Origin of the sequence: Leifsonia sp. NPDC058292, from assembly GCF_042880955.1 — a bacterium.
Lineage (GTDB): Bacteria > Actinomycetota > Actinomycetes > Actinomycetales > Microbacteriaceae > Leifsonia.
The window spans coordinates 1-55,535 of record NZ_JBHVYL010000015.1 but is presented as its reverse complement, the minus strand read 5'-3'; the positions used below and the strand labels follow the sequence as shown (position 1 = coordinate 55,535).

The 55,535-nt window shown below is 68.2% G+C and carries 53 protein-coding genes and 1 tRNA gene (1 of these 54 running past the window's edge); 31 read left to right on the top strand and 23 right to left on the bottom strand.

The features are described 5' to 3' along the window. The 7 genes from pstA to ACFVWR_RS10340 form a co-directional block, all read right to left on the bottom strand. Positions 1–231, bottom strand: the beginning of a protein-coding gene (gene pstA / locus ACFVWR_RS10370; RefSeq protein WP_387210932.1) for a phosphate ABC transporter permease PstA. 855 nt of this gene lie to the left of the window's left edge; 231 of the gene's 1,086 nt are visible here — the first part of the coding sequence; its start codon is at positions 229–231; the stop codon falls past the left edge of the window. Next, positions 231–1,178, bottom strand: coding sequence for a phosphate ABC transporter permease subunit PstC (gene pstC / locus ACFVWR_RS10365; RefSeq protein ID WP_387210929.1), 948 nt, complete (start codon positions 1,176–1,178; stop codon positions 231–233). The genes pstA and pstC overlap by 1 nt, the downstream gene beginning before the upstream one ends. Positions 1,179–1,292: 114 nt before the next feature. Then, the gene (pstS, locus tag ACFVWR_RS10360; RefSeq protein WP_387210926.1) at positions 1,293–2,387 is read right to left on the bottom strand and encodes a phosphate ABC transporter substrate-binding protein PstS; all 1,095 of its coding nucleotides are present in this window, start codon (positions 2,385–2,387) and stop codon (positions 1,293–1,295) included. Between the two features lie 145 nt (positions 2,388–2,532). Further along, positions 2,533–3,468, bottom strand: coding sequence for an NUDIX domain-containing protein (locus ACFVWR_RS10355; protein WP_387210924.1), 936 nt, complete (start codon positions 3,466–3,468; stop codon positions 2,533–2,535). After that, the gene (locus tag ACFVWR_RS10350; RefSeq protein WP_387210922.1) at positions 3,465–5,663 is read right to left on the bottom strand and encodes an RNA degradosome polyphosphate kinase; all 2,199 of its coding nucleotides are present in this window, start codon (positions 5,661–5,663) and stop codon (positions 3,465–3,467) included. The genes ACFVWR_RS10355 and ACFVWR_RS10350 overlap by 4 nt, the downstream gene beginning before the upstream one ends. Positions 5,664–5,735: 72 nt before the next feature. Next, positions 5,736–6,662, bottom strand: a complete 927-nt coding sequence (gene mshD / locus ACFVWR_RS10345; RefSeq protein WP_387210919.1) for a mycothiol synthase — start codon at positions 6,660–6,662, stop codon at positions 5,736–5,738. Then, positions 6,631–7,323 carry a DNA-binding response regulator gene (locus tag ACFVWR_RS10340; RefSeq protein ID WP_387210916.1) on the bottom strand — a complete coding sequence of 231 codons (693 nt, stop codon included), beginning with the start codon at positions 7,321–7,323 and terminating at the stop codon, positions 6,631–6,633. Before ACFVWR_RS10340 ends, mshD begins: the two co-directional genes overlap by 32 nt. Positions 7,324–7,408: 85 nt before the next feature. Between ACFVWR_RS10340 and ACFVWR_RS10335 the strand changes: the two genes are divergently transcribed. The 3 genes from ACFVWR_RS10335 to ACFVWR_RS10325 all read left to right on the top strand — a co-directional run bounded on the left by ACFVWR_RS10335 (position 7,409) and on the right by ACFVWR_RS10325 (position 9,591). Further along, a complete protein-coding gene (locus ACFVWR_RS10335; RefSeq protein ID WP_387210913.1) occupies positions 7,409–7,717 on the top strand; it encodes a hypothetical protein in 309 nt (102 codons plus the stop codon). Between the two features lie 150 nt (positions 7,718–7,867). Further along, a complete protein-coding gene (locus ACFVWR_RS10330; RefSeq protein WP_387210910.1) occupies positions 7,868–8,464 on the top strand; it encodes an FABP family protein in 597 nt (198 codons plus the stop codon). After that, the gene (locus tag ACFVWR_RS10325; protein WP_387210907.1) at positions 8,464–9,591 is read left to right on the top strand and encodes a YgfZ/GcvT domain-containing protein; all 1,128 of its coding nucleotides are present in this window, start codon (positions 8,464–8,466) and stop codon (positions 9,589–9,591) included. The genes ACFVWR_RS10330 and ACFVWR_RS10325 overlap by 1 nt, the downstream gene beginning before the upstream one ends. An 83-nt stretch (positions 9,592–9,674) precedes the next feature. On the opposite strand, the gene ACFVWR_RS10320 is transcribed toward ACFVWR_RS10325, so the two are convergent. Then, positions 9,675–10,508, bottom strand: a complete 834-nt coding sequence (locus ACFVWR_RS10320) for a class I SAM-dependent methyltransferase (RefSeq protein WP_387210904.1) — start codon at positions 10,506–10,508, stop codon at positions 9,675–9,677. 32 nt (positions 10,509–10,540) lie between these two features. Here ACFVWR_RS10320 and ACFVWR_RS10315 point away from each other — a divergent pair, with 32 nt between their 5' ends. Then, on the top strand, positions 10,541–11,290 hold the full coding sequence (locus ACFVWR_RS10315) for a phosphoglyceromutase (protein WP_387210901.1): 750 nt from the start codon (positions 10,541–10,543) through the stop codon (positions 11,288–11,290). A gap of 123 nt (positions 11,291–11,413) precedes the next feature. Here the strand turns inward: ACFVWR_RS10315 and phoU are convergent, their stop codons facing one another. Then, a complete protein-coding gene (gene phoU / locus ACFVWR_RS10310; RefSeq protein ID WP_387210898.1) occupies positions 11,414–12,070 on the bottom strand; it encodes a phosphate signaling complex protein PhoU in 657 nt (218 codons plus the stop codon). Between the two features lie 192 nt (positions 12,071–12,262). Here phoU and ACFVWR_RS10305 point away from each other — a divergent pair, with 192 nt between their 5' ends. After that, positions 12,263–13,417, top strand: coding sequence for a sensor histidine kinase (locus ACFVWR_RS10305; protein ID WP_387210895.1), 1,155 nt, complete (start codon positions 12,263–12,265; stop codon positions 13,415–13,417). After that, on the top strand, positions 13,414–14,097 hold the full coding sequence (locus ACFVWR_RS10300) for a response regulator (RefSeq protein ID WP_387210892.1): 684 nt from the start codon (positions 13,414–13,416) through the stop codon (positions 14,095–14,097). Before ACFVWR_RS10305 ends, ACFVWR_RS10300 begins: the two co-directional genes overlap by 4 nt. A 14-nt stretch (positions 14,098–14,111) precedes the next feature. On the opposite strand, the gene ACFVWR_RS10295 is transcribed toward ACFVWR_RS10300, so the two are convergent. Next, positions 14,112–14,615, bottom strand: a complete 504-nt coding sequence (locus ACFVWR_RS10295; protein ID WP_387210889.1) for a hypothetical protein — start codon at positions 14,613–14,615, stop codon at positions 14,112–14,114. 161 nt (positions 14,616–14,776) lie between these two features. Here ACFVWR_RS10295 and ACFVWR_RS10290 point away from each other — a divergent pair, with 161 nt between their 5' ends. The 4 genes from ACFVWR_RS10290 to rlmB are packed head-to-tail and all read left to right on the top strand — an operon-like array spanning position 14,777 to position 18,981. Next, a complete protein-coding gene (locus tag ACFVWR_RS10290) occupies positions 14,777–15,259 on the top strand; it encodes a CarD family transcriptional regulator (protein ID WP_021763858.1) in 483 nt (160 codons plus the stop codon). Between the two features lie 17 nt (positions 15,260–15,276). Further along, positions 15,277–16,476, top strand: a complete 1,200-nt coding sequence (ispD, locus tag ACFVWR_RS10285; RefSeq protein ID WP_387210886.1) for a 2-C-methyl-D-erythritol 4-phosphate cytidylyltransferase — start codon at positions 15,277–15,279, stop codon at positions 16,474–16,476. Positions 16,477–16,480: 4 nt separating this feature from the next. Then, on the top strand, positions 16,481–17,905 hold the full coding sequence (gene cysS, locus ACFVWR_RS10280) for a cysteine--tRNA ligase (RefSeq protein ID WP_387210883.1): 1,425 nt from the start codon (positions 16,481–16,483) through the stop codon (positions 17,903–17,905). Beyond that, positions 17,902–18,981, top strand: coding sequence for a 23S rRNA (guanosine(2251)-2'-O)-methyltransferase RlmB (rlmB, locus tag ACFVWR_RS10275; RefSeq protein ID WP_387210880.1), 1,080 nt, complete (start codon positions 17,902–17,904; stop codon positions 18,979–18,981). Before cysS ends, rlmB begins: the two co-directional genes overlap by 4 nt. Before the next feature lie 31 nt (positions 18,982–19,012). On the opposite strand, the gene ACFVWR_RS10270 is transcribed toward rlmB, so the two are convergent. Beyond that, positions 19,013–20,317, bottom strand: coding sequence for a DUF4032 domain-containing protein (locus ACFVWR_RS10270; RefSeq protein WP_387210877.1), 1,305 nt, complete (start codon positions 20,315–20,317; stop codon positions 19,013–19,015). 102 nt (positions 20,318–20,419) lie between these two features. After that, complete coding sequence (locus ACFVWR_RS10265; protein ID WP_387210874.1) at positions 20,420–21,514, bottom strand: ABC transporter ATP-binding protein; 1,095 nt, start codon at positions 21,512–21,514, stop codon at positions 20,420–20,422. Between the two features lie 279 nt (positions 21,515–21,793). Here ACFVWR_RS10265 and ACFVWR_RS10260 point away from each other — a divergent pair, with 279 nt between their 5' ends. From ACFVWR_RS10260 to ACFVWR_RS10215, 10 genes are all read left to right on the top strand, one after another. Continuing rightward, on the top strand, positions 21,794–22,702 hold the full coding sequence (locus ACFVWR_RS10260) for a DsbA family protein (protein WP_387210871.1): 909 nt from the start codon (positions 21,794–21,796) through the stop codon (positions 22,700–22,702). Between the two features lie 54 nt (positions 22,703–22,756). Next, a tRNA-Thr gene (locus tag ACFVWR_RS10255) sits at positions 22,757–22,829 on the top strand. Positions 22,830–23,161: 332 nt separating this feature from the next. Then, positions 23,162–23,638 carry a hypothetical protein gene (locus ACFVWR_RS10250; RefSeq protein ID WP_387210868.1) on the top strand — a complete coding sequence of 159 codons (477 nt, stop codon included), beginning with the start codon at positions 23,162–23,164 and terminating at the stop codon, positions 23,636–23,638. Between the two features lie 108 nt (positions 23,639–23,746). After that, on the top strand, positions 23,747–24,217 hold the full coding sequence (locus tag ACFVWR_RS10245; RefSeq protein WP_387210865.1) for a hypothetical protein: 471 nt from the start codon (positions 23,747–23,749) through the stop codon (positions 24,215–24,217). 56 nt (positions 24,218–24,273) lie between these two features. After that, positions 24,274–24,888 carry a TetR/AcrR family transcriptional regulator gene (locus tag ACFVWR_RS10240; protein ID WP_387210862.1) on the top strand — a complete coding sequence of 205 codons (615 nt, stop codon included), beginning with the start codon at positions 24,274–24,276 and terminating at the stop codon, positions 24,886–24,888. Positions 24,889–24,900: 12 nt separating this feature from the next. Continuing rightward, on the top strand, positions 24,901–26,493 hold the full coding sequence (locus ACFVWR_RS10235; RefSeq protein WP_387210859.1) for an MDR family MFS transporter: 1,593 nt from the start codon (positions 24,901–24,903) through the stop codon (positions 26,491–26,493). A gap of 120 nt (positions 26,494–26,613) precedes the next feature. After that, entirely contained in the window at positions 26,614–27,360 is a 747-nt protein-coding gene (locus ACFVWR_RS10230; RefSeq protein WP_387210856.1) for an alpha/beta fold hydrolase, read from the top strand. Beyond that, positions 27,357–28,067: an esterase/lipase family protein gene (locus ACFVWR_RS10225; RefSeq protein WP_387210853.1), complete on the top strand. Its 711-nt coding sequence runs from the start codon at positions 27,357–27,359 to the stop codon at positions 28,065–28,067. Before ACFVWR_RS10230 ends, ACFVWR_RS10225 begins: the two co-directional genes overlap by 4 nt. Positions 28,068–28,076: 9 nt before the next feature. After that, positions 28,077–29,453 carry an MFS transporter gene (locus ACFVWR_RS10220; RefSeq protein WP_387210850.1) on the top strand — a complete coding sequence of 459 codons (1,377 nt, stop codon included), beginning with the start codon at positions 28,077–28,079 and terminating at the stop codon, positions 29,451–29,453. A 67-nt stretch (positions 29,454–29,520) separates the two neighbouring features. Then, positions 29,521–30,819: an O-acetylhomoserine aminocarboxypropyltransferase/cysteine synthase family protein gene (locus tag ACFVWR_RS10215; protein ID WP_387210848.1), complete on the top strand. Its 1,299-nt coding sequence runs from the start codon at positions 29,521–29,523 to the stop codon at positions 30,817–30,819. A 59-nt stretch (positions 30,820–30,878) separates the two neighbouring features. Here ACFVWR_RS10215 and ACFVWR_RS10210 read toward each other — a convergent pair whose 3' ends face one another. From ACFVWR_RS10210 to ACFVWR_RS10190, 5 genes are all read right to left on the bottom strand, one after another. Next, positions 30,879–32,339, bottom strand: a complete 1,461-nt coding sequence (locus tag ACFVWR_RS10210) for an MDR family MFS transporter (protein ID WP_387210845.1) — start codon at positions 32,337–32,339, stop codon at positions 30,879–30,881. Between the two features lie 2,368 nt (positions 32,340–34,707). Next, positions 34,708–35,895, bottom strand: a complete 1,188-nt coding sequence (locus ACFVWR_RS10205) for a MalY/PatB family protein (RefSeq protein ID WP_387210842.1) — start codon at positions 35,893–35,895, stop codon at positions 34,708–34,710. Positions 35,896–35,974: 79 nt separating this feature from the next. Then, complete coding sequence (locus ACFVWR_RS10200) at positions 35,975–36,787, bottom strand: DUF1684 domain-containing protein (protein ID WP_387210839.1); 813 nt, start codon at positions 36,785–36,787, stop codon at positions 35,975–35,977. A gap of 107 nt (positions 36,788–36,894) precedes the next feature. Continuing rightward, a complete protein-coding gene (locus ACFVWR_RS10195) occupies positions 36,895–37,176 on the bottom strand; it encodes a hypothetical protein (RefSeq protein WP_387210836.1) in 282 nt (93 codons plus the stop codon). Positions 37,177–37,314: 138 nt separating this feature from the next. Then, the gene (locus tag ACFVWR_RS10190; protein ID WP_387210833.1) at positions 37,315–37,887 is read right to left on the bottom strand and encodes a TetR/AcrR family transcriptional regulator; all 573 of its coding nucleotides are present in this window, start codon (positions 37,885–37,887) and stop codon (positions 37,315–37,317) included. 60 nt (positions 37,888–37,947) lie between these two features. Here ACFVWR_RS10190 and ACFVWR_RS10185 point away from each other — a divergent pair, with 60 nt between their 5' ends. From ACFVWR_RS10185 to ACFVWR_RS10175, 3 genes are read left to right on the top strand one after another with little or no spacing between them, the layout of a single operon-like run. After that, the gene (locus ACFVWR_RS10185) at positions 37,948–38,964 is read left to right on the top strand and encodes an SDR family NAD(P)-dependent oxidoreductase (RefSeq protein ID WP_387210830.1); all 1,017 of its coding nucleotides are present in this window, start codon (positions 37,948–37,950) and stop codon (positions 38,962–38,964) included. A gap of 45 nt (positions 38,965–39,009) precedes the next feature. Continuing rightward, on the top strand, positions 39,010–39,459 hold the full coding sequence (locus ACFVWR_RS10180; protein WP_387210827.1) for a MarR family winged helix-turn-helix transcriptional regulator: 450 nt from the start codon (positions 39,010–39,012) through the stop codon (positions 39,457–39,459). Further along, positions 39,456–40,037 (top strand): TetR/AcrR family transcriptional regulator, encoded by a 582-nt coding sequence (locus ACFVWR_RS10175; RefSeq protein ID WP_387210824.1) that lies wholly within the window; start codon positions 39,456–39,458, stop codon positions 40,035–40,037. The genes ACFVWR_RS10180 and ACFVWR_RS10175 overlap by 4 nt, the downstream gene beginning before the upstream one ends. 70 nt (positions 40,038–40,107) lie before the next feature. Here ACFVWR_RS10175 and ACFVWR_RS10170 read toward each other — a convergent pair whose 3' ends face one another. Further along, positions 40,108–40,347, bottom strand: coding sequence for a hypothetical protein (locus tag ACFVWR_RS10170; RefSeq protein ID WP_387210821.1), 240 nt, complete (start codon positions 40,345–40,347; stop codon positions 40,108–40,110). A gap of 97 nt (positions 40,348–40,444) precedes the next feature. Here ACFVWR_RS10170 and ACFVWR_RS10165 point away from each other — a divergent pair, with 97 nt between their 5' ends. Both ACFVWR_RS10165 and ACFVWR_RS10160 read left to right on the top strand, forming a co-directional pair. Then, the gene (locus tag ACFVWR_RS10165; protein ID WP_387210818.1) at positions 40,445–42,238 is read left to right on the top strand and encodes a glycoside hydrolase family 15 protein; all 1,794 of its coding nucleotides are present in this window, start codon (positions 40,445–40,447) and stop codon (positions 42,236–42,238) included. A 58-nt stretch (positions 42,239–42,296) separates the two neighbouring features. Continuing rightward, positions 42,297–42,794 carry a DUF6328 family protein gene (locus ACFVWR_RS10160; RefSeq protein ID WP_387210815.1) on the top strand — a complete coding sequence of 166 codons (498 nt, stop codon included), beginning with the start codon at positions 42,297–42,299 and terminating at the stop codon, positions 42,792–42,794. Here ACFVWR_RS10160 and ACFVWR_RS10155 read toward each other — a convergent pair. Continuing rightward, the gene (locus ACFVWR_RS10155; RefSeq protein WP_387210812.1) at positions 42,785–43,747 is read right to left on the bottom strand and encodes a glycosyltransferase; all 963 of its coding nucleotides are present in this window, start codon (positions 43,745–43,747) and stop codon (positions 42,785–42,787) included. The genes ACFVWR_RS10160 and ACFVWR_RS10155 overlap by 10 nt on opposite strands. A gap of 131 nt (positions 43,748–43,878) precedes the next feature. Between ACFVWR_RS10155 and ACFVWR_RS10150 the strand changes: the two genes are divergently transcribed. After that, complete coding sequence (locus ACFVWR_RS10150; RefSeq protein WP_387210809.1) at positions 43,879–44,034, top strand: hypothetical protein; 156 nt, start codon at positions 43,879–43,881, stop codon at positions 44,032–44,034. A gap of 26 nt (positions 44,035–44,060) precedes the next feature. Here the strand turns inward: ACFVWR_RS10150 and ACFVWR_RS10145 are convergent, their stop codons facing one another. After that, complete coding sequence (locus ACFVWR_RS10145) at positions 44,061–45,980, bottom strand: Na+/H+ antiporter NhaA (RefSeq protein ID WP_387210806.1); 1,920 nt, start codon at positions 45,978–45,980, stop codon at positions 44,061–44,063. A 138-nt stretch (positions 45,981–46,118) separates the two neighbouring features. On the opposite strand from ACFVWR_RS10145, the gene ACFVWR_RS10140 reads away from it, so the two are divergent. Continuing rightward, on the top strand, positions 46,119–47,729 hold the full coding sequence (locus ACFVWR_RS10140; RefSeq protein WP_387210803.1) for a stealth family protein: 1,611 nt from the start codon (positions 46,119–46,121) through the stop codon (positions 47,727–47,729). Here ACFVWR_RS10140 and ACFVWR_RS10135 read toward each other — a convergent pair. Both ACFVWR_RS10135 and ACFVWR_RS10130 read right to left on the bottom strand, forming a co-directional pair. Then, on the bottom strand, positions 47,726–48,721 hold the full coding sequence (locus ACFVWR_RS10135) for a phosphodiesterase (RefSeq protein ID WP_387210800.1): 996 nt from the start codon (positions 48,719–48,721) through the stop codon (positions 47,726–47,728). The two genes, ACFVWR_RS10140 and ACFVWR_RS10135, sit on opposite strands and share 4 nt — an antisense overlap. A gap of 113 nt (positions 48,722–48,834) precedes the next feature. Next, positions 48,835–49,455: a TetR/AcrR family transcriptional regulator gene (locus tag ACFVWR_RS10130; protein WP_387210797.1), complete on the bottom strand. Its 621-nt coding sequence runs from the start codon at positions 49,453–49,455 to the stop codon at positions 48,835–48,837. 62 nt (positions 49,456–49,517) lie between these two features. On the opposite strand from ACFVWR_RS10130, the gene ACFVWR_RS10125 reads away from it, so the two are divergent. Then, the gene (locus tag ACFVWR_RS10125; protein ID WP_387210794.1) at positions 49,518–50,981 is read left to right on the top strand and encodes an MFS transporter; all 1,464 of its coding nucleotides are present in this window, start codon (positions 49,518–49,520) and stop codon (positions 50,979–50,981) included. An 18-nt stretch (positions 50,982–50,999) separates the two neighbouring features. Here the strand turns inward: ACFVWR_RS10125 and ACFVWR_RS10120 are convergent, their stop codons facing one another. Next, on the bottom strand, positions 51,000–52,052 hold the full coding sequence (locus ACFVWR_RS10120) for a LacI family DNA-binding transcriptional regulator (protein WP_387210791.1): 1,053 nt from the start codon (positions 52,050–52,052) through the stop codon (positions 51,000–51,002). A 176-nt stretch (positions 52,053–52,228) separates the two neighbouring features. Here ACFVWR_RS10120 and ACFVWR_RS10115 point away from each other — a divergent pair, with 176 nt between their 5' ends. The 3 genes from ACFVWR_RS10115 to ACFVWR_RS10105 all read left to right on the top strand — a co-directional run bounded on the left by ACFVWR_RS10115 (position 52,229) and on the right by ACFVWR_RS10105 (position 55,496). Next, a complete protein-coding gene (locus tag ACFVWR_RS10115; RefSeq protein WP_387210788.1) occupies positions 52,229–53,146 on the top strand; it encodes a carbohydrate ABC transporter permease in 918 nt (305 codons plus the stop codon). A gap of 128 nt (positions 53,147–53,274) precedes the next feature. Next, positions 53,275–54,084: a carbohydrate ABC transporter permease gene (locus tag ACFVWR_RS10110; RefSeq protein WP_387211049.1), complete on the top strand. Its 810-nt coding sequence runs from the start codon at positions 53,275–53,277 to the stop codon at positions 54,082–54,084. Between the two features lie 62 nt (positions 54,085–54,146). Beyond that, the gene (locus ACFVWR_RS10105; protein WP_387210785.1) at positions 54,147–55,496 is read left to right on the top strand and encodes an ABC transporter substrate-binding protein; all 1,350 of its coding nucleotides are present in this window, start codon (positions 54,147–54,149) and stop codon (positions 55,494–55,496) included. Positions 55,497–55,535: the final 39 nt, after the last annotated feature.

The window sequence follows — 55,535 nt, the reverse complement described above, 5'->3', positions numbered from 1 at the left end:
GCCCTCGATGAGCAGGGAGGTGCAGAAGATCACGATGTCGAAGAGCACGGTTCCGAAGAAGATCGCGCCGACGATGTTGAAGTCTTTCGTGGCGCCGCTCGCGGCGAGGATGGCGAAGATCGCCCCGAAGACAACCCACGACCCGCCGAGCATCACCCACGCCGACCCGCGGGGGAGTTTGCCCGCGGTCAGCGAGTTGCCCATCGGCCGGTTCAGCGTCGCGGTGGTCATCAGTTGGCTCCCGAGAAGTCTTTGCGGCGGTTGACGATGTAGCGGGCGAGCATGTTGATCAGCAGCGTCACGACGAACAGCACCAGACCGGATGCGATGAGCGCGTTCGTCGAGATGCCTGTCGCCTCCGGGAACTGCAGCGCGATGTTGGCCGCGATCGTGTTGGGGCTCTGTGCCTGCAGCACGGCGAATTTCACGATGAGTGCGGGGGAGAGCACCATGGCGATCGCCAGGGTCTCGCCGAGGGCCCGGCCGAGACCGAGCATGATCGCCGAGATGATGCCGGAGCGCGCGAAGGGGAGAACGGCCATCCGCACCATCTCCCAGCGGGTCGCGCCTAGGGCGAGCGCCGCCTCTTCGTGGAGGCGCGGCGTCTGCAGGAAGACCTCGCGGCAGATCGCGGTCATGATCGGGATGACCATGACGGCGAGCACGATCGCGGCGGTGAGGATGGTGCGGCCGGTCCCGGAGACGGGCGGCGCGAAGAAGGGGATCCAGCCGAGGTTCTCGCCGAGCCAGGCGTAGAACGGCTGAACGAAGGTGGCGAGCGTCGCGATGCCCCACAGGCCGAAGACGACCGAGGGAACGGCGGCGAGCAGGTCGATGATGTAGCCGAGGGTCCGGGCCACCCGTCGCGGCGCGTAGTGGCTGATGAAGAGCGCGATACCGATGGAGAGCGGCGTCGCGATCAGCAGCGCGATGAGCGCGGCCCAGATGGTGCCGAACACCAGGGGCCAGACGTACACCCAGAAGTTGGCGGCGCCGTTCGGCAGCGTGCCCGGCTTGGCCATGATGGCCGGCAGGCTCTGCACGATGAGGAAGAGGGCGACCGCGGCGAGCACGGCGAGGATGAGCGATCCTGCGACGACGGTGCTCGTCGCGAAGACTCTGTCACCGAGGCGCACCTTCGCCTTCGGTTTGAGTACACCTGCGATTCCGGCGGTCATTCCTGGCTTTCTCTTTTCACGGCGCTGCCTCGCATCGGGTATGGGAGGTGGTGTGGTGCTGATGCACCGTTCGGCTCGGGATGCGCGTGCATCCCGAGCCGAACGGTCTTGGTGCTACTTGATGGTTGCTACTGCCTTGCTGACCTTCGAGGCGAGGTCGCTCGACAGCGGGGCCGATCCGGCCTGCTCGTTGGCGGCCTTCTGAGCGGCGTCGCTGACGATGTAGTCGACGTAGCCCTTGACGAGATCGGCCTTGGCGGAGTCCTTGTACTCCTGGCAGGCGATCACGTAGCTGACCAGGACCAGCGGCCAGGCACCCTTGCTGGTGTCTTTGCGGTTGATCTGGATGGCCAGGTCGTTGGCCTCACGGCCGTCGGCGATCGGGGAGGCGGCGACGACGGCGGCAGCACCGTCGGCGCTGATCTTCTCGAAGTCGTCGCCGACCTTGAGCTGCGCGATGCTGAGGCCAGCGGCGCCCGACTCGTCGATGTAGGTGATCGAGTTCTTCGCGTTCTTGGTGGCGTCCGCAACACCCGAGGTGCCCTTGGCTGCGTCACCGACCTGGAACGGGAAGGTCTGCGCGGCAGGCTTCGTCCACACGTCGGGCGCGTTCGCCGCGAGGTAGTCGGTGAAGTTCTGCGTGGTGCCCGAGTCGTCGGAGCGGTGCACGACGGTGATCGGAGCGGACGGCAGCGAAGCGCCGGAGTTCAGCGCCTTGATCTTGGCGTCGTCCCAGGTGGTGATCGCGCCCGAGAAGATGCCGGCGATGGTCGCCGCGTCGAGCTTCAGGTCTTTGACGCCGTCGACGTTGTACGCGATGGCGATGGGGGAGATGTAGACCGGGAGGTCGATGCCCTTGGTGCCAGCGGCGCAGGCGGCGAAGTCTCCGGCGAGCTCGGTGTCTTTGAGAGCGGCGTCGGAGCCGGCGAAGTCGGCGGCACCGGAGATGAAGCTGGTGCGGCCGGCGCCCGAGCCCTGCGGGTCGTAGTTGATCGTGACCTTGGGGTTGTTCTCCTGGAATCCGGCGATCCAGGTGGTCTGTGCGGTGCCCTGGGCCGAGGAGCCGATTCCGTTCAACGTGCCGGAGAGGTTCGACGGGGCGGCCGTGGTGGTCGACGGGGTGCTGCCCTCGTTCGACGCACACGCCGTGAGAGAGATGGCGGCAGCGGCCAGGATGGCCAGAGGAGCGCCAAGACGCTTGAGTTTCACAGTTGTCCCTTCCGGGGATCAGTAACAACAGGACGGGGTCGGTGCGACCCGCGTGTGACGCTATTCCCGGTGTCTGACCAGAGTCCCCCGCACTGGTAAACGGAAGGTTAACGAGGCGTGTGCTCTTGGGGTGGAAGGCTGCGAGTCAGGCGACCGGCTCGTAGGTCTCGATGGCGATGATCCCGGATGCTGGGTTCGTGGCCGAGAGGTGCACGACGGAGAACCCGCCCGTGTCGAGGTCGGCCGCGTCGGTGAGGTAGGCGCCGGGCATGGTGCCGGTGGCCAGTGCGATCTCCCGCATGATCTCGGGGAGCACCGGCCCGTGGCTGCAGAGCACCGCGCTCTTTCGCGATCGAACCCGCTTGCCGATGACCTCGCGCACGCTGCCCTCGCCCTCTTCGTAGGCTTCTTGGCTGATACCGTGCGCGCGCTTCGGCTTGATTCCGGTCGCAGCCGCCAGCGGGGCCACCGTCGCGACGCATCGCACGGCGTCGCTCGTGACGATGCGACGGGGGTTCCAGGATTCGAGGGTCGGCACATCCGTCGCGGCCTGCTTCACTCCGCGAGCGGTGAGGGGGCGGGATGCGTCGCTGCCTTTCCAGCTGCCGCGCGGCTCCGCCTTGCCGTGGCGGAGGGCGATGAGGGCGAAGGTCGCGGTCACGCCTTCGTCGAGGAGCTTGGCGAACGCTTCGAGGATCTCGACGTCGCGCTCGTAGGTGAGATAGCTGCGCGCCTTCTTGATGGTGACCCACTCGATCGCGGCGATCTCGTTGTTGGGCACGAACGTCGATTGGGCTATCGCCTTGTCGGTGGCTTCTGCCGCCCAGTAGTGCACGATCTTGTCGCGGCCACTGGAGAGCGGGTAGGTCGATACGCCGAGCGGTACGCCGAGGGCGACCCGCAGGCCCGTCTCCTCTTCGATCTCGCGCACCGCGGTCTGCGGCAGGGTCTCTCCCGGGTCGACCTTGCCCTTCGGGATCGTGACATCGCCGTACTTGGCGCGATGCACGACGAGTACGACGATCTTCTCGTCCACGACGCGCCAGCAGACGGCGCCCGCGGCGTAGATGGCCGAGCTCACCGCCTCGAACCCGTGCGGGTCGAGCGCGGGCGGTGGCTGATCAGCTGCATGAGCTTGTTCTGCAGGTCTTCGAGCGGCTGCCCGTTCTCGTCGAGGTGGTGGCGCGTCCATTCGCCCGTCTCATCGAGGATCCACGCCGAGGTGCGCTCGTCGAAAGCCCGGTTGAAGAGCGCGTCGAGCTCGGCGAGGTGTTCGGACTCGGTGAGCCGCACCAGGGCCTCGACGCGTCGGTCGAGGTTGCGGTGCATCATGTCGGCGCTGCCGATGAACACCTGCGGATCCCCGTCGTTGACGAAGGAGAACACCCGTGAGTGCTCCAGGTACCGCCCGAGGATCGAGCGCACCCGGATGTTCGACGAGAGGCCCTCCTGGCCCGGACGCAGCCCGCAGATGCCGCGCACCCACAGATCGACCGGAACCCCTGCCTCGCTGGCGCGATACAGCGCGTCGATGATCGCCTCGTCGACGATCGAGTTCAGTTTGATGCGGATGCCGGCCGGCTTGCCCGCGGCGGCGTTCGCCGTTTCGGTCTGGATGCGCTTCAGCAGACCCTTGCGCAGGTGGAGGGGCGCGACCAGGAGGCGCTTGAACTTCTTCTCGATGGCGTACCCGGAGAGCTCGTTGAACAGCCGGGTGAGGTCTTTGCCGACCTGGTCGTCGGCGGTGAGCAGCCCCAGGTCTTCGTAGATGCGCGAGGTCTTGGGGTTGTAGTTGCCCGTGCCGATGTGGCTGTAGTGCTTCAGCACGCCCTTCTCCTGCCGCACCACGAGCGCGAGCTTGCAGTGGGTCTTGAGCCCGACGAGGCCGTACACGACGTGAACGCCGGCCTTCTCGAGCTTGCGCGCCCAGGAGATGTTGTTCTGCTCGTCGAAGCGAGCCTTGATCTCCACGAGGGCGAGTACCTGCTTGCCCGACTCGGCGGCGTCGATCAGCGCCTCGACGATGGGGCTGTCACCGGAGGTGCGGTAGAGCGTCTGCTTGATTGCCAACACGTGCGGGTCCGCCGCTGCCTGCTCGAGGAAGGCCTGCACGCTCGTCGCGAAGGACTCGTAGGGGTGATGCAGCAGGATGTCTTGGCGCGCGATCGCCGAGAAGATGTCCGGTTTGGCGTTCGGCTCGCTCGGCATGAGTTGCGCCGCCGTGGTCGGAACCTGCTTCGGGTAGTGCAGATCGGGGCGGTCGATCTTGGCGAGGTCGAACAGACCGCCGAGGTCGAGCGGCGACGGGAGGCGGTAGACCTCCTGCTCGGTGACATCCAGTTCGCGCACGAGCAGACCCAGGGTCACGTCGTCCATGTCGTCGGTGACCTCGAGCCGGATCGGCGGGCCGAAGCGCCGGCGCAGCAGCTCGCGCTCGAGCGCCTGGATGAGGTTCTCGGTCTCGTCTTCGTCGACCTCGACGTCTTCGTTGCGGGTGACCCGGAAGACGTGGTGGTCGAGGATCTCCATGCCGGGGAAGAGGTCGCCCAGATGGTTGGCGATCAGGTCTTCGAGCGCGATGAACCGCATCTGGTCGACCGTCTCGCGCTGATCGATGCGCACGAACCGCGGCAGCATCTGCGGCACCTTGAGGCGCGCGAACTGCTCCTTGCCCGAGCGCGAGTTGCGCACCCGCACGGACAGGTTGAGGGACAGCCCCGAGATGTAGGGGAACGGGTGCGCCGGGTCGACGGCGAGCGGCATGAGCACGGGGAAGATCTGCTGCGAGAAGATCTCGCGCATCTGCGCCCTGTCCGCTTCGTCGAGCTCCTCCCACCGGGCGACGGTGATCCCGGCTTCTTCGAGTGCGGGGAGCACCTCGTCGCGGTAGACGGCCGCGTGGCGCGCCTGGAGTTCGTGGGCCTTCTCGGAGATGTCGGCCAGCACATCCTGCGGGGCACGGCCGACGTTGGTGGGAACGGCGAGACCGGTGAGGATGCGCCGCTTGAGACCGGCGACACGCACCATGAAGAACTCGTCGAGGTTCGTGGCGAAGATCGCCAGGAAGTTGGCTCGCTCCAGCGTGGGCAGCGTGGGGTCTTCGGCGAGTTCGAGCACGCGCTGGTTGAACGCCAGCCAACTGAGCTCGCGGTCGAGGTACCGGTCGTCGGGCAGCGTCGGGTCTGGCTCGTAGACGAACGGCGCGAAGTCGTCGTCGAAGTCGCTGCCGAAACTGCCGCTCAGCCCGTTGTCCAGAAGGATGTTGTCGCCGTCCATCCCAACATCATGTCACCAGGGACCGCGACCGTGCACCGCGCCCGGTTAACTGTGGATAAGCGCGGCGCATCCTCAGCTGTGGGGGAGGGTCAGGTCGCCGGTGTCCATCGACCGACGGTACTGAACATCGATGGTGTGCTCGGCGAAGCCCGCCGCTCGATACAGGTGCACCGCAGCGGCGTTGTCGGCCTCGACGTAGAGGCCGACGTCGACACAGCCGCGCTCGCAGAGGCGGGCGAGGCCGGCGCGCAGCAGCAGTCGTCCGAGGCCCCGGCCGGCCAGTCCGGCGTCGACCCCGAGCACGTAGATCTCGCCGTGGTTCGAACCGGGTTCGACCTTCACCCAGTCGTATCCGACGAGGCGATCGGATGCGTCCCTCAGCATCAGCACATCGTCCGCGTCGAACCACGGCTCGGCCTGTCGAGCGCGCAGATCGTCCACCGAGAGGCGCCCCTGCTCGGGGTGCGTGTCGAAGATGCGCGCGTTGAGGTCGACCCATTCCTGCTCGTCTCCGGGGCGCATCCCGGTGATCGTGAAGCCCGGAGGCAGACGCGGAACCGGCACGGGGTGCTCCAGACTCGCCACGAGGTGCAGCAGCGCCCGAACGGGGGCGAAGCCGTGACGCTCCGCCAGCTTCTTGGCCGCCGGATGGTCCCCGTGCGACCAGGCGGTGAGTGTGCCGCGCGCCGTGGCGAGGAGTCCGCGCACGGCCAGCTCGCCGAACCCCTTGCCGCGAAACAGCGGGTCGATCACGAAGTCGAGCTCGCCGCGGCCGAGGATGGCCGCACCGACAGGGCGCTCGAGCGGCGTGCCCGACGCACCCTGCCAGAGCTGGACGACGATCGGAGAGCGGCGCCCCGACTCGACGTCGAGCCGGGCCTGCTCGTTGAACGGGTCGTAGCCGTCGACGTCGATCGCGGCCGCGGCCACGTCGAAGAAGGCTTCGCGCTCTGCTGGGTCGTCGAAATCAGGGACGGAGAGGCGAAGGGAGTCGCTCATTGTCCTCTTCGTACACGTTGAACCGGTAGCCCACGTTGCGCACCGTGCCGATCAGCGACTCGAGGTCGCCGAGTTTCGCCCGCAGACGTCGCACGTGTACGTCGACGGTGCGGGTTCCACCGAAGTAGTCGTAACCCCAGACCTCGCTGAGCAACTGCTCGCGGGTGAACACGCGCGACGGATGCGTCGCGAAGAACCGCAGCAGCTCGAATTCCTTGAACGTCAGGTCGAGCTGGCGGCCGTGCGCCTTGGCAGAGTAGCTGGCCTCGTCGATCGTGACGCCGGAAGCCTGAATCTTCGTCTGCGAGTGCTCCTGCGCCTGCCGCCCGATCGCGAGCCGCACGCGGGCGTCGACCTCGGCGGGCCCCGCTGTCTCGAGCACCACGTCGTTCACGCCCCAGTCGGCGCTGACCGCGGTGAGACCGCCCTCGGTCAGCACGAGGAGAAGGGGAACGGTCACCCCTGTCGTGGTCAGGATCTTGCACAGCGACTTGGCGCTCGCCAGATCGCGGCGCGCGTCGACGAAGATCAGGTCGCAGCTGGGCGCGTTGATGAGCGACGCCGGCTCAGCGGGAATCTGACGGGTTCGATGGCTGAGCAGCGCGAGGGATGGCAACACCTCCGCGTCTGGCGCAGAGGTGAGAATCAACAACTGCGCCACTCAAGCCTCCTGAACGTGCTGTGCGGTAATGCTACCCGAAATGCTTGCGTCACCATTCCGCGCCCGCACGGGGCAGAATGGGGGAGTGAGCGACACCACCCCCGCATCCCCGGTCGGCACCGGTCTGAGTCGCGGCTGGCGCTACCTGAGCGTCGGCGCGATCTGGGCGCTGGCTCTCGTGCTAGCCGTCGTCATCGCGACCGTCTCGGCGCCCGAGCAGTATGCGTCTTGGCTGTCCCTCGCCCTGGCCGCCTGCGTCGTCGGCGGACTGTGCGCGCAATTGGCGACCCAGCAGAAGGAAGGGTTCGTGAACCGGCTGGCGGCGAGCGTGTCAGGAGCGTTCGTCGTTCTCGGCGTCGCAGGCGCGGTTCTCGGCATCGTCGCAGCAGCATAGTGACGGCGAAGTAGTTAGACTCGTCTCATGCTGGTCGCCCTCGAACTCTTCTTCGTCGGACTCCTCGGTCTGGCCTCGCTGGCCATCGCCGGTGTCTCCGTGCTCGTCGTCTACAACCTCTTCCGAGGCCAGCGCTAGGAGCTGCGGTCGATGATCGAGATCCCCACCGACCTCCCCGCCGAGCTGGTTCCCCTCTCCTGGTTGATCGGAGTGTGGGAGGGCTCGGGTGTGCTCGACTACGCCGTCGGCGACGACCACACGAATCTCGAGTTCGGGCAGCGCATCAGCTTCAGCCACGACGGCCTGCCCTACCTCAGCTACTCCTCCTTCTCGTGGAAGCTCGATGACGAGCACACCCCGCTGTCGGTGGAGACCGGATACTGGCGGCTGAGCCGCAAGCTCATCGAGGGCGACGCCGGCCCAGCGATGCTGCCGGGCGTCGGCACCCAGCCGTTCACCACCGCACAGTCGGTGGAAGCCCTGCGCAACTCGCACGGCGGGTTCGACCTCGACGTGTCGATCATCCACCCCGACGGAGTGAGCGAGATCTACGTCGGTCAGGTGGCCGGCCCCCGCATCGACCTGGCGACGGATGCGGTCGTGCGCACCGCGGGAGCCAAGGAGTACACCGCCGCGACCCGCCTCTACGGGCTCGTCGAGAACCACCTGCTCTGGGCGTGGGACATCGCGGCACTCGGCCAGGAACTGCGCACGCACTCCTCCGGCCGCCTCGCGAAAGTCGACTGATGACCAGCACCGCATCCCCCTTCTTGACGCTGCCCGGAGCGGTCGACGTGGCGAGCCTCGGCGACGGCCGCGACGCGGGCATCCCCGCTCACTACGGCAACCCGCTCGGCGAGCAGCGTGCGCTCGCCGAAGGGCGCGCCATCGTCGACCTCTCAGACCGGGCGGTGCTGAGCATCACCGGGCCCGACAGGCTCAGCTGGTTGAACTCCATCACGAGCCAGGCTCTCACCGGGCTGCGGCCGGGGGAGTCGTCGGAGACCCTTCTCCTCGACGTCAACGGCCGCCTCGAATACGCGGTGCGGCTCATCGAAGACGGTGAGACGGTCTGGCTGCTCGTCGAGAAGGACGAGGCGACCGGCCTGCTCGCCTGGCTCGACAAGATGCGGTTCATGCTGCGCGTCGAGCTGGCCGACAGGACGAACGATCTGGCCACCATCGGAACCCTCGGCGATCCTGCGCTCCCCATCGCGGCACCGAACGGCGTTCCCCTGATCTGGAACGACCCGTGGCACGCAGTCACGCCCGGCGGCCACCAGTACGCGCACGGCGAGCATCCGGGCGCGAACTGGTCGTGGAGCGAGCGACTGGTGCCGAGGGATGCGTTGCCATCGCTCGTCACGCGGGTCGCGGCGGGAGAGTTCCCGGCAGCGGGCCTCCTGGCTGTCGAGGCTCTGCGCATCGCGGCCTGGCGCCCCCGCTTCGCCACCGAGGTCGACGAGAAGACCATCCCGCACGAGCTGGACTGGCTCCGCACGGCGGTGCACCTCACCAAGGGCTGCTATCGCGGCCAGGAGACGGTCGCCAAGGTGCACAACCTCGGTCATCCGCCGCGCCGGCTGGTGATGCTGCACCTCGATGGGTCGGAGGGCGCGCATCCTTCGCGGGGGAGCGTGGTGTCGCTCGACGGCCGCGAGATCGGTCTCGTCACCTCGAGTGCTCTCCACTACGAGCTCGGGCCGATCGCCCTCGCCGTCGTGAAGCGCTCGGCAGACCCGGCGGCCACCCTGACGGTCGACGCCGACGGCACCGAGGTCACAGCCGCCCAGGAGATCGTCGTGCCTCCCGAGGCCGGCGCCGAGGCGGGCGTTCCCCGCCTGCCCCGCCTGGGCGCGGTCACCCGCCGCTGACGCGCCGGAAATCCCGGGCCTCCCGCCCGAAAAGTCCGTCCTAACGGACGAATCGCCGACCGCCCCGCCGAATTCGCCGAGTTTCACCAGGCGAATCCGCGCGGCGCGACAGCCGCCCAGTCGACCGTGAGCTCGCCCAGCCGCCAGCGCGTGCGGCCGCCGCTCACCGGCCAGCCGGCGTCGCGCATCCCTTGCACCGTCGCTACCCAGCGCTGACCCGGGCCGTAGGCGCCGAGCGGCGAGTGGATGCGCCACAGCCGGTCGAGGTCGACCATCAGGTCGTGCACCCGCTCGCCGTCGACGTTGCGGTGGATGAGCACCTTCGGCAGGCGCTCGGCCACGATCGACGGAAGGTCGAGCTCGGCGAGCCGCAGTGACACGGTCAGGTGTTGTGGGCCGGCGGCGGTCACTCCCACCCAGCTGCAGATGCGGCCGATCTCGTCGCACGTCCCGTCGACGAGCATCCCGTCCGGCTGCAGACGCGCGACCAGTCGGCGCCAGGCGGGATGGACCTCGCTCTCGTCGTATTGCCGCAGAACGTTGAAAGCGCGAATGACGGCAGCACGCCGGCCGGCCGGTATCGGCACCTCGAAGCCGCCGAGTGCGAAGTCGACACGGGCGTCCGCCGCGAACCCGGTGCGCCCGGTACGCACGGCGGCGAGCTGGTCGAGCGCGGTTCGCACCCGGCCGGGGTCGATCTCGAGCCCGAGCACCTCGACATCCGGCCTCGTCTTCGCCAGCCGCTGGTGGAGCTCGAGCGCGGTCACGCCGCTGGCGCCGTAACCGAGGTCGACGACAAGCGGATCCGCGGCCCGGCGCAGGGCGGGAAGTGCGCCGATCCAGCGGTCGACGCGTCGCAGACGGTTCGTGTTGGTCGTGCCACGGGTGACCGTGCCGATCGGTCCGCCGGATGCCATGACACCAGTCTCCCACCGGTAGATTAGAAGGCATGTCCGCGCCTTACACACTGATCCTCCTCCGCCACGGCAACAGTGAGTGGAACCAGAAGAACCTGTTCACCGGCTGGGTGGATGTCCGCCTCAGCGAGCAGGGCGTCGCCGAAGCGAAGAGGGCGGGCGAACTGCTCGCCGAATCGGGTCTGCACCCCGACATCCTGTACACGTCCGTGCTCACGCGTGCCATTCAGACGGCGAACCTCGCGCTCGAGGTCGACGACCGTCTCTGGATCGACGTGAAGCGCTCGTGGCGTCTGAACGAGCGTCACTACGGCGCGCTGCAGGGGCTCGACAAGGCGGAGACGCTGGAGAAGTACGGGCCCGAGCAGTTCCAGCTGTGGCGCCGGTCGTTCGACGTTCCGCCGCCGCCGCTCGACGACGACAGCGAGTTCTCGCAGGCCCACGACCCGCGCTACGCCGGCCTCGGTTCCGACCTTCCGCGCACCGAATGCCTCAAGGACGTGATCGAGCGGATGCTGCCCTACTGGGAGTCCGACATCACCGGCGACCTCGCGGCAGGCAAGACGGTGCTCGTCACCGCGCACGGCAACTCGCTGCGCGCGCTCGTGAAGCACCTCGACGGCATCTCCGACGAGGACATCGCCGAGCTGAACATCCCCACCGGCATCCCGCTCGTCTACAAGCTCGACGAGAACTTCAAGCCGATCGAGCCCGCCGCCTACCTCGACCCCGAGGCCGCCGCCGCCGGCGCAGCCGCCGTCGCCGCCCAGGGCAAGAAATAGCAATCGAGTCCGGGAAGAATGTCGTCTCCGAAGCGGAGATGGAGCATTCTTCCCGGACTCGATTGCTCTAGCGGGCGAGCGAGCGCGCGGGCGCGCGAGCGAGCGAGCGGGCGCGCGCGGGGGCTAGGAGGCTAGTTCGGGGGCCCAGTCGCCGGTGCCGAGGTATTGGACCTTTTTGGCGATCGAGACCGCGTGGTCGGCGAAACGCTCGTGGTACCGGGATGCGAGGGTCGCGTCGACCGTGTCGACGGCCTCGCCCTTCCACGTCTCGCCGAGCACCTTGTCGAAGACGCTGACGTGCAGGTCGTCGATCTGGTCGTCCTCGTTGCGGATCTCGTCGGCCAGCGCCAGATCCTGGGTGCGGAGCAGCTCGGCGAGCTTCGTCGCGATGAGCACGTCGAGGCGGCCCATCTCGGCGAACGTTCCGCGCAGGCTCTTCGGAACCACCTTGTCGGGGAAGCGGTAGCGCGCCAGCTGGGCGATGTGCTCGGCCATGTCGCCCATCCGTTCGAGCGACGCGCTGATGCGCAGAGCGCTCACGACGATGCGCAGGTCGCGGGCCACTGGCTGCTGCCGGGCGAGGATCTGGATGGACAGCTCGTCGAGCAGCACCGTGAGCTCGTCGATCTTGTTGTCGTTGGCGATGACCTCTTCGGCGAGGCTCACGTCGGACTTGTTGAACGCCTGCGTCGCATTCTGAATGGAGATGACGACCAGTTCGGCGATCTCGACAAGTCGATCCTGAACTTCTCGCAGCTCCTGCTGGAATACTTCGCGCATGGGGTGTGGTCCTTCCTGGCGTGCGAACGCACGCGGGATGCGCGGCCTTCTGGCCACGATCAGCATGTTCCCTTCGTCAGGTTAACGGTTGGTGCCCTCAGCCTGAACAGTGTCTAAAGTACCCGCGAAACCGCGCGGTTGTCGCCGGAACGCGGTCGTTTCCGACTGTTCACACTGCGTACTCTTGGTCTCATGGACTCCGCCTGGTTGGTGCTGCTGTCTCTGGCACTCGGCCTCTTGGTCGGGGCCGGCTTCGTCTGGCTCCTGCACATCGCCGCCCGCCGTGGCGATCACGCCGTTCAGGTCGTCAGCCCGACGGTTCCGGATGGGGTGGATCAGGTTCTCGACGCGCTGGAGTCGGCCGGTGTTGTGCTCGACCCGTCGAACAACGTGATCAAGGCGTCGCCCGGTGCCCACGCGATCGGGCTGGTCTGGAACGGCGCCCTGGTGCATCCGCATCTCATCGAGCTGGTCGATCAGGTGCGCCGCACCGGAGAACCGGTCACCGAGGACTGCGAGCTGGCCCGCGGGCCGTTCGGGGATGCGAACATCAACCTGAGCGTGCGCATCGCGCGGCTGGGCTCACGCTACATCCTGCTACTAGCGGAGGACCGCACCGAGTCGTTCCGGCTCGACACCGTTCGGCGCGACTTCGTGGCGAACATCAGTCACGAGTTGAAGACCCCGATCGGCGCGGTCAGCCTGCTGGCGGAGGCGTTGGACGGCGCGTCCGACGACCCCGAGCAGGTGCGCCGGTTCGCTCACCGGCTCACCGAGGAGTCGCAGCGGCTGGCCCGTATCACGCAGGACATCATCGAACTGAGCCGGCTGCAGTCTGCTGACGGCCTCGCCAATCCCGAGCGGCTCTTGGCCAACAGCGTCGTGAGCGCGGCGCTCGACCAGAACCGCGTGGCGGCCGAGGCGCGCGGCATCGAGCTCGCTGTGCGCGGCGACAAGTCGGCCGAAGTGCTCGGCAGCGAGCAGTTGCTCGTGACCGCCGTGCACAACCTCGTGTCGAACGCCATCCAATACTCGCCGGAGGATTCCCGGGTCGGCATCGGCGTGCGCACCGTGAACGGCGTCGTCGAGATCGCCGTCACCGATCAGGGCGAAGGCATCCCCGAAGACGACCTCGATCGCGTCTTCGAGCGCTTCTTCCGCGTCGATCAGGCTCGCTCCCGTCACACAGGGGGCACGGGTCTCGGCCTGGCGATCGTCAAGCACGCGGTTCAGAACCACGGCGGCGAGGTGCGTGTCTGGTCGCAGCCCGGCCGCGGCTCGACGTTCACGATCCGACTTCCCGAAGCATCCACCGTGACCGGTCCCCCGATAGGAGAAACCCCGTGACATCGATCCTGCTCGTCGAGGATGAGGCAGCCCTCAGCGAGCCGCTGGCCTACCTGCTGAAACGCGAAGGCTACGACGTGACCGTTGCCGAAGACGGCCCCACCGCGCTGGCGGAGTTCGACAAGGGCGGCTCCGACCTGATCCTCCTCGATCTGATGCTTCCCGGGATCCCGGGGACGGAGGTGTGCCGGGAGATCCGCACACGTTCCTCTGTGCCGATCATCATGCTCACGGCCAAGGACTCCGAGGTGGACATCGTGGTCGGGCTCGAGCTGGGCGCCGACGACTACGTCACCAAGCCGTACTCGTCTCGTGAGCTCCTCGCCCGGGTGCGCGCCGTGCTTCGCCGCCGGGTGGAGGCCGAGGAGTCCGAAGACGACGGCATCCTCGAAGCCGGCCGGGTGAAGATGGATGTGGACCGCCACACCGTCTCGGTCGACGGCGCGGAGATCTCCATGCCGCTGAAGGAATTCGAACTGCTGGAGCTGCTTCTCCGCAATGCGGGCCGCGTGCTCACCCGCGGTCAGCTGATCGACCGGGTGTGGGGCAGCGACTACTTCGGTGACACGAAGACCCTGGATGTGCACATCAAGCGCATCAGGTCACGCATCGAGCAGAGCCCGTCGGAACCGTCGATGCTCGTGACCGTGCGGGGGCTCGGCTACCGCTTCAACGCCTAGCCGAGCGCGATCGCTCAGCCGTTGGCGGGCAGGATCTCCGGCGGTACGAGCGAGTTGTACTCGGGCAGCTGGCCGTCGAGCACGGGCACCTGCAGCTTCACGCCGGTCTCGCTTCCGTACTGGAAGTAGACGTTGAACAGGCTGCCCGGCAGGGCGTCGAAGTTGGAGATGAAGACGTTGCCGGTCTCGGCTCTCGGGTCGCGGCCGAGAACCTTGACCTGGCCCGGCTGCACCGTGACGCGTGTCGTCGCGCTGGCCTCGTTGCCGGCCTGAATGGCGACGGAGTGGCTCTTCGAGTCGTTGTTGACGAGCGTCACGACGAGGTTGCCCACGGAGCCGTTCTTCGCATCCGTGATGATGATCGCGTTGCGCACGTCGATCTGGCCGACGTTGCCGCTCACGCCGTCGCTCGCGTCGTAGTGCTTCGTGGTGGCCTGCGGTGCGATGAAACCGCAGCCCGCGGTTCCGAACGCGACAGCCAGGGCGAGGGCGATGGACGACGCGACACGAGCTTTCACTGATGATCCTCCAGATCGTTCCGCTGGCCAATGATCAGCCGTGAGAGAAGCGGAATGCGCTTCGAGTTTAGCGCATGCGCGCGAGGGCGCCCGCGTGCGAGGGCGAACCTTAGCACGTGCCTCGTGTGGTATCCTAGTAGTTGCTGAAGGGACATCAATCTATGCTTTTCGAGGTTGGCGAAACCGTCGTTTACCCGCACCACGGGGCGGCAACGATCACCGAAGTCAAGAAACGAATCATCAAGGGTGAAGAGAAGCTATACCTCAAGCTCAATGTGACGCAGGGCGACCTCACGATCGAGGTCCCCGCAGAGAATGTCGACCTCGTCGGCGTTCGCGACGTCATCGGTAAAGAGGGGCTCGACCGCGTCTTCGAGGTGCTTCGCGCACCGTTCACCGAGGAGCCCACCAACTGGTCCCGCCGTTACAAGGCGAACCTCGAGAAACTCGCCTCCGGCGATGTGATCAAGGTCTCCGAGGTCGTTCGCGACCTGTGGCGCCGCGACCAAGACCGCGGACTGTCCGCCGGCGAGAAGCGAATGCTCGCCAAGGCGCGTCAGATCCTCATCTCCGAGCTTGCTCTGGCTGAGAAGACCGACGACGAGAAGGCTTCCAGCCTGCTCGACGAGGTTCTCGCTTCCTAAGCAGTAGCAGCGGTCTCGTGCGCTCGTCGAACACCGTGCCACGAGTCTGCGTCATCGTCGTCGCCGCGGGCAGCGGAACACGTTTGGGTGCTGAAGTGCCCAAGGCTTTCGTCGCCCTCGGCGGCTTCACCCTGCTCGAACGCTCCCTGCATGCCGTCTCGCGTATGCAAGAGCGGCCGCAGGTGATCGTCGTCGCTCCGGCGCCGCTGGTCGATGAGGCCTCCGCCTTGTCGACGACGGCACTGGGCACGACGACACTGGGAGAGACGCCCATCGTCGTCGCCGGCGGTGAGACCCGGCAGCGGTCCGTGGCCCGCGGGCTCGCCCGGGTCGCCGAGTCGGTCGAGGTCGTGCTCGTGCACGATGCCGCTCGCGCGCTGGCGCCTTCGTCTTTGTTCGATGTCGTGATCGCGGAGGTGGATGCGCGGGGGGAGGGGGTCATCCCCGGCCTCCCCGTGACCGACACCATCAAGCGGGTCGACGCGGCCGGAGACATCCACGAGACCCTCGACCGCTCCGTGCTCTCTGCCGTGCAGACGCCCCAAGGTTTTCCGCGTGCAACGCTGGATGCCGCGTACGCCGCCGCAACGTCGGACGAGACCGACGACGCCGGCCTGGTCGCCGCGCTCGGGCACCGCGTCTTCGTGGTGCCCGGCGATGAGCTCGCGTTCAAGATCACCACGCCCGCCGATCTGACTCGAGCCGAGCACGTGCTCGGCGAGGCGCTCATCCCTGTGCCGCGCATCGGTGTCGGAACGGACACGCACGCCTTCGACACGGACCCCGGCTCCGAGCTCTGGCTGGCCGGGTTGCACTGGCCCGGCGAGGTCGGGCTCGCCGGACACAGCGACGGGGATGCGGTCGCGCACGCGATCACGGACGCCCTGCTGTCTGCGTGCGGCCTCGGCGACATCGGGGGAGTGTTCGGCACCAGTGATCCGCAGTTCGTCGGAGCGCACGGCGACGTCTTCCTCCGCGAGACCCGGCGACGTGTCGAGCTGGCCGGATTCCGCATCGGAAACGTGTCGGTGCAGCTCATCGGCAACCGCCCCAAGTTCTCCCCGCGGCGGCCCGAGGCCGAGGCCGTGCTCTCGAGTCTTCTCGGGGCCCCGGTGTCGGTGAGCGCCACCACCACCGACGGTCTCGGTTTCACGGGGCGAGGTGAGGGCATCGCCGCGATCGCCACGGCATCCGTGGTCGCCCGGCCCGTAGGCTAGTGGCGTGACTGTGCGACTCTACGACACGAAGGCTGCCGCCCTTCGAGACTTCATCCCTCTGCGCGACGGCGAGGTCGGACTGTACGTCTGCGGTCCGACGGTGCAGTCGTCTCCGCACATCGGCCACCTGCGTTCCGCCCTCGTCTACGACCAGTTGCGACGTTGGCTGAACTACCGGGGCTACGCGGTGACGCTGGTGCGCAACGTCACCGACATCGACGACAAGATCCTCGACGCCGCCGCGCTCGAAGGAGGCTCGGAGCAGTGGTGGGCCCGTGCTTACCGCTACGAGCTGGAGTTCACCGCCGGGTATACGGCGCTCGGCATCCAGCCGCCCACGTACGAACCGCGCGCGACGGCGAGCATCCCCCAGATGCAGGAGATCATCGCGCGTCTGATCGACAACGGTCACGCGTATGCGGCCCAAGACGGTTCGGGCGACGTGTACTTCGACGTCAAGAGCTGGCCGAGCTACGGCGAGCTGACGCGTCAGAGCATCGACAACATGGAGGCGGCAGCGGATGCCGACCCGCGCGCCAAGCGCGACGCCCGCGACTTCGCCCTGTGGAAGGGGCACAAGGAGTCGGAGCCCGAGTCGGCGGCTTTCACGTCGCCGTGGGGCGCCGGCCGACCGGGCTGGCACATCGAGTGCTCGGCGATGTCGCGCCGCTATCTCGGCCCGGCCTTCGACATCCACGGCGGCGGACTCGACCTCAGGTTCCCCCACCACGAGAACGAGCTCGCGCAGTCGACGGCGGCCGGGGACGCGTTCGCCAACTACTGGGTGCACAACGGCCTCGTGAACATCAACGGCCAGAAGATGAGCAAGTCGCTCGGCAACTCGGTGTATGCCGCCGACCTGCTGAGCGCCGCGCGGCCCATCGTGGTTCGCTACTACCTCGGGTCGGCCCACTACCGTTCGACGATCGACTTCAACGACGGGTCGCTCGCCGAGGCGGAGGCGGCCCTCGACCGCATCACCGGATTCTTCGAGCGCGTCGACCGGCGACTGACCGGAACCCGCTTCGTCGGCGGGGGCGCTCCGGTCATCCCCGACGCCTTCGCGGAGGCGATGGACGACGATCTCGCCATCCCGCAGGCCCTCGCGGTGCTGCACGACACGGTACGCTCAGGAAACGCGGCGCTGGATGCGGAAGACTTGGAGGCTGCGGCCACGGCCCGCGGGCATGTGCTCGCGATGACCGAGGTTCTCGGCATCAACCCGTCGACGCCCGAATGGAACACCGGCGGAACGTCCGCGGCCGATGCCGCTCTCGCGAAACTCGTCGAGAGGCTCATCGCCGACAGACAAGCTGCGCGAGCGGCGAAAGACTTTGCCGCAGCAGACCGCATCCGCGACGAACTGACCAGCGCGGGCATCACAATCGAAGACTCCCAGACGGGGTCGCATTGGAGTATTGAACAGTGAAGAACACGGGTGGTAAGCCCCGCGCAGGGGCCGTGCGCAAGAGCCGCAAGGGCCCCCAGGTCGGGTCGGGCGGTCAGGGCCGGCAGGCTCTGGAAGGTAAGAAGCCGACCCCGAAGGCTGAGGACCGTCCGTACCATCCCGCGGGAAAGGCGAAGGCCGCGCGCGAGCGATTCGCTGCGGCCGGCGGCAAGGGCAAGCCGGTCCAGCAGCGCCGCGACCAGGACCAGGGCTACGGCCAGGGGTATGGGCAGGGCCAGGGCCGCGGACGCGGTGAATCGCCTCGCGGGGCGTCCGGCGCATCCCGCCGCCAGAAGACCGGCGACGAGAGCGAGGTCGTGACCGGCCGCAACTCGGTGGTCGAGGCACTGCGTGCGGACATCCCGACCACGGCGCTCTACATCGCGGCGCGCGTGGAGGTCGACGACAGGGTGAAAGAGATCCTGTCGATCGCGCGGGGCACGGGCATCCCGATCCTCGAGGTCATGCGGCCGGAGCTCGATCGGCTCGCCGGCCGCGACTCGGTGCACCAGGGCGTCGCGCTCAAGGTTCCGCCCTACGAGTACGCCCACCCTGTCGACCTGCTCGAGCTCACCCTGCGCAAGGGCAAGACGCCCCTGTTCGTGGCGCTCGACGGCATCACCGACCCGCGCAACCTCGGCGCCATCATCCGTTCGACGGCCGCGTTCGGTGGTCACGGCGTGATCGTGCCGCAGCGTCGTTCGGTCGGCATGACCGCGTCCGCATGGAAGACGTCGGCCGGGGCAGCAGCCCGCACGCCCGTCGCCATGGCGTCGAACCTGACTCAGACGCTGAAGGCGTTCAAGGAGGCGGGGGTGTTCGTGCTCGGCCTCGACGGTGGCGGGGATGTGACCCTGCCGGGCCTGTCGTTCGCCGACCGTCCCGTCGTGGTCGTCGTCGGCAGCGAAGGCAAGGGGCTGTCGCGGTTGGTGACCGAGACCTGCGACGCGATCGTCTCTATCCCGATCACGGCGACCACCGAGTCGCTGAACGCCGGCATCGCGACGAGCGTCACGCTCTACGAGATCGCGAAGCTGCGCGCCGAGGCCAAGAAGTAGTTCGGCCAGCGCTCACGAGGCCGGCCGGCGCTCAGACCTTCGAGCGCCAGTCGTCCTCGTCTTCGGTGTCGTCTGAGCCGACGGCCGAAGCGATGACCGGGATGCTGATCGTGTCGGTCGGCGGGTCGATGACGGTCGCCTCGTCGCGGCGGTGGCGCAGGATGACGTTGATGTACGAGGTGAGCGCCTCGGCCAGCGGAACATCTCTGCCCTCGTTCTGCGACATGAACCAGCGGTGCTCGAGCAGCTGGTGGAACACTTCCGCCGGTTCGAGCTTGCCCTTCAGGTCGGCGGGGATGGCACGCACGATCGGCTCGAACACCCGCATGAGCCACTCGTGGGCCATGGCCTCCTCGTCGAGACCCTGTTTGCCGAGGGTCGCCGAGTAGGAGTCGAGGTCGTTGAGCAGGCGGCGCGCTTGGTTCTCGCCCGTGTCGAGGCCGGTGAGGCGAAGCAGACGGCGCTGGTGGTGGCCGGCGTCGACGACCTTCGGCTGGATGCGCACCGTCGTGCCCGCATCCGATGTCTTGATGGCCAGCTCCTCGATGTCGAAGCCGAGCTCGTTGAGGCGGTCGACGCGCTGGCTGATGCGCCAGCGCTCGGAGGAGGAGAACACCTCGCTGCTCGTGAGCTCCTTCCAGAGCGACCGGTAGGCGGCGACGATACCGCTGGACACCTTGATCGGGTCGAGCGCCTCGTCGACGCGGCCGCCGGCCTCGAGGTCCATGAGTTCGCCGGCGATGTTGACCCGGGCGATCTCGAGGTCGTTCTCACGCTGGCCGTTCGACAGGCCGCCTTCGTAGAGCTGGCCCGTCTCGGCATCCACCAGGTAGGCGGCGAACGCTCCCGCATCCCGTCGGAACAGCGTGTTCGAGAGGGAGACATCGCCCCAGAAGAAGCCGACGATGTGCAGGCGCACCAGTAGAACGGCCAGAGCATCGACGAGGCGCGTCGCCGTGTCGGGGCGCAGCGTCTGCGAGAAGAGGGCGCGGTAGGGGAGCGAGAACTTGAGGTGCCGCGTGACGAGGGCCGCCTTCAGCGGCTCGCCCTCGTCGTCGGAGCGGTTGTTGATGATGGCGACCGGGTCGACGCACGGGATGTCCAGGCGCTGCAGCGTGCGCAGCATCTCGTACTCGCGCTTGGCCATGTCGGCGGTGGTCTCCTTGATCGCGATCACGTAGCCGGAGAGGTTGGCGAAACGCACGAGGTGCCGGGAGATGCCTTTCGGCAGGATCGCGATGTGCTCGTTCGACCAGTCGTCGAGCGGCACGTTCCACGGAAGGTCGAGGAGCGCGGGGTCGACGGTCGCCGCCGTGATGTTCAAGGAGCCGGACATGAGCCAAATCTATCGGAGTCGGTGGGAGGTCGAAGGGACCGGAAAAGCACAGTGCCGCAGCCCGGAGACCGGACTGCGGCACTGTGGAGGATCTGCGACTGCTTAGTCGACGACCGCACCGCCGAGGCGCTCGCCGGTCTCCGCGTGGAACGCGTGGACGTGGCCGGGCTTCGGGGTGATGAACACGGTGTCGCCCGCGTTCGGGTGGATGCGACCGTCGACGCGCGCGACGATGTCGGTGCGCTTGCCGTTGATCTCGGAGTGACCGTAGAGGTAGCCGTCGGCGCCGAGCTCCTCGACGAGGTCGACAGTGACCTTGAGGCCGGTGCCCTCGGAGAGGGAGACGACCACGTCTTCGGGGCGCACACCGATGGTGACGGCCGAGCCGGCGTTCGCGATGACCTCGCGCTCGATCGGAACGACCGCGGTGCCGAACTTGACTCCGCCGTCGGTGACGTCGGCCGAGAACAGGTTCATGGCCGGGCTTCCGATGAAGCCGGCGACGAACACGTTGTTCGGCTGCGCGTACAGGTCGCGCGGGGTGCCGACCTGCTGCAGCACGCCGTCTTTGAGCACCGCGATGCGGTCACCCATGGTGAGCGCCTCGGTCTGGTCGTGGGTGACGTAGACCGTGGTGACGCCGAGACGACGCGTCAGCGACGCGATCTGGGTGCGGGTCTGGACGCGGAGCTTGGCGTCGAGGTTCGACAGCGGCTCGTCCATGAGGAACACCTGAGGGCTGCGGACGATCGCGCGGCCCATCGCGACGCGCTGACGCTGACCACCCGAGAGCGCCTTCGGCTTGCGGCCGAGGTAGGGCTCCAGGTCGAGCAGCTTGGCCGCCTCGAGAACGCGCGTTGCACGCTCGTCTTTGTTGACGCCGGCGATCTTGAGCGCGAAGCCCATGTTCTCGGCGACGGTCATGTGCGGGTAGAGCGCGTAGTTCTGGAAGACCATCGCGATGTCGCGGTCTTTCGGGGGAACGTCGGTGACGTTGCGCTCGCCGATGAAGATGTTGCCGTCGTTGACCTCTTCGAGGCCGGCGAGCATGCGGAGGGAGGTCGACTTTCCACAGCCCGACGGGCCGACGAGAACGAGGAACTCACCGTCTGCGATGTCGAGGCTGAGCTCGTCGACAGCGGGACGGTTGGAACCCGGATACAGCCGGGTTGCCTTGTCATAGGTGACTGACGCCATTGTTTTCTTACTCCTTCACCGGCAGGTACGTGCCGGACGATCCGTTGTGATGGATAAAGCGGGTGCTGTCACCCGAAGAGGGCTACAGCGACCACGACCCCATAGTATGACATCGGCGGGGGGCTCGTGACCACTGGCACGGGCGCCTGGCGCCTGCGGCGTTCAGCCGCCGTCTGGCTGATTCCCAGACTGGAGAAATACGCTTTCTCGGTGCTCGCGCACCAACCCCCTGCGCTGCTCCCCCCGCAGCGCAACGAGTGATCCCCGAAAGTGACATCAATGACCGACGGTCTCGAAGACAGCCGCCCATCGAACGAGCGGCGCGAAGCGGCTCGTGAGAAGGCGCTCCAGCTGCGCACTTCGCAGCAGAAGAAGGAACGCCGCAACAAGGTCTTCCTGTCTGGCGGCATCGTCGTGGGTGCGCTGGCCATCGTCGCCATCGTCGCGGTGATCATCGTGAGCGCGATCCGCCCGTCGGTGCCCGGCCCCGCGAACATGGCCAGCGACGGCGTCGTCATCGGAGCAGGACTCAAAGCCCAGCCGACCGAGTCGCTCGCCGCCGACGCCACCCCGGTGCCGTCGAAGACCGATCCGACCGGCAGTGTCGTGAGCATCCGGGTGTACGTCGACTACCTGTGCGCCCTGTGCGGCGACTTCCAGCGCACCAACGCCAAGCAGCTCGAGCCGCTCGTTAAAGACGGCGCGGTGACCATGGAGATCCACCCGATCGCCATTCTCACCAGCCACTCCGGCGGCACCAAGTACTCGCTGCGTGCCGCGAACGCCGCCGCGTGCGTCGCGAACTACTCGCCTGACAGCTTCTGGAAGTTCAACAATGCCCTGTTCGTGAAGCAGCCCGAAGAAGGCGGACCGGGCCTCACGGATGCGCAGCTCAAGAAGCGCGCGACCGCAGCCGGCGCGAAGTCCATGTCGTCGATCTCCAGCTGCATCGACGACGGCCGCTACAAGAACTGGGTGACCAGCGCGAGCGACCGTGCGCTCGCCGGCCCCATCCCGAACTCCAGCGTCAAGAAGCTCGTCATCGCGCCGCTGGTGCTCGTGAACGGCAAGCAGTACACGGGCTCGCTGAAGAGCGCATCCGACTTCAAGGCGTTCGTCTTGCAGGCGCAAGGCGACTCGTACTCGTCGACCGCGACGCCCACGCCGACGCCGACCACCAAGCCCTGAGCGGGCTCGCACGATCCCTTAGGATGGTGGGGCGAGACGGCCCCGCCGCCTCCTGCCGGCCTGGCGCAATTGGTAGCGCACCGCTCTTGTAAAGCGGGGGTTACGGGTTCGAGTCCCGTGGCCGGCTCTGTGCCCATCCCCTCATCTCCCACTCCCACAGGCAGGCGAGATGTCAGTAACTGCAAGAATTCGGGCCGAAAAGTTGCGGTTAGTGGCAGCTCGACGAGTTGGGGCGAGTGAGAGGACGGACCGAGGGTGTTCTTTTCAGGGTTCGTCATCCTGGGGTTCCTTGCCACCCTCGTCACGGCGACTGTGGTCATCCCGGTGCATCTCTTCGGCCTTCGCCGGAATGCGCAACGGTGGCCGCGCGTGATGAGTCGCGCTCACGGTCACCTGATCGAGGAGAGTCCGAAGGGGCAGTCGGCATGGAGTCGTGATCAGTGGGAGAACGCGATCACCATGACTTCCGGTGATCGTTACCTGTACCTGCTCGACAGGCCGGATGCGGCGTCGTATTCCCGGGCACGCAGACAGGGCGCCTGGTGGGCGGTCGCGGGATTCGCCGTGATCTGGGCCTTGATCGCCGCGTTGGTACTCAACCCGGCCTTCGAGCGGCGTCCCGTCGATCGGTCGGAGCTGATCGGCACGTGGGCCGGGCACGGGAGCGCGTCCCAGGGAGATGTCGTGGTCGAGCTACGCCGTGACGGGACGTACACCGCGGCTGGCTTCAGGTTCCCCGCCGACATGGATCACACGGGTTCGTGGGAGCTCTATGACTCCGTGGCTGGTCCCTCCATCGATCTCCACGGCCGCGTCTCTGGCGCCTACATGGGTGTCTTCTGGTATTTCTTCCAACCAAGGATCTCGGTGTGCGACGGAGACCCCGACGACCCCAGATCCTGCACCACGCTCGTGAAGACCGCATCAGCCGGCTAGTCCGACGCCCAGGTGCGGATTGCTGGGCACGAATCTGTCACAACGACGACCGTTCGGCGGTCTTAAGGGTGACGGACATTCAGGAGCCGTGGTGCGAAAGAGGGACTCATGGACCAGCGAAGCGGACCCATCGTCGACGACCGTGCGGCGGCATCCGTGCCAGCGGTCGCTTCGGGCGGAGCCGGGGCCCTGCCCACGATCTGGGAGTGGCTGGCGCGGCCGATGCGATACCGGGCGGTGCGCCGGTTCCGGATCGCCGCCGAAAGCGGGGATGCCGAGCAGCTCGCCGCTCTGCTCGATCCTGCCGTCGCGGTGGTCGTCGACGACAGCGAGGCGACGGATGGCGCGGTGAGGGTGGTGGGCGGCCTCGCTGACTCGGTCGCGCTGCTCCTGCACGCCATGACGGCGAGGCCGGGACTCGCCATCGTCGAGCGGTCGGTCAACAGCCAGGCCGGACTCATGCTCAGCCACGACGACAGAGTCACGGCTTCGATGACGACGGACTTCACCGGGGGCCTCATCAGCCTGATCTGGGTCAGACTGCACCCGGACGAACTGCGCCACTGGAACAGGGTCTGAGCGTGCGATCCAGGCGCGAATTGCACTGAGCGATCCATCGTGCAAAAATGCACTCTGTGGAAGAGAGTGCAACCGGGCTCGAGCATCGCATGGCGGTGACGGCCGAACGGATGAAGAGTGCTGCGCGGCGGCTGACAGCTGAGCGCGGACTCGCCGGCTTCACGGTCGACGAACTGTGCGCCGAGGTCGGGGTCTCGCGCCGCACGTTCTTCAACTACTTCGCGTCCAAAGAGAACGCTGTGCTCGGGCTACCCGCACGTCTCGATCTGTCGGGCCCGGTCGAGCACTTCATCGCCGGGGGAGAGCCCGCCGCTACCGGCCTGTCGCCGACCCTCGTCGACGACTTCGCCCGCCTCAGCGTCGCGCGGTGGGAGCGCCTGGAACTCACGCCGCAGGATGTGCCGCTCGTCATGGCGGCCATCGACCGGGAGCCCCGGCTGCTCGCCCACATGCTGCAGCTCTCCTCCGAGGGCGAGCGCGAAGACATCGAACTCATCGAACGCCGGGAGGGGCTGCAGCACGGTGACCTCCGCGCCGAGACCCTGGTGCACACCGTCGGCGCGATCCTGCGCGGCAGCACGGCCGAGTTCTTCGACCACGACAACACCGACGCCTTCTCCGACATCCTTCTCCGCAGGCTCGCCGCCGCCCGCGACCTGTTCACCCACTAACCCGGAGCATCCATGACCACCATCACAGCCGAAGCGCCGCTGCTTCTCACGAAGCGGCGCATCTGGATCATCTTCAGCGCCCTCATCGCGGGGATGCTGCTCTCGAGCCTCGACCAGACCATCGTGTCGACCGCCATGCCGACCATCGTCGGTGATCTCGGCGGCGTCGAGAACCAGGTGTGGATCACCACCGCGTACCTGCTCGCGACCACCATCGTCATGCCCGTCTACGGCAAGTTCGGCGACGTGCTCGGCAGGCGGCGCCTGTTCCTCATCGCCATCGCGCTGTTCACGCTGGCGTCGGTCGGGTGCGCGTTCGCATCCGACTTCTGGATGTTCGTCGTGTTCCGCGCGCTGCAGGGTCTCGGCGGCGGCGGGCTGATGATCCTCTCGCAGGCGATCATCGCCGACATCGTGCCGGCCAACGAGCGCGGCAAGTACCTGGGGCCGCTGGGTGCGATCTTCGGTCTGTCCGCAGTGGGCGGGCCGCTGCTCGGCGGGTTCTTCGTCGACCACCTGACCTGGCAGTGGGCGTTCTACATCAACATCCCGGTGGGCATCGCCGCGTTCGTGATCGCACTCGTAGCGCTCACCCTGCCCAACAAGAAGGCCACCCAGCCGATCGACCTCCTCGGCGTGCTGTTCCTCTCACTCGCGACGACCTGCCTGATCTTCTTCACCGACTTCGGCGGAAACAAGGCGCACGGATGGGGCGCGCTCGAGACCTGGGCGTGGGGCGTCGGTCTGCTCGTGGCGGCCGCAGCGTTCGTGTTCACCGAGTCGAAGGCGAAAGACCCGATCATCCCGCTGGGCCTGTTCCGCAACCCGATCTTCGTCAACGCCACGGCCATCGGACTCACCCTCGGCCTCGGGATGTTCGCCGCGATCGGCTTCATCCCTACCTTCCTGCAGATGTCGTCAGGAACGTCGGCTGCCGCATCCGGTCTCCTCATGCTGCCGATGATGGTCGGACTCATCGGAACCTCGATCGCCTCGGGTATCGCCATCACCAAGACCGGCAAATACAAGCTGTTCCCGATTCTCGGCACGATCATCACCGGTGCGGCGATGGGTGCGATGACCACCCTGACCGCCGACACCCCGGTCTGGCTGATCTGCGTGTACCTGTTCGTGTTCGGCGCGGGCCTCGGCCTCATCATGCAGGTCGTGGTGCTCGTGGTGCAGAACGCCGTTCCGGCCGCCCAGATCGGAACCGCGACGAGCACGAACAACTACTTCCGCGAGGTCGGAGCGGCGCTGGGTGTCGCGGTGTTCGGCACGATCTTCACGACCCGGCTCACCGACAACCTCACCAACGTGTTCGCAGGGGCGGGCGCGAGCGCGGCCGACGCGGCCAACGCCACGGCGACCATCAACCCGCAGACACTGGGCCAGCTCCCGGATGCGGTGCGCGACGGCATCGTGACCGCCTACGCCGACGCGCTGGCCCCGGTGTTCTGGTACCTCATCCCGTTCATCGCCATCGCGTTCGTGCTGTCGCTGTTCCTCAAGCAGATCCCGTTGAGCGACCAGGCGGGGCTCGTGGCACGCGGTGAGGCGATCGGCGGCGAAGAGGCTGAGCGGTTAGAAGCCGCGAGAAAGTAGGAAGAATCGGGCGGCACGCCGTGGGAACATCCGTCGGGACGGTCTTTTCGGGGGCTGGCGCGCGGATGTCCGACGCGGGAGCGGGTTGACGGCGGGCGCAGGCGGCGGGATGCTCGCACCATGAGAAGCAGAGGCGGCGCGATCGACGCCGCCTCTGCTTCGTGCGTCGTCACGGTCGACACCGGTGGGCAGGGAACACCGTTTCTGCTGGTGCACGGGATCGGGGTGAGCAGTCGCTACTTCGAGCGGCTCGTGCCGGTTCTTGCGAAGCACGGGCGCGTCATCGCCGTGAACCTTCCAGGGTTCGGCGGCACGCCCAAGCCGAACGTCGCCATGGCCGTCGAGGACTTCGCCCGCTCGCTGGAACGGACGATCGAGCAGTTGGGGCTCCCGCCGTGCATCGTGGTCGGCCATTCGATGGGAACGCAGATCTCGACCCGGCTGTCGGTCACACGCCCCGACCTGGTGGCGGCGGTCGCCCTTCTCGGGCCGGTCATGGATCCGCCTGCGCGGAGCGCGGTCCGGGCGACACTGCGGCTCGGCCGCGACACGCTCGGGGAGCGCCCGAGGGCCAACCGGCTGGTGCTGGGCGACTATCTGCGGTGCGGCATCCGGTGGTATCTGGCCGTTCTCCCGTCGATGCTCTCGTACCGCATCGAAGACGACCTGCCTCGCATCCCCGTTCCGACGCTGGTGCTGCGAGGCGAGCACGACCCGATCGCGCCCGAGGAGTGGACGCGCGCTCTGGCCTCGGCCGGCATCCGATCCCGTGCCGAGACGGTCGCGGGAGCGCGGCACCTGGTTCAGCACGCGCGGCCGCGCGAAACCGCTGCCGCATTGAACGCGCTCGCCCGGGTCGCGGGATGAGGCAGCTGCTCCGCATGGCGGGGGTCTGGGCGCTCGACTACCTGTACGTCGTGCGGCACCAGGTTCGCGCCGCGTTCAGCCGGAGCGATCCGGATGTGCTCGTCGCGCACGGGCAGGGACCGCCGGTCGTGCTGCTGCCGGGGATCTACGAGACGTGGCGCTTTCTGCTGCCCCTGGCCCGGCACATCCACGGTCTCGGGCACCCGGTGCACGTGGTCGCGGCCCTGGGACGCAATCGAACCACGATCGCCGACGGGGCGGCGCTCGTCGCCGAGTACCTCGAAGCACGACAGCTGCACGATGTGACGATCGTCGCTCACAGCAAGGGCGGGTTGATCGCGAAACACCTGATGGGGCTGCCCGGCCGCGGCGAACGCGTGCGAACGACCATTGCGGTGAGCACGCCGTTCGCGGGCTCCGCCTACGCCAGGTTCATCCCGATCCGGAGTGTGCGCGCGCTCGCGCCGTCGAACACGGTGATGCAGCAGCTCGCGCGGGAGCGCGCGGCGAACGAACGGATCGTGTCGGTGTACGGCTGGTTCGATCCGCACATCCCGGGCGGGTGCGACCTGGCGGGTGCGCGCAACGTGCGGCTCGCGGTCGGCGGTCATTTCCGCATCCTTGCGAGCAAGGACCTGCTTGAGGTGGTGGATGCGGTGCTCGCCGGCGACGATCCGGCCCGTGACAGTGTCGGCGGCATCCCGTAGCCTCGTCACATGACGGAGCCGTCGACAGCCGCGTCTGCGATCACCGTTCCGCCCGCGGACGGCAATCGCACATTCCTGCAGGTGCTCATCAACACGATGATCGCCAATGTCACGACGAGCTTTCTCTGGTTCGCACTGACGTTCTGGGTGTATCTCGAGACGCGCTCCGTGCTCGCGACCGGTATCGTCGGCGGGTCGTACATGCTGCTCGTGGCGGTGTTCTCGATCTTCTTCGGATCGGTGGTCGACCGGTATCGCAAGCACGCCGTGATGCTGTTCGCGAGTGCGATCACGCTCGTCGCTTTCTGCATCTCCGGCGTGTTCTACCTGCTGTATCCCGAGTCCGCCCTGGTCGACCTCGGTGGGCCGATGTTCTGGGTGTTCGCGGGCGTCATCCTGTTCGGCTCGGTGATCGAGAACATGCGCAACATCGCTCTGTCGACCACGGTGACCCTGCTCATCCCGGTGGAGCGGCACGCCAACGCCAACGGTCTGGTGGGCACGGTGCAGGGCCTCGCGTTCATCGTGACGAGCGTGTTCAGCGGGCTCTCCGTCGGGCTGCTCGGCATGGGATGGACGCTGGTCATAGCGATCGCCCTCACGGGGGCGGCGTTGCTGCACCTGCTGTTCCTGCGCATCCCGGAGGAGGCGCCGCACCTCGAAGGCGGCAAGGCCGCGAGCATCGACCTGCGGGGGAGCATCGCGGCCATCCGCAGTGCTCCCGGGCTGTTCGCGCTGATCATCTTCTCGACGTTCAACAACCTCATCGGCGGCGTCTACATGGCGCTGATGGACCCGTACGGGCTGGAGCTGTTCCCGGTCGAGCTGTGGGGCGTCGTGCTGGGTGTGACCGCGACGGGGTTCATCGTCGGCGGGCTCCTCGTCGCGAAGTTCGGCCTCGGCAGCAATCCCGTGCGCACGATGCTGCTCGTCGTCGTGGCGATGGGGGTGCTCGGGGCGCTGTTCACGATCAGGGAATGGTGGTGGCTCTACGCGGCCGGCATCTGGCTCTACATGACCCTCATCCCGGTGGTCGAAGCCGCCGAGCAGACGGTCATCCAGAAGGTCGTGACGTTCCGGCGGCAGGGGCGGGTGTTCGGATTCGCCCAGGCCTTCGAGTCCGCAGCGGCGCCGATCACGGCTTTCCTGATCGCTCCGATCGCCGAGTTCGTCATCATCCCGTACTTCCGCACCGACGCGGGCCAGGCCAGCTGGGCCTGGCTGCTCGGCGAAGGGGAAGCGCGCGGGATCGCCGTCGTGTTCCTGATCGCCGGCTTGATCATGGTGCTTCTCGGGCTCGGGGCCTTCCTCACCCGGTCGTACAGGCTGCTCTCCAAGGAATACCAGGAGAGCGTTCCGCCGGCGATCCCGGGTGCGCCGGCCTGAGGGGCCATGCGACGAAGTGTTTCCGACCGCTGAGCGCCGGCACCCGCCGAGGTCCTAAAGTCTCCTCATGCCAGAACGAGAAGACGGGGCCCAGGACTTCGAGACGCGGCAGATCCACGCGGGAGCGATCGTTGACGCTCAGACGCGATCCCGGGTCACGCCGATCTACCAGACCGCCGGTTACGTCTTCTCCGACTTCGACGACGGCGAAGACCGATTCGCCGGCCGCAGCGCCTTTCGTGCGTACTCACGCAACGAGAACCCGACCAACGCGGTGGCGGGCCAGCGGCTCGCGAATCTCGAAGGCGGCGTCGACGGCATCGTCGTCAGCAGCGGTCAGGCCGCCATCGCGGCGACGCTGTTCGCGCTCGCCCAGGCGGGAGACCACATCCTCGCGACGCGATCGCTCTACGAGGGGACGCGCGAGATGTTCCGCGGGGCCCTCCGCCGCCAGGGCCTCGACGTCGAATACGTGGCCGACGACGCGGACGAGGCGGAGTGGGCATCCCGGGTCACCCCGCGCACGAAGGCGATCTACACCGAGACCATCCCCAACCCGCTGGGCCAGGTCGTCGACCTGGAACGGCTCGCGGGCATCGCGCACCGGGCGGGCGTGCCGCTCGTCGTCGACAGCACCGTGGCGACCCCCTACCTCTGTCGCCCGATCGAGTGGGGCGCCGACATCGTCATCCACTCGACGTCGAAATGGCTGGCCGGGCACGGGGCGGTGATCGGGGGAGCGGTCATCGACGGCGGACGGTTCGACTGGCGAGCCAACGCCGAGCGGTTCCCCCATCTGGTCGAGCCGCCGCGAGCGGGCGCGGAGTCCTACGTCGACCGCTTCGGCGCCGCAGCCTTTCTGGGATACCTGCGCACCGTCACGGTTCTCGAGTACGGCCCGACCGTTCCGCCGACCAGCACTTTTCTGCTGCTGCACGGCGTCGAGACCCTCTCGGTGCGGATGGACAGGCACGTCGACACGTCGCTCGCCGTCGCGGAATGGCTCACGGAGCAGCCTGCGGTCGCCGCGGTCGCATACCCCGGCCTCTCCGACAGCGTGTTCTACGAGCGCGCGCAGAAGTACCTGCCGCGAGGCGCGGGCGCGGTCGTCAGCATCGATCTCGCCGGCGGGCGGGAGGCCGCGCGCCGGTTCATCGACGCGCTGGAGCTGATCTCGCCGATGACGCACATCGGGGATGTGCGCACACTCGCCATCCACCTCGGCAGCACCATCCACGCGAAACTCACTGAGGAGGAGCGACTGGATGCGGGCATCACGCCCGGTCTCGTGCGGCTCTCCATCGGTCTGGAGAGCCTGCGGGACATCCGCGCCGACCTCGAGCGAGGCCTCCGGGCGGCGGGGTGACCCGCCACCCGGAGGTGCTCTCGCGCTGTGAACGCGCGCTAGGCGTCACGCGTCGCCCGCTACGACACGGTCTCCGGCTCCGTCGACCGGCGCACGAAGAACGCTCCGACGACCAGCAGCACCGAGATGACCGCACCCGTCTGGAACGCGGCGCGCACGCCCGCCTCGACCCCTTGCGCCGCCGAGCCGCCGTCGCCGGCGACGTGCGCTCCCACCGTTGAGAGCACGGTGATGAAGAGGGCTGTTCCGATCGCTCCGGAGAGCTGCTGGTTCGTGCCGATCACGGCCGAACCGTGCGAGTACAACGCCGGGGGCAGCGAACCGAGCCCGGCGGTGAACAACGGCGTGAACGTGAGCGACAATCCGAGCGAGAGCCCGACATGCAAGAGAACCAGCACGGCCACCGGGGTCGTGTGGTCGACCGTGGTCAGCATCCAGAGCATGGCGCTGACCAGCACCGTGCCGGGGATGATGAGCGGCGTCGGCCCGCGCTTGTCGTAGATGCGGCCGACGATCGGCCCCATGAGTCCCATCAGCAAGCTGCCGGGCAGGAGCACCAGCCCGGTCGCGAGCGGCTCCAGCCGGAGGACGGTCTGCATGTACAGCGGCAACAGGATGAGCGTGCCGAACATGGAGGCCATCGCGACAGCCATCATGAGGGTCGTCACCGTGAAGTTGCGGGTGCGGAACACCCGCAGATCGAGCAGGGCACGGTCGGCGCGCTGGAGGACGAGTTGCCGCCAGACGAACCCGACGAGGGCGACCGCGCCGGCCGAGAGCGGCACCCAGACCGGCAGACCCTGGTGTCCCTGTGCCGCCTCGGCGATGCTGCTGAAACCGTAGATCAGCCCCGAGAACGCGATCGCAGACAGCACGACGGAGAGGGCGTCGATCGGCACCTTCTTCGGCTCCGTCACATTGGGGATGCGCGCGGCGCCGAGCAGCAGCGCCCCCAGCGCGATGGGCAGCACCAGCAGGAACATCCAGCGCCAGCCCGCGAAGGTGAGGATCGCGCCTGCGACGGTCGGCCCGATCGCCGGCGCGACGGACATGACGATCGAGATGTTGCCCATCGTCTTACCGCGCGACGACGCGGGGACGAGGGTCATGACGGTCGTCATCAGCAACGGCATCATGATCGCGGTGCCGCTCGCTTGCACGACGCGGCCCGTGACCAGCATGCCGAAGCCCGGCGCGGCGGCCGAGATCGCGGTGCCCAGGCTGAACAGGCCCATCGCCGTGATGAAGACGGTGCGCGTGTTCAGCCGCTGCAGTAGAAAACCGGTGATCGGGATGACGACCGCCATCGTGAGCATGAACGCCGTGGTGAGCCACTGGCCGACGCTCGGCGCGATGCCGAGGTCTTTCATGAGCTCGGGGAGCGCGACGTTCATGATGGTCTCGTTGAGGATCACCACGAAGGCGGAGACCAGCAGAAGTGAGATCACCAGCCGGTTGCGGGCCGAGTGATCGGTGAGTGTTGTGGACGACGTGTTGACCGTGGATCCGGTATCTGACAAGCGCTCTCCTAGCGTCACTGTGTCGGTGAATAGAGCCCCGAACTTGGTTCGTTCGAGACAACGTCGGCAATTCTGCACCGCCAGGGGGGTCTTGCCACAAGGCCCCCCACCTGCTATATCTTTAACATGGCGGGAAAGTCCCACGTGCAGCACCCGCCAGCACCGCAGCTCTGACCCCGTCGTACACGAGGCCAAAAAACTCCCCCGAAGTCAACGTTGTTCTTGCCGCATCCGACCTGCATAGTTGAGGCCGGACCGGGAGGGGATGCCGTTGATCGATGGTGCACGCAGGGCAGAACAGATCGCAGAGGAACAGCGATCTCTGGACGAGATGTACGCGCGTCTCGAGGCCGACCTGAGCGACGCGGTCTCCGCTCACGCTCGGGCGATGGCCGCGCCGGTCGACGGGCCGGGGGATCTCACGGCCAGGGACCTCGAAGTCGCGCGGCTGACCGACACGGTGCGCAGGCTCCGTTCCGCCGACCGGTCACTGTGCTTCGGGCGGATCGACGGCGTGAAGCCGGGGCAATCGCTGCACATCGGCCGCCTGGGGCTGCGCACCGACGCGGGTGAGATCTTGCTTGTGGATTGGCGGGCGGAGGCTGCACGGCCGTTCTACTCGGCGACCATGGCGGCACCGTCGGGGGTGCGCCGCCGTCGCCACCTGAGCGTCGACCGTCGCACGATCGTCGATATCAGCGACGAGCTGCTGGGCGGGGCCACGCCCACCGCCGACGACGTGGTCGGCGACGACCGGCTTCTGTCTGCCCTGACGGGTGCGCGCACGGGTCGCATGCGAGAGGCGGCCGCGACGCTGCAGAGGGAGCAGGACGAGATCGTCAGGTCGGAGCATCGCGGAATCATGGTGGTGGATGGCGGCCCGGGCACGGGCAAGACGATCGTCGCGCTGCACCGGGCGGCGTATGTGCTCTACGCGCTCTCCGCCATCGCCGACCGGGGCGTCTTGGTGTTCGGTCCGAACCGACGGTTTCTCGCCTACATCTCGGAGGTGCTGCCCTCGCTCGGAGAGAACGACGTGCAGCTGGCGACGCTCCCCGAGCTGATCGGCCAGGATGCGACGAAGCCGGATTCGGATCGGGTGGCGCGCCTGAAGGGGCGGGCGCAGTTCGCCGAGGCTCTCGTGCGCTGGGTTCGGGCTCGGGAGCCGCACGGGGTCCCGCTCGACGTGCCGACGGGTCACGGAACGGTGGTTCTCGATTCCGGGCGGGTCGACGCTGCGCGGCGCAGCGCGCTGCAGGGCGACCGCGGACACAACCGCGCCCGAGAGTTCTTCCTCGAACACATCGTCGATGAGGTGGTCACCGAGCTGGAGCGGCAGACCGCGCGAGAGCTCTCGGAGTTCGAAGCCGAACTGAAAGAGGTCGCCGGCATCGACCTGGATCGCATGTTCGGGGGAGGCCCTGGAAGCGGCGCCTCGAACGATGCGGACACGTCGGCGGACGGGCTCGACATCGACTGGGACCGCATCCGTGAAGAGCTCCTCGACGATCCGGGCATCGATCGCACTGTGTCGCGCGTGTGGCCACGGCTTCGCGCCGAGGACGTCGTTCAGGGGCTTCTCGCCGATCGGGTCGCGCTCGCCGGCGCGCTTCCCGGCCTGTCGGAGGACGACCTGGCGCGCATCGTGGAACTCGAGCCGACAGGATGGAGCAGCGCCGATCTGGCCCTGCTGGATGAGGCACGCGCCCTTGTGGATGGAGCGCCCGAGACCGTATACGGGCACATCGTCGTCGACGAGGCCCAGCAGCTGTCAGCGATGCAGTGGCGCATGCTCATGCGCCGCTGTCCCCAACGCTCGATGACCGTCGTGGGAGACCTCGCCCAAGCGGGCCCCACCACGAGCATCCGAAGCTGGGCGGATGCGCTGGAGCCTTTCGTCGGTGATCGGTTCCTCCACCACACGCTCACGATCAACTACCGCACCACAGCGGAGATCCTGCAGTCGACGGCGCCCCTGCTGGCGCGCATCGCTCCCGAGCAGCGGGCCTCTCGCTCCATCCGTCACGGTGAACCCCCTGTGAATGTCCCGGTCGACGGAGACGGCATCGCCGCGGCGGTCGGCGAGCTGATCGCCCAGGCCAGGCAGGCGCATCCCGGTGACCTGATCGGTGTGATCGCTGCGGCGCACAGCATCGCCGAGCTGGAAGCCGAGCTCGACGCGACGGAAGCAGCGATCATCGCCGCGCCTGACGCTCGTGGCCTGGAATTCGACACCGTCATCATCGTCGACCCCGAGGGCATCGAGTCGGCCGGCGAGGCCGGTCTCCAGGACCTCTACGTGGCGCGCACCCGGGCGACCAAACGGCTCTTCACCCTCACCCGGGCGGCGAGCAGGGGCGCGGCAGAATCAGAGCCGAGCGAGCGTGGGCGCGGAGGTGACCGGGGTGATCGAGGTGACGGAGGCGATACGGCGCACGGCCTCGACGATGGTCGCCGGGTCGCAGGCGATGTTCATGCGGGCGAATCCGTGTCCGCCCTGGCCGAACGTGGGGCCTGAGTTGAGGGCGATGCGACCCCGGGCGAGCAGTTCGGCCGCGGGGTCGTCGCCGAGGCCGAGGGCTCGGAGGTCGAGCCAGACGAGGTAGCCGGCGTCGGGCTCGATCACGGTCACCCCGGGGACGTGGGCGCTCAGCTCGCTCTGCAGCAGCCGGAGGTTCGCGGTGATGCGCTCGACGGTCTGCTGCAGCCACGGCTGGGAGGAGTACGCGGCGACGTTGGCGTGGAGTCCGATGATGCTCGTGCGGGCGGCGAGCTCTTCGGGAAAGCGGGTGAGCAGTGCGGCGCTGTCTGCGTCGTTCGCGACGGCGACGGCGCACTTGAGGGCGGCGAGGTTCCATCCTTTGCTCGCGGAGGTCACGGTCACCGACCTGGCCCCCGCGCCGGTACACGCCACGGCGAACGGCGTGAAGGGCGACCCCGGATGCGCGAGCGGCGCGTGCACCTCGTCGCTCACGACCAGCACGTCGTACTGTGCGGCCAGGCGGGCCAGCTCGGCCAGGCTCTCGCGGCTGTGGGAGCGGCCCGTCGGATTGTGCGGGTTGCACAGCAGGACGGCGTCGACGCCCGAGGCGAACGCCCGCTCGATGCCCCGGAGGTCGAGCGACCAGCCGGCGTCGGCGAGCAGCGGAACGTCGACGGCTTCGGCGTGCGCCTCCCCGACCATCTCGTAGAACGGGGCGTAGACCGGAGGGGTCAGCACGACGCGCCCGCCGAGAGCGGGGAGCGCGAGCCGGAGGGTCTCCAGAACGCCGACCGTGACATCCGTCGCCAGGTGCACGCGGGACTCGTCGACCGACCAGCCCCAGGCCTCGGAGGCGAAATCGGCGAAAGCGGTGGCGAGCGGGCCGGGCGCGTCGAGATAGCCGGTGTCGGACCGAAGGAGGTGGTCGATCGCTGTCTGAGCGACGGCGGGCGCGATCTCGAAATCCATCTCGGCCACCGACATCGGGAGCACGTCCGCGGGGAAGCGGTGCCACTTGATGCTGGTCCTGCGGGCGCGCAGGTCGGCGAGGGGTCGCGCGGTGATGCCACTCATGGCACAAGTGTCCGGCCGAGCGCCCGCGACCGCCACCCGCCCTGTCGAAAACTGAAACAAACGCCGGCGCGGCGACGGCTCACGGGGTGCGCTCTCCGGCTTCGATCGCGACGGGCAAGCGGTTCTCGGCCGGTGGCAGCGGACAGGTGGCGAACTCCGTGTATGCGCAGGGCAGGTTGACCGCCCGGTTGAAGTCGATGACGACCCGGCCGTCGGCATCCGGAGCGTCGATCGCGAGCGAGCGGTTGGCGGCGTATGTGGTGACGCCGCTGGTCGCATCGGTGAAGAGGGCGAACAGGCTGCCCGGCGTCTGTCCGTTGAACACGGTGAGCCGCAGAGGTTCGCCGTCGAGCTCGAAGGCGACCGCCCCCGGCGCCTCGTACACGTGCTGAAGCCCTTCGACCGCGGCGTCGACGGTCACTTCGCGCGGTTCGGCGAACGGCACGTACCTCCCGGTCACGGCCCAGCGAGCGTCCGGTGCGTAGGTGAGTGTTCCGCGGTAGGCGGTGCGCAGGGGGTGCTCCGGGTGTCGCGGGCGGATGATGTCGTGGCCTCCCCGCTTCGCGACCTCGACCACGGCGTCGCCGAAGGATGCGGTGCGACCGCCGCGCTCGGCGATCGGCCCGAACCCGACACGGCCGGTGACGGTGGCGCCGTCGACGGTGAGGGTCTCGCCGTCGGCCAAGTCGACCACCGGGCCGGCGTCGCCGGTGGACCAGGCGCCCGGAACGTCGTCGAACCGCTCGGGGATGGCCGTCAGCCAGTGCAGTCCGGTGACGGCGAGGAAGCCGTGCTCGCTCGCGCGGGCCGATTCGTGGCGTTCGTGCCAGGAGGCCCATTCGGTCTCGAAGGCGCCGGGCGAGGTCTGCGGGTCTGCCGCTGCGATTGTCATGCCCGGGACCGTAGCCCCCGCGGTCGCGGTCGGGTATAGGGCGCACGACACGCGACGTAACGCTGACACAGTGCGTAACTCTCGGTTGCCCGATCTGTGCGCGGCGGTCAGGCCACCGGCGCCAGGTCGACCTCGTCGGCGACGACCTCGACGGCCGCGGTCAGGCTCGGAAACCGGCTGCCGAACACGAGGCCGGATGGGCTCGTCGCCGTCCACACACCCTCCGACTTGGTCACCCGGCCGACGAGGTAGCGGCGATGTCCGTCGAGCACCTGCCGCTGCGCGATCGCCAGCGAGAGCGGAAACGCGTAGACATCGCCCTCCGGACCGACGACGAGCTCCCAACGCGCTCGGCCCGGGCTGAACTTGCTTGTGTAGATGCGCGACATAGCCAACTGTTCTACCGACCGGCGCGGCCGGCCTGCCAGCAAGATGACGGCCTGTGTCACGTCACGTCACGCGGCGCCATGAAGCTTGGCGTGTCGCGGATTCTCGTGCAGACGGATCGCGGTCGGCGCTGTGGGCGGTCAGGGGCGCGACGCGCGCTGGTAGGCGAATGCCGCGCGGAAGATGGCGCGACCGCGGGTGGCGGTCGCCTCGCGTTCCGCCGGCGGTGATTTCGACAGGGCGATGGTGAGCATCGTGATCGCGAGCACGACGTCGTCCGTCTCGACCGCCTGGTCGATCCTGGACGCGGCCTTGTCCCGTTCGAGGATGGCATCGACGACTGCGCTCAGGCGCGTGCTGAGGTGCTCGGCACGGTGGTCGTCGCGGTTCGACACGAGCATGTCGATCAGCGCCGGGGAGCCGATGGCTTGAGTCGTGATCAGGTCGAAGAGATCGCTGAGGGTCGAATCGTCGCGGTCCAGGATGGCCTCGAGCTCGGCGATGTTGTCGTCGAAGACGGCGACGGCGAGCGAGATCCTGTCCGGGAAATGGCGGTAGAGGCTGCCCTGACCGACTCCGGCGCGGCGTGCGACCGCGCTGAGCGGCGCTTGGAAGCCCGATTCTGAGAAGACCTCGCGCGCGGCGGCGATCAGCGCGCGCCGGTTCGCCGGGCCCGCGCTGGGCCCGAGGTTCGCTTTCGTCGGGGATGGCACTGGTGTAGCGTACAACCGGACAGTGTTGTCCGGTAGGTCGTACAATCCGAAGGAAGCGCCATGACAGACCCCAAGCCCCTCACCGCCGACAGCACCATCGCAACCTGGCTGCAGCACCCGGAGGGCGGCCCGATCATCCGCGAGCTGCTGAGCGCCAGCGGCGCCGACGAGGCCACGCTCGCGCCGGTTCTCGGCCTTCCGCTGCAGCAGCTGGTCGCCATCAGCCAGGGCGCGATGCCCCAGTCGGTGGTCGACGACCTCGTTCTGCGGGTCAACGGAGGCGTGGCCCCGGCCGTCGACGACGACTCCACCACGTGGAAGGAGCGCATCACCCACGGCCGCTTCGAGGGGCGAACGGTGATCGTCACCGGCGCCGCGTCGGGTATCGGCCGCGCCACCGCATCCCGCATCGCGCGCGAAGGAGGACGGGTGATCGCGGTCGACATCTCGGCCGACAAGCTGAACGACCTCGCCGCCTCCGTGGCCGGCGGCTCCGTGGTGCCCGTCGTCGGCGACATCACCAAGCAGGAGGACATCGACAAAATCGTGGCGGAGGCCGGCGAGCGCATCGACGCCCTGGCGAACGTGGCCGGCGTCAACGACGACTTCTCGCCCGCGCACGAGACGTCGGATGCGGTCTGGGACAGGGTGATCGCGATCAACCTCACGGGCGGCTTCAAGCTGACCCGCGCGGTTCTGCCTGCCATGCTCGCCGCAGGCACAGGCTCGATCGTCAACATCGCCTCGGAGGCTGGGATCCGCGGCAACGCCTCGGGCAACGCATACACGGTGTCGAAGCACGGCGTGATCGGGCTGACCCGCAGCGCGGCGTTCATGTACGGGCCGCAGGGCATCCGGGTGAACGCGGTGGCTCCGGGGGGCGTAGCGACGGGCATCCCGATGCCCGCCCACGTCTCCGAAGACGGCTCGGCGCGGCTCGCCCCTTTCCAGGGCATGATCCCGACGCTGGCGACCGCCGAACAGCTCGCCGCTTCCATCACTTTTCTACTGAGCGACGACGGCGTCAACATCAACGGCGCCGTTCTGGCGTCGGATGGCGGCTGGTCGGTGCAGTAGACCGACGCCGCAGACGACGCGCGCGGCGGGATTACGCTGGTGGTCGTGGAATCCGAAGCACGCCGTGACGCCGTCGGTTCGATCGAAGATGCCATCGGGCGCTTCATCCGGTCGGTGCGAACGTCGGTGACAGAGAGCGCCCAGGCGTTCGCGCCCGACCTGCAGCCCTCCGCGTACGCGATCATGGGCGTGATCTACGCCAAGGCGCCGGTCGCGCCGGCCACGATCATCGCCGCGACGGGCATGGACAAGAGTTCGGTGAGCCGGCAGCTGCGGGCGTTGAAGGAGGCCGGCTACGTCACGGCGCAGCCCGATCCCGACGACCGCCGTGCCGACCTCTACGCGCCGACCGCCGAAGCCGGCGCGCGGTTCGAGGCCATCCGCGCCTCAAACCGTGCCCGCTTCGGGGCGACCTTCGACGAGTGGGACGAAGAGGAGGTCGTGACCTTCGCCGCGCTCCTCGACAAGTTCACCGGCCGGAGGCGGGAGTCATGAGCAGCCCGACCGGCCTTCGCGAGCGCAAGAAGCTCGAAACCAGAGCGGCGATCCACGAGGCGGCGCTGCGACTCGTCGCCGAGAACGGTGTCACGCAGACCTCGGTGGACGCGATCTGCTCGGAAGCCGTGGTCTCCAGCCGCACGTTCTTCAACTATTTCCCGTCGAAGTTCTCGGCCATCCTCGGCACCCACACGGTCGAGATCTCGGCCGACCTACGGGACGCCTTCCTCGCGACCGCCGGCGAGACGAACCTGGTGCGCGACCTGTGCCACCTGGTCACGGATGTGACGGCCTCGATCACGCGCGGCGACGACGAGCGCCGCGCCATCCGCGAACTGCTCGCCCTCCGCCCCGAGCTCGTGCCCGAGTTCACCGTCCTGATCACCGATCTGCGCCGCCAGCTGGTCGAGCTGTGCCGGCAACGCACCAGTCCGGAACGCGCGCGCCTGGCCACCTCGCTCGTGCTGTCGGCGATGACCTGCGCGTTGGACGCGCCCCTCGACCCGCGCATCGACGAGGACGACGACTGGCTCTTCGCCGCAGTGATGGTCATGCACGACCTCGCCGGTCGGTAGCGGCCGCCTCGAGGTGCCAGTATGCGCAACTTTTCGGGCCGAAAAGTTGCAACGACTGGCAACTCGGCGGCTAGCGGGGGTGGGCCTGCAGGTGCTGAAGGGCTTCGTCGAAGGTCGAGAACCGGAGGCGCATGCCGGGGCGGCCGATTTCGGTCACCTCGTAGGTGTTCCGCACCTGCTGGACGAAGCCGAGCAGAGCGAGGGCGTCGTGCTCGGAGGCCTGCGCGTCGCTCACCCGCCATTCGGTCGCCGAGATCTCGACGATCTCGAGCCCGAATCGGGTGTAGCGGTGGGCCGTGGTGTTGCTCATGTTCACCATGGAACCCCGCCGCCGGGTGCGAGGCCAGGGGATTGACATCGGCGGCCCCGGCTTGACGGGGAGGCCGCGCGGGGTACCGTCTGCCTGGATGACTGCTGCGCGCACCCGAGACGGCTCCCCTCCGCTGCGCGACTACGCGGCGATCGGAGACGGGCGCACCGTCGCCCTCATCGGCCGCGACGGGAGCGTCGACTGGCTGCCCGTCCCCGACCTCGACGCCGTTCCCGTGTTCGCCCACCTGATCGACGCCGAGGCCGGCGGCCGAATCGAACTCGCACCGCGGGATCCGTTCGAGACCAAACGACGATACGTGCGCGGCACGAACGTGCTCGAGACGACCTTCACCACGGCATCCGGCTCCGTGAAGGTGACGGATGCGCTGGTCACCGGCATCGCCGGACGGCTGCCGTGGGCCGAGCTGGCCCGGCGGATCGAAGGAGTCGACGGCGCGGTGCGGATGCGCTGGGCCGTGCGACCGGGAACGGCGCTCGGCACCGCATCCCCCTGGATCCAGCACGTGGGCGGGGATGCGGTCATCCGCGACGGATCGGTGACGATCGGCGTCACGGGCCTCGACCACCACCCCAGTCGCACGCGCTCCCGCCAGGCGGACGACGACACGCTGCGAGGCGGCTTCTCGACCGGCCCCGGTTCCCGGCACACGCTCGTCGTGGTGGCGACGGAGGGGGAGCCGTTGCACCTGCCGCGAGCCGAGAAGGTCGAGCAGGGCATCGACCGCACCATCGCGAACTGGCGCTCGTGGTCGCGGGAGTTCTCCTACGACGGTCCGTGGGCGCCCGCCGTGCAGCGCAGCGCGCTGGCCCTCAAGCTGCTGACATACGCTCCGAGCGGCGCCATCGCCGCGGCGGCGACGACCTCGCTGCCGGAGGCCGAGGGTGGCGGCAAGAACTGGGACTACCGGTTCGCCTGGGTGCGGGATGCGGCGTACTCTGTGCGCGCGCTGGTGCGCTTCGGGCTTCGCGAGGAGACGCACGCCGCCTTCTCCTGGCTGCTGCGCACTATCAAGGCGAACGGCCCGGGCCTCCGCGTCTTCTACGGCCTCGACGGTTCGGTGCCGACCGGCACGACCGAGTACGCGGTTCCGGGCTGGAACGGCATCGGCCCCGTCGTCTGCGGCAACCCCGCGCAGGATCAGCTGCAGCTGGGTGTCTTCGGCGATCTGCTCTCGCTCGCCCGAACCTACGTCGACGAGGGAAACGTGCTCGACGTCGAGACGGGGCGCATGCTCTCGCTCGTGGCCGACAGCGCCTGCGACCTGTGGCGCAACCCCGACGCGGGGATGTGGGAGCTCAGTGAGCCGCGCCATCACACCTCGTCGAAGATGGGGTGCTGGCAGGCGCTCGACTCGGCCGTCCATCTCGCCGAGGCCGGCCAGATCGCCGGCAGCGTCGACCGCTGGCGCTCGGAGCGCGAACGGGTTAGGGAGTGGATCGAGGAGCACTGCTGGAACGAGGAGCTCGGCGCCTACGTCATGCGCCCGGGATCGAGCGACCTCGACACCTCCGTGCTCCTGCACGCTCCGAGCGGGTTCGATCGCGGCCGGCGGATGGCCTCCACCATCGACGCGCTCGTGGCGGGGCTCGGGCGTGGCCCGCTGCTCTACCGGTATTCGGGGATGGAAGCGGTCGAGCATCCGTTCGTCGCCTGCTCGTTCTGGCTGGCATCGGCGCTCGCGTGCGTCGGGCGCACGGAGGAGGCGACGCGACTGATGGACGAGCTCGTCGCCCTGGGAAACGACGTGGGTCTCTACGCCGAGATGATCGCGGAAGACGGTGAGACGTTCTGGGGCAACCTGCCCCAGGCGCTCACGCATCTCGCGCTCATCAACTCGGCGATCACCATCGAGCAGCTCACGCGCTGAGAGGATTCACGGCCGCACCCTCTTGGCCGCCGGGCGGTTCCCGGCGTACGGTTCGTTCGTGCCCGAGTATCCCGACGTGAACCCCGGCGATGGCCGTGAAGAGACCGCGAACGAGCGCAGCGATCGCAACTGGAGCGAGCTGCTGCAGGAGTTCCGGGTGTTGCAGACCGGAACCCAGATCTTGGCGGGCTTCTTGCTGACCCTGCCGTTTCAGCAGCGGTTCGAGGAGCTCAGCCCGGTGGATCTCACCGTGTACCTGGTGCTGGTCGTGCTCGCCGCGGTTCTCACGCTGCTGGCCCTGTCGTCGGTGAGCCTGCACCGCCTGCTGTTCCGCCAGGGGGCGAAAGAGCAGCTGGTGCGAACGGCCAACGTCATCCTGATCGTCTGTCTCGCGCTGAGTTCGCTGCTCTTCACCGGCATCGTGACCTTCATCTTCGACTTCCTGCTTCCGGCGCCCGCGGGCATCATCGCCGGTTCGGTGGTCTTCGTGCTGGCGCTCGCGCTGTGGATCGTGCTGCCGCTCGCTGTGCGACCGCGGCGGCGCGCTCAGTCCTGAGCCTGGGCGAGCAGGGCGTCCCACTCGGCGAGAAACCGGCCGAGTCCGAACTTCTCCAGTGCCCACTCGCGCGCCATCGCGCCCTGCTCGCGAGCCCGGCCGGGGTCGTCGACGAGCTGCAGGAGAGCCGTGTGCAGGTCGCGTACGTCGGTCGAGATCGTGCCGGTGCCGGGCACGACGGCACGGCGGGCATCCGTCGAGTCCAGCGCGATGGCCGGCAGCCCGGCCGTCATCGCCTCGAGCAGAGAGAGCCCGAGGGAGGTCCAGCGGTTCGGATGAACATACGCACGGCGCCGCCCGATCTCGGCGAGCAGCCGGGGAACGGCCAGATCACCGGCGGCCACCACCCGGTCGTCCGGCACACCGAGCCGCTCGGCGAGCCCCTCCGCCTTCATGCCGAACACGTCGATGGGCGCGACCCGGGAGAAGCCGCCGAGCAGGTCGCTCCCGGTCGAGCGCCAGCGGCGCACCGGCTCGTTGATCACGGCGGCGCCGCGGGCGAGCTCGCCCGTGAAGAAGGAGCCGTGATCGACGACCCCGTGCTCGATGACGTGCGTCGGTGCGATGCCGGTGTCCCAGAAGAGCGCGTTGAAGTGGGTCACGTGCGCGATCGGGATGTCGGTCTGGTCGGCCAGCGGATGCCGTGAGTTCGGCACGTCCGTCTGCGGCGTGTTGTGCTCAACGAAGACGGCGGGCACGTCGATGCCCGGCCGCCTGCCGAGCAGGCGCTCGGTGAGCGCCAGCTCCTCCAGGCGCTGCAGCACCACCACATCCACCGATCGCTGCGACAGCTCCCTCGCGGGCACGTCGACCGCGTTCGGCCACTCGCGCCCGCCCCTGCCGCCGTTCCCCTCGTCGTCGACGGGCAACAGGTAGGCGTGGGGGCCGCGAGCGAACGAGTCGAGCCAGCCGCCGTGCACCTGCCAGACCAGGATGTCGAGTCTGCTTGTCACAGCGGCGACGATAGGCGGATGCGTGGCGCGCGGCGAGGGGTCGACAAGCCTCGACTGCCGGGTTACTGCAGCTTCGCGGGCCGCTGTGAACCCCATTGCCTGACTTCTCTGCGACGCGTAGCGTCCGTGCCATGATCGACCAGCAACCCGCGACCGACTCGGCCCAGCCGGAGGACGCGACCGCGACGGACGCCGCACCGGTGCCCGAGCACGGAGCTGTGCAGCACCTCGAATCGCGCATCCGCTACGACTCGGTCTGCCCCACGCATCGCCCGGGCGACGCCTGACCTGCGACGCCTGACCGGCGCCCGGCTCAGCCGCGCCGGTTGGGGCCGGCCACCGCCCGGTCGCGAGCTTCGGCCACGGCCGCTTGCAGTGAGGCGATGTCGTAGGCGCCGTAGTGCCGCATCCCGTTGATGAAGAATGTCGGCGTGCCCGACGCACCGCTGAGGTCGGCCGAGGCCAGATCTTCGCTGACCCGTTCGGTGTAGACGTCGGCGGTGACCTCGCTGCGCAGCCTGCGCCCGTCGATGCCCAGCTCGTCCGCATACCCGGCGAGCTCAGTGAGGCTGAGATTGTTCTGCCGGCTGAGCATCAGGTCGTGCAGCTCCCAGAACGCACCCTGTGCGGCAGCGGACTCCGACGCCTCCGCCGCCTGCTGGGCGTGCGGGTGCACCTCGGTGATCGGGAGGTGCCGCCAGACGAAGCGCAGGTCGACGTCTGTGATCAGCTCGCGCACCGCAGGCTCCGCCCGACCGCAGTACGGACACTGGAAGTCGCCGTACTCCACGACGGTCACCGAGGCGTTGCTCGGGCCGCGCACGTGGTCACGGGCAGGGTCGACAGGAACGGCGAGATCGAGCAGTTCATCGGGCTCGCCGAGGATGGCGCGGGCGCGCAGCGCGGGCGGGAGCAGCGCGGTCACCTGGAAGACCAGCCATGTGACGATCGAGGCGGCGATGGCGGCGGCGAGGATGCCCACCTTCGCCTGGTCGAGTTCTTCGCCGGTGAAGGCGAGCCCGGCGATCAGCACAGCCACCGTGAAGCCCACCCCGGCGATCGTTCCGCTGCCGGTGACGGCCGCCCAGCCGACGGGCGGGCGGATGCGGCCCCGGGTGACGACCGTGATCAGCCACGACGTTCCGAGCACGGCGACGGGCTTTCCGATGACGTAGCCGAAGAGGATGCCGAGCGTGATCGGGGCGGCGAACGCGGTTGCGAGAAACGCGCCGTCGATGTGGATGCCCGCGTTGGCGAGAGCGAACAGCGGAACGATCACGAAGCTCGCCCAGGGGTGGTAGATGTCTTGCAGACGCTCGTTGGGCGACGTGGCGCCGATCACGGCGGACCCGACGACGCGCGCCATCCTCGCGGTGGGCTGCTCGCGGAACTGCCGGAACAGCCCGCTTGTCCGCTCCAGCGTGTCGCGCCCGGGCGAGAACGCCGGCGCTGCGAGTCCGATCGCGAGACCCGCGACGACGGGGTCGACGCCGCTGTAGAAGAGAGCGCCCCAGCACACGACGCCGGCGACGACGTAGAAGACCGACGGCAGACGCGTCCAGCGCTGCATGATCGGGATGAGCGCGAAGGCGATCACGGCGATCACGAGCGGGAGGAACTGGATGTTCGTGCTGTAGACCACCGCGATCACGAGCAGGGCGACCAGGTCGTCGACGATGAACACCGTCAGGAGGAAGCCGCGCACCCGCTCCGGCAGGTTCCGCCCGACGAGTGTCAGCAGCCCGAGCGCCAGGGCGGTGTCCGTCGACATCGCGACGCCCCAGCCGCGAGCGCCGGGCCCGCCGGCGTTCACGATGAGGAAGATGGCAACCGGTATCGCCATGCCCACGAGACCCGCGAAGAAGGGGATGACGAACTGCTTGCGATCGCGGAGGTTGCCGAGGTCGAGCTCGCGCCGAGCTTCGAGGCCCACCACGAGGAAGAAGAACGTCATCAGGCCGCTGCTGACCCACTCGCGCAGGGTCATCGACAGGGCCAAGCCGTTCAGGTCGAACGAAAGGGGAGCCTCCCACACGCTGTCGTACGAGGTTCCACCGACGTTCGCCCAGACCAGCGCCGCGACGATCGCGGCCACGAGCACGCCGGAGCTGGCCGATTCGGTGCGCAGGAAGCCGGCAACCTGACCGGCGAAACTGCCCGCCCAGGCGGTCGCGCCCGAGCGGGAGCGATCCGTGCGCGAACCAGGGCCGGATCGGTCGGGAGGGGTGGTCATCGGGTCAGCCTCACCCTGGCACCTTAGCGGCTGTCAACCCCCCTGTCTGCCGCGCCCCGAATTGCATGTATTCGCAGCCGGGTGTCGTACTCTTCTTGAGGCGGCAGATGGGCCGCCCACGACCACGAATGGGGACAATTGACAACTGGGAGCGCCGCAACCCACAACGTCTCGCTCGAGCCCGCCACCGAACCGGATGGCGAATTCGGACCAGCTGACGGAGCGAGCGCGGTACCCAGGTCGTGGCCCAACACCCATCGGCGACCCGACGTGGTCGTGCGCAAGGGTGTCGCCCGTCTCGTCAACACCACCCTCACGCCCAATCAGGCGCTGCTCGAAGACCTGCTTTTCGTCGGCGATGTGCTGAGCGCCGCCGGCATCGAGTTCCTCCTCGTTCGCGGCAATGACGAACGCCCGGTGCTCGCCGTCGACCAGAGCCTCAAGGCCAAGCTCACGGATGCGCTGGCGAACGCCTGCGAAGACGAACCCATGTATTCGAAGACCATCGACAGCAAGGCGCGCCCCGTTCTGGTCAACTCGGGCGAGCTCTCCCCGAAGCGCAAGGCCCGCATCTTCCGTCTCTACCGCCCGCGCATCGAGCCGGTCGGCGGCCTCAGCTATGGCGCATCCACCGGCGTCGAGCTGCAGCTCTGGCGCTTCGGCGACGAGTTCATCGACTGCCCCGTCGAGAACTCGCTGACCCGCCGGCTGCTGCCGCGCAGCGAGGACGTGCGCACCACGGTCGACCTCTACGGCCGCACCTGGAACACTCTGCGCGGGATGTTCGACCCGCACGCCTCCGACGTGCGGTTCGACATCGACATCGTCTTCTCCTGGGTCGACGGCGCCGATGTCGAGTTCCAGCGCGCGCGGGCGAAGCGGATGAAGAGCTACGTCGTCGGAGAGGGCGACGACTCCGAGGCGCGGTTCCGCCAGATCGACGAGCTCAAGTACGCGCTCCGCTCGGTGTACCTGTTCGCACCGTGGGTGCGGAAGATCTACATCGCGACGGACTCGCCGCGGCCCGCTTGGCTCGACGAGCATCCGTCGGTGCAGATCGTGCGCAGCGAGGAGTTCTTCAGCGATCCCGAAGCACTGCCGACCCACAACTCGCAGGCCGTCGAGAGCCGCCTGCACCACATCGAGGGCCTGAGCGAGCACTTCCTCTACTCGAACGACGACATGTTCTTCGGTCGTCCCGTGCAGCCGAAGATGTTCTTCTCACCGGGCGGCGTCACCAAGTTCATCGAGGCGCAGACCCGCATCGGCCTGGGGGAGAGTGACCCGGGCCGCAGCGGCTTCGAGAACGCAGCACGCGTGAACCGGCGTCTGCTCATGGAGCGATTCGACAGGCTCATCACGCGGCACCTCGAACACACGGCCGCTCCGCTGCGGCGCAGCGTGATGTTCGAGCTGGAGAACGAGTTCCCCGACGACTTCGCGCGCACCCAGCGCAGCCAGTTCCGGTCGAGCACCGACATCTCGGTCACCAACTCGCTGTACCACTACTTCGCGCTCATGACGGGCCGCGCGGTGCAGCAGGAGAACGCGAAGGTGCGCTACGTCGACACGACCTCGCGCAAAGAGCTGAACTCGCTGCCCGGGATGCTGCAGAAGCGCGAGTTCGACCTGTTCTGCCTGAACGACGGGAGCTTTCCCGAGGTGTCCGCCGAGGAGCGGGCGCAGATCGTCGTGGAATTCCTGGAGCGGTACTACCCCATCCCTGCGCCGTGGGAGAAGCAGGCCTAGACCCCGCTGAGCACGCCGATCGGCGTCGTGGGCGGCTCGGCGTCGATCGTGTCGACGCGCTCGCGGCTCGCGCTGGAGCGCGACGCGCCGAGCACGGCCGGCGGCACCATGACGTTCGACTGGCGCAGCAGCGCCGCCGACTCCGCGGCAGTGACCTGCTTGCCGACCGTGGGATAGGAGCCGATAGGCACGACCGAGTGCAGCACGGTGGAGCCGTAGACGTGAACGAGGTTGAACGCCTGCGCGCCGTCCTGCCCGCGCGTGCCGCCCACCGCGACGTTCAGATCCTGCGTGTAGCACGTCGCCGACGCGACCGAGACGGGAATGCCCGCGAACGTCGCGTTCGTCGAGTAGTGGAGGTGGCCCGCGATGATGCCGCGGACATCCGACCCTTCGAGCACCTCTGCCAGCGACCACTGGTCGCGCAACTCCACCGAGACCGCGAGGTCGAGAACGCTCGGGACGGGCGGGTGGTGCATGGCGAGGATCGTGCCGTGCGGGGCGGGGGTGGCGAGCTCCTCCGCCAGCCAGTCGAGCTGCGCGCCGGTCACCTCGCCGTGGTGCGCGCCGGGAACGGTGGAGTCGAGCGCGATCACGCGGAGGCCGTCGATGTCGTGCACCTGGTCGACGGTCGACATCGACGGCGGGAGGTCGAGGAGCTCCGTGCGGAAGGCGGCGCGATTGTCGTGGTTGCCCATGACCCAGATGACCTTCGCGCCCATCCGTTCGGCCGCCGGCTCGACGATGCCGCGCAGCTTGGCGTATGCGGCCGGGTCGCCCTTGTCGGCGAGGTCGCCGGTGAGCACGAAGGCTCCGGGGCGGGCGCCCGCACCCTCGAACTCGTCGAAGATCTGCCTCAGGTGGGCATCCGCGTCGACCGCGTCGTAGAGCAGTCTGTCGCCGGTGATGAGGTGGGTGTCGCTCAGGTGGACCAGGAAATGGCTCGGCCGGGGGTACTCCGCGATTCGCGTGGCCTGCGCCTGCGTGCTCATGACACACATCCCATCAGCCGAATCTGAACGCGAGGTGGACATGCGGCGGCGAGTTGGAACAGGCTCGTGCACGCTTTCGCAGGAATCCCGGCGCGGGGTCAGGAGGAGAAGTGTCAGGAATCGGAGAGGGGGAGGACGCCGTGGCGGAGGGCGGCGAAGAGGTTCTCCAGGCGCCGGCGGTGGTCGGCCGGCATCGTGTCGGGGGACTCTCCGGCGATGAGTCGGCCGGCGGTCTCGACCAGCACGGCGCTGTAGCCGCCGATGAAGAAGGCGGCGAGCAGGGTCGGGTCGTGCTCGAACGCGGGATCCCGATCGAGCTCGTCGACCAGGGTGCGCTGCAGCTCGGCGGCGATCTCGCGTGCCCGCGCGACGAGGGCGGGGGAGCCTGCCACCGTGCGGAAGAACGGGACGGACCTGCTGTCGACCCCGGAGAGCGGATGACGCTCGTCGAAGAGGCGGAAGGCGGTCTCGCGCAGGGCGTCGAGCACACCGACCCCCTCGGCTCGGTCGCGGATCGTCGAGCGCAGCTCCTGCACCGCGTCTTCCGCCCGGTCGAGGAACAGGTCTTCCTTGCGAGGGAAGTGGTTGAAGACGGTCACGCTCGACACCCCGGCCTCCCTCGCGACCTCGGCGACCGTGACCGCGTCGTAGCCGCGCTCGAGGAACAGCCGGTTGGCGACGTCCAAGATCTTGGCGCGCGTCTGGGGCCCGCCGCGCTCGCTGGTTCTCGCCATGCGCATCCCACTTTCCGCACAACTATATTGTGCAACTACATTTAGTCGACTAACCTAGTGCCATGACCGCCGAACAGACCACCCCCATTGTGCCGCGCTCGCACCGCTCGTTGCGGGAGGCCTGGGTCGCGCTGGCGGGTCTCTCCGCCGTGTTCCTCTTCGAGATGCTCGACAACTCGATCCTGAACGTCGCGCTTCCGACCATCGGCCGTGACCTCAACGCCTCGACCACCGCACTGCAATGGGTGACGGGATCGTATGCCGTCGTGTTCGGCGGCCTCATGCTCGTCTTCGGAGCGATCGCCGACCGGTTCGGCCGCCGCAGGATCATGCTCGTCGGGCTCGTGCTGCTGGGTGTGGCCAGCCTCGCGACCGCGTTCGTCACGTCGCCGGAGCAGCTGATCGCGGTGCGGGCGACGATGGGTGTCGCCGCGGCGATGACGACGCCGGGGTCGATGGCCCTGGCGTTCCGGCTGTTCGAGGAGGACGGCCTGCGGGTTCGCGCGATCACCGTCATCTCGACCGTCGGGCTGGTCGGGCTGGCCATCGGGCCGACGGTCGGCGGCCTCGTGCTCGCGATCGCGCCGTGGCAGGTGCTGCTGCTGGTGAACGTGCCGATCGCGCTGCTCGCGATCGTCTGCATCCGGTTCGGCGTCTCCGCCGACGACGCGGCCGAGCTGCATCGCGAGCCCACGGATGTCGCGGGCGCCGTTCTCGGCACGGTCACGATCGTCTTCGCCCTGGTGACGCCGACGCTCTTCGTCGACGACGGCCCCGGATCGTGGATTCCGTGGGCGGCGACGGCGGCCACCGTGGCGGCGGCGACGCTCTTCGTGCTCCGGGAACGGTCGGCCCGGCATCCCCTGCTCGACCTGAAACTCGTCGCGCGCCCGCTCGTCTCCAGCGGACTGGCCTTCAAGGCGGCGGCCGGGCTGGCCACCGCCGGGCTCGGCTACCTGGTGACGCTGCAGCTGCAGCTCGACTGGGGCTGGCCTCCGGCACTCGCCGCGATCGGGATGCTGCCGCAGGTGATCGTGCTCATCGCCTCCGGGCCCTTCGTGAATCCGTTCGTGCAGCGCGTCGGCCTCGAGCGGGCGGCGTGGCTCAGTGCCGCAGCCGTCGTTCTCGGCCTGGCCGTCTACGCCGTGCTGGGCGGCCTCGGCTACGCCTGGGTCGCGGTCTCCCTGGTGCTCGTCGCGGCCGGGATGCGCGTGGTCGGCGTCGTGGCCGGAGTGAACGTGCTGCGCGGGCTGCCGGAGAACCGCACGACGATCGGAGCCGCGCTCGTCGACACGGCCAGCGAGGTGGCGACAGCCGTCGGCATCGCCGTCATCGGCACGGTTCTCGCCGCGCTCTTCTCCGGCGACATCGCGTCGTCGGGCTGGAGCGCCCAGCAGACGGCCGAGTTCCGCGAGTCCGTCACCATCGCCGGCCTCGCGCTCACGGTCGCGGCCGGCGCGCTGGTCGGCTGGGGGATGCTCCGGTCCCGCCGGGCTGCTGGGGCCGGAGCTGGGGCTGCGGGCTGAGGCCGCCGGCTCGCCGGGTCAGCGTGCCCGGGCGGGCGCCGTGCTGCTCCGTGTGACGAGGCGCGTCGGCACCACGGTGGTGGAGGGCGCATCCGGGCCCGACTCGATCTCCCGGATGAGCGTCTCGAGGCTGAGGCGCCCGACCACGTCGAAGTCCTGGTGAACGGTGGTCAGCGGTGGCCAGAACGAGTCCGACTCCGCCATGTCGTCGAAGCCGACCACGCTGACGTCGCCGGGGATGTCGCGCCCGGCCTCGTGGAGCGCGCGGATGACGCCGAGCGCCATCTGGTCGTTGCTCGCGAACACGGCGGTGATGTCGTCGCGGGCCGCGATCTGCTTGCCGAACTCGTAGCCGGATGCGGTCGACCAGTCGCCGCGGAGCACCTCGGGCACCGGGCGCCCCGCCGCCTCCAGCGTGCGCCGCCAGGATTCCTCCCGGCGGGTGGCCGAGTACGAGGCGGCCGGACCGGCGACGTGCCAGACGGTCTCGTGGCCGAGCGACAGCAGGTGCTCGGTCGCGAGCCTCGCACCCTGGTTCTGGTCGGTGTCGAACAGGGGGTAGTCCGTGCGGGGCGTGGAGTCGATGACGACGACGGGCAGCCCTGGAGGCAGCTCCACATCCGCCTCCTCCACGATGTGCGCTTCGAGCAGGATGACGATCCCGTCGACCGCCTGGTCGAGGAGTCGCGTGAACGCGTCGCTCACATCCCGCTGCGTCTTGTGCTCGACCGGCACGAGCGTGATCGAGTATCCGGCTGAACCGGCGGCCGCCGCGATGGCGTCGAGGGTGCGCATGTTGCCGTAGGAGGAGAGGGTGAACATCATCACGCCGATGCTGCGGAACCGCCCGAGCCGCAGCGCGCGCGCCGCCTTGTTGGGGCGGTAGCCGAGTTGCTGCATCGAGGCGAGCACCCGCTCGCGCGTGGCCGCCTCCACATTGGTGAGGCCGTTGGCGACACGGGAGACGGTCTGGGTCGAGACGCCGGCGTGCCCGGCGACGTCGGCGAGCGACGGCCCTCGGCGGGCGCGCGAGGTGCGCGGTGTCGCCGCGTCGGTCGTCGGCTCGGTCATCGCTGGGTTCTCTCCGTCCGCGGGTGGCTCGTTCAGCGCAGCATCCCCGATTCAGCCTGGCAGATCGTTCGCCGGGCTTGCAGGATGTTGACGTCAACATGCTATGGTACCCGAGACGATGTTGACGTGAACATCGCCGGTTCGACAGCTCCCCAGTTCGACAAGGAAAGCAACTCATGACGACGACGTCTGCCGGCACCGCGGTGCGGCCAACGGCCACACGGCGGCGCACCCGCCGCGACTGGCGGGGCTGGGCCTTCGTGGCGCCCTTCATGATCGTGTTCGTGGCGATGTTCATCGTCCCGGTCGTCTACGCGATCTACCTCAGCCTCTTCCGCGAGCAGCTCGTGGGCGGCACGGTCTTCGCCGGGCTGCAGAACTACATCCAGGTGTTCACCGACCAGAAGTTCTGGGACGGCTTTCTGCGCGTCACCGTCTTCCTGGTGGTGCAGGTGCCCGTGATGCTGGCGCTCTCGCTCATCGCCGCCCTCGCCATCGACAGCGCCCGGGTGCACGGCTCGAGCTTCTTCCGCATCGCGATCTTCCTTCCCTACGCCGTTCCGGGTGTCGTCGCGGCGCTGATCTGGGGCTTCATCTACGGCGACCAGTTCGGGCTCACCGCCAGTGTGAACAGCCTGCTCGGCACGCACCTCGCGCCGTTCAGCCCCAACTGGATCCTCGGGTCGATCGGCAACATCGTCACCTGGGAGTTCATGGGCTACAACATGCTCATCTTCTACGCGGCCCTGCGCACCATTCCCGGCGAGCTCTACGAGGCGGCGGAGATCGACGGAGCCGGCGCCTTCCGCACCGTCTTCAGCATCAAGATCCCCGCGCTCCGCGGCGCGATCGTGATCGCGACGATCTTCTCGATCATCGGCAGCTTCCAGCTCTTCAACGAACCGAACCTGCTGAAGCCGCTCGCTCCGAACTCGATCTCCAGCTTCTTCACCCCGAACATGTACGCCTACAACCTGTCGTTCGCCGGCCAGCAGTTCAACTACGCGGCCACCGTGGCGATCGTGATGGGTGTGATCACCGCGGTCATCGCCTACGTCGTCCAACTCCGCGGCACCAGACAGGAGAACCGCTGATGGCAACCGTCGCCCCCGTCCCCGTGAGCGAGAGCCAGCGCACCGTGGCCCGCCAGTCGGCCCGCGGCGCGCGCCGCACCCGCTCCGGCGACCCGCGCAAGCGCAAGTCGATCGTTCTCACGATCGTCATGGCGATCTTCGTGGTGTACTCGCTGGTGCCTCTGGCCTGGCTCCTCATCAACGCGACCAAAGACCAGCCCAGCCTGTTCTCCTCGTTCGGGCTCTGGTTCGGCGACGGGTTCTCGCTCTTCAAGAACATCGGCGAGACGCTCACCTACCGCGACGGCATCTTCCTGCAGTGGTTCGGCAACACGCTTCTCTACGTGGTGGTCGGCGCCGGTGGGGCGACACTGCTCGCCACCATCGCGGGCTACGGCCTCGCGAAATACAAGTTCCCGGGCAAGCGCGCGGTGTTCGCCATCGTGCTCGGCGCGGTGGCTGTGCCCGGCACCGCGCTCGCCGTTCCGACGTTCCTGCTCTTCAGCCAGGTGGGCCTCACCAACACGCCCTGGGCCGTCATCCTGCCGTCGCTCATCAGCCCGTTCGGCCTGTACCTGATCTGGACGTACACGGTGGATGCGGTGCCGACCGAACTGCTGGAAGCCGCGCGGATGGACGGCGCGAGCGAGTTCCGCACCTTCTTCACGATCTCGCTCCGGCTGCTCACCCCGGGCATCGTCACCGTGCTGCTGTTCGCGATCGTCGCGACCTGGAACAACTACTTCCTGCCGCTCATCATGCTGAGCGACCCGCAGTGGTATCCGCTCACCGTCGGGCTCAGCCAGTGGAGCGCGCAGGCCAGCGGTGTCGCAGCGCAGCCGATCTACAACCTCGTGATCACGGGCGCGCTGCTCACCATCGTGCCGATCGTCATCGCGTTCCTCTTCCTGCAGCGCTACTGGCAGTCCGGTCTGAGCGCCGGAAGCGTCAAGCAGTGACCGTTCGTCACCCCACCCGGGCGTCCTGCCCATCCTCATCCCGAAGAAGTGAAAGGAACACCATGAACAGCACATCACGCTCCTCGAGCGTGCTGCGGAGGGTCGCGACCGCGATCGCCACCACAGCGGTGCTCGGCGCGACGCTGGTCGCCTGCTCGGCCGGAGGCAGCAGCTCCGGTGGCAGCGCGTCTGACATCGACGCGGCGCTCAAACAGGGCGGAACCATCACCTACTGGTCGTGGACCCCCTCCGCCGAGGCGCAGGTCGCAGCCTTCGAGAAGGAGTACCCGAAGGTGAACGTCAAGCTGGTGAACGCCGGCACGAACACCACCGAGTACACCAAGCTGCAGAACACGATCAAGGCGGGCTCCGGCGCTCCGGACGTCGCTCAGGTCGAGTACTACGCCATCCCGCAGTTCGCGCTCTCCGACTCCCTGGTCGACCTCAGCCAGTTCGGTCTCGACAAGCTCAAAGACGACTACACCGCCGGCCCCTGGGGTTCGGTGAACGTCGGCGGAAAGCTCGTCGGACTGCCCCAGGACTCCGGCCCCATGGCGATGTTCTACAACAAGACCGTCTTCGACAAGTACGGCATCGCCGTGCCGAAGACCTGGGACGAGTATGTCGCCGCGGCCGAGAAGCTGCACGCCGCCGACCCCAACGCGTACATCACGAGCGACTCCGGCGACTCCGGCTTCGCCACCAGCATGATGTGGCAGGCGGGCGGCCGCCCGTTCCAGGTCGACGGCACCAAGGTGAGCGTCAACCTGCAGGACGAGGGCACCAAGAAGTGGACCGCGACCTGGAACAAGCTGGTCGAGGGCAAGCTCCTCTCCACCGTCCCCGGCTGGAGCGACGAGTGGTACAAGGCGCTCGGCAACGGTTCCATCGCGACGCTGATCACCGGCGCCTGGATGCCCGGCACCCTGGAGGCCTCGGTCAAGGAGAGCTCGGGTCAGTGGCGCGTCGCGCCGACGCCGACCTACGACGGCACGGCCACCAACTCGGAGAACGGCGGCGGCGGCCAGGTGGTGCTCAAGCAGAGCAAGAACCAGGCGCTCGCGGCCGGATTCCTCAAGTGGCTGAACAACGACGAGAAGAGCATCAAGGTCTTCCTGCAGTCCGGCGGCTTCCCGTCGACCACCAAAGACCTGAACTCCTCCGAGTTCCTCGCCGACGCCCCCGAGTACTTCGGTGGACAGAAGATCAACGAGGTGCTCGTCGCGGGCGCCAAGGACGTGTCGACCGGATGGCAGTACCTGCCGTTCCAGGTCTACGCGAACAGCATCTTCGCCGACTCGGTCGGACAGTCATACGCCTCCAACAGCGACCTGAACACGGGCCTCAAGGCCTGGCAGAAGTCGCTCGTCGAGTACGGCAACCAGCAGGGCTTCACCGTCACCAGCAAGTAGCGCGACGAGACGTGCGTGGCCGGCCGGACGCTTCCGGCC

What these genes read in the sequence shown, in the direction of transcription:
- pstC (WP_387210929.1), bottom strand. Translation starts at nt 1,178, where the DNA reads ATGACCGCCGGAATCGCAGGTGTACTCAAACCGAAGGCGAAGGTGCGC.
- ACFVWR_RS10350 (WP_387210922.1), bottom strand. Translation starts at nt 5,663, where the DNA reads ATGGACGGCGACAACATCCTTCTGGACAACGGGCTGAGCGGCAGTTTC.
- mshD (WP_387210919.1), bottom strand. Translation starts at nt 6,662, where the DNA reads ATGAGCGACTCCCTTCGCCTCTCCGTCCCTGATTTCGACGACCCAGCA.
- ACFVWR_RS10330 (WP_387210910.1), top strand. Translation starts at nt 7,868, where the DNA reads ATGATCGAGATCCCCACCGACCTCCCCGCCGAGCTGGTTCCCCTCTCC.
- ACFVWR_RS10325 (WP_387210907.1), top strand. Translation starts at nt 8,464, where the DNA reads ATGACCAGCACCGCATCCCCCTTCTTGACGCTGCCCGGAGCGGTCGAC.
- ACFVWR_RS10320 (WP_387210904.1), bottom strand. Translation starts at nt 10,508, where the DNA reads ATGGCATCCGGCGGACCGATCGGCACGGTCACCCGTGGCACGACCAAC.
- ACFVWR_RS10315 (WP_387210901.1), top strand. Translation starts at nt 10,541, where the DNA reads ATGTCCGCGCCTTACACACTGATCCTCCTCCGCCACGGCAACAGTGAG.
- phoU (WP_387210898.1), bottom strand. Translation starts at nt 12,070, where the DNA reads ATGCGCGAAGTATTCCAGCAGGAGCTGCGAGAAGTTCAGGATCGACTT.
- ACFVWR_RS10305 (WP_387210895.1), top strand. Translation starts at nt 12,263, where the DNA reads ATGGACTCCGCCTGGTTGGTGCTGCTGTCTCTGGCACTCGGCCTCTTG.
- ACFVWR_RS10290 (WP_021763858.1), top strand. Translation starts at nt 14,777, where the DNA reads ATGCTTTTCGAGGTTGGCGAAACCGTCGTTTACCCGCACCACGGGGCG.
- ACFVWR_RS10270 (WP_387210877.1), bottom strand. Translation starts at nt 20,317, where the DNA reads ATGTCCGGCTCCTTGAACATCACGGCGGCGACCGTCGACCCCGCGCTC.
- ACFVWR_RS10265 (WP_387210874.1), bottom strand. Translation starts at nt 21,514, where the DNA reads ATGGCGTCAGTCACCTATGACAAGGCAACCCGGCTGTATCCGGGTTCC.
- ACFVWR_RS10260 (WP_387210871.1), top strand. Translation starts at nt 21,794, where the DNA reads ATGACCGACGGTCTCGAAGACAGCCGCCCATCGAACGAGCGGCGCGAA.
- ACFVWR_RS10250 (WP_387210868.1), top strand. Translation starts at nt 23,162, where the DNA reads ATGACTTCCGGTGATCGTTACCTGTACCTGCTCGACAGGCCGGATGCG.
- ACFVWR_RS10245 (WP_387210865.1), top strand. Translation starts at nt 23,747, where the DNA reads ATGGACCAGCGAAGCGGACCCATCGTCGACGACCGTGCGGCGGCATCC.
- ACFVWR_RS10235 (WP_387210859.1), top strand. Translation starts at nt 24,901, where the DNA reads ATGACCACCATCACAGCCGAAGCGCCGCTGCTTCTCACGAAGCGGCGC.
- ACFVWR_RS10230 (WP_387210856.1), top strand. Translation starts at nt 26,614, where the DNA reads ATGAGAAGCAGAGGCGGCGCGATCGACGCCGCCTCTGCTTCGTGCGTC.
- ACFVWR_RS10225 (WP_387210853.1), top strand. Translation starts at nt 27,357, where the DNA reads ATGAGGCAGCTGCTCCGCATGGCGGGGGTCTGGGCGCTCGACTACCTG.
- ACFVWR_RS10220 (WP_387210850.1), top strand. Translation starts at nt 28,077, where the DNA reads ATGACGGAGCCGTCGACAGCCGCGTCTGCGATCACCGTTCCGCCCGCG.
- ACFVWR_RS10215 (WP_387210848.1), top strand. Translation starts at nt 29,521, where the DNA reads ATGCCAGAACGAGAAGACGGGGCCCAGGACTTCGAGACGCGGCAGATC.
- ACFVWR_RS10205 (WP_387210842.1), bottom strand. Translation starts at nt 35,895, where the DNA reads ATGAGTGGCATCACCGCGCGACCCCTCGCCGACCTGCGCGCCCGCAGG.
- ACFVWR_RS10200 (WP_387210839.1), bottom strand. Translation starts at nt 36,787, where the DNA reads ATGACAATCGCAGCGGCAGACCCGCAGACCTCGCCCGGCGCCTTCGAG.
- ACFVWR_RS10195 (WP_387210836.1), bottom strand. Translation starts at nt 37,176, where the DNA reads ATGTCGCGCATCTACACAAGCAAGTTCAGCCCGGGCCGAGCGCGTTGG.
- ACFVWR_RS10185 (WP_387210830.1), top strand. Translation starts at nt 37,948, where the DNA reads ATGACAGACCCCAAGCCCCTCACCGCCGACAGCACCATCGCAACCTGG.
- ACFVWR_RS10175 (WP_387210824.1), top strand. Translation starts at nt 39,456, where the DNA reads ATGAGCAGCCCGACCGGCCTTCGCGAGCGCAAGAAGCTCGAAACCAGA.
- ACFVWR_RS10170 (WP_387210821.1), bottom strand. Translation starts at nt 40,347, where the DNA reads ATGAGCAACACCACGGCCCACCGCTACACCCGATTCGGGCTCGAGATC.
- ACFVWR_RS10165 (WP_387210818.1), top strand. Translation starts at nt 40,445, where the DNA reads ATGACTGCTGCGCGCACCCGAGACGGCTCCCCTCCGCTGCGCGACTAC.
- ACFVWR_RS10150 (WP_387210809.1), top strand. Translation starts at nt 43,879, where the DNA reads ATGATCGACCAGCAACCCGCGACCGACTCGGCCCAGCCGGAGGACGCG.
- ACFVWR_RS10145 (WP_387210806.1), bottom strand. Translation starts at nt 45,980, where the DNA reads ATGACCACCCCTCCCGACCGATCCGGCCCTGGTTCGCGCACGGATCGC.
- ACFVWR_RS10135 (WP_387210800.1), bottom strand. Translation starts at nt 48,721, where the DNA reads ATGAGCACGCAGGCGCAGGCCACGCGAATCGCGGAGTACCCCCGGCCG.
- ACFVWR_RS10130 (WP_387210797.1), bottom strand. Translation starts at nt 49,455, where the DNA reads ATGGCGAGAACCAGCGAGCGCGGCGGGCCCCAGACGCGCGCCAAGATC.
- ACFVWR_RS10125 (WP_387210794.1), top strand. Translation starts at nt 49,518, where the DNA reads ATGACCGCCGAACAGACCACCCCCATTGTGCCGCGCTCGCACCGCTCG.
- ACFVWR_RS10120 (WP_387210791.1), bottom strand. Translation starts at nt 52,052, where the DNA reads ATGACCGAGCCGACGACCGACGCGGCGACACCGCGCACCTCGCGCGCC.
- ACFVWR_RS10115 (WP_387210788.1), top strand. Translation starts at nt 52,229, where the DNA reads ATGACGACGACGTCTGCCGGCACCGCGGTGCGGCCAACGGCCACACGG.
- ACFVWR_RS10110 (WP_387211049.1), top strand. Translation starts at nt 53,275, where the DNA reads ATGGCGATCTTCGTGGTGTACTCGCTGGTGCCTCTGGCCTGGCTCCTC.
- ACFVWR_RS10105 (WP_387210785.1), top strand. Translation starts at nt 54,147, where the DNA reads ATGAACAGCACATCACGCTCCTCGAGCGTGCTGCGGAGGGTCGCGACC.